This window comes from Rhodanobacter ginsengisoli (assembly GCF_042657065.1).
Taxonomy (GTDB): domain Bacteria; phylum Pseudomonadota; class Gammaproteobacteria; order Xanthomonadales; family Rhodanobacteraceae; genus Rhodanobacter; species Rhodanobacter ginsengisoli.
Genome location: NZ_JBHSNF010000005.1, coordinates 111,228 through 168,073 on the forward strand (window position 1 = coordinate 111,228; position 56,846 = coordinate 168,073).

At 62.7% G+C, this 56,846-nt stretch carries 49 protein-coding genes (2 of these 49 cut by a window edge); 28 read left to right on the top strand and 21 right to left on the bottom strand.

Annotation, left to right across the window (positions count from 1 at the left end; all coding sequences use genetic code 11):
• A protein-coding gene (locus ACFPPA_RS18030; RefSeq protein WP_377322452.1) for a patatin-like phospholipase family protein crosses the window boundary here: on the bottom strand, positions 1 to 1,699 show its 5' portion. 68 nt of this gene lie to the left of the window's left edge; the window shows 1,699 of its 1,767 coding nt (coding positions 1–1,699); it begins with the start codon at positions 1,697 to 1,699; its stop codon lies off the left edge, out of view.
• Positions 1,700 to 1,834: 135 nt separating this feature from the next.
• Here ACFPPA_RS18030 and ACFPPA_RS18035 point away from each other — a divergent pair, with 135 nt between their 5' ends.
• Positions 1,835 to 3,892 (top strand): M3 family metallopeptidase, encoded by a 2,058-nt coding sequence (locus ACFPPA_RS18035; protein ID WP_377322454.1) that lies wholly within the window; start codon positions 1,835 to 1,837, stop codon positions 3,890 to 3,892.
• Positions 3,893 to 4,021: 129 nt separating this feature from the next.
• Here ACFPPA_RS18035 and ACFPPA_RS18040 read toward each other — a convergent pair whose 3' ends face one another.
• A complete protein-coding gene (locus ACFPPA_RS18040; RefSeq protein ID WP_007082376.1) occupies positions 4,022 to 4,231 on the bottom strand; it encodes a cold-shock protein in 210 nt (69 codons plus the stop codon).
• Positions 4,232 to 4,567: 336 nt separating this feature from the next.
• Between ACFPPA_RS18040 and xth the strand changes: the two genes are divergently transcribed.
• From xth to ACFPPA_RS18055, 3 genes are all read left to right on the top strand, one after another.
• A complete protein-coding gene (gene xth / locus ACFPPA_RS18045; protein ID WP_377322456.1) occupies positions 4,568 to 5,335 on the top strand; it encodes an exodeoxyribonuclease III in 768 nt (255 codons plus the stop codon).
• A gap of 4 nt (positions 5,336 to 5,339) precedes the next feature.
• Positions 5,340 to 6,023, top strand: a complete 684-nt coding sequence (locus ACFPPA_RS18050; protein ID WP_377322458.1) for a YecA/YgfB family protein — start codon at positions 5,340 to 5,342, stop codon at positions 6,021 to 6,023.
• Between the two features lie 192 nt (positions 6,024 to 6,215).
• Positions 6,216 to 7,049: a pirin family protein gene (locus tag ACFPPA_RS18055; RefSeq protein ID WP_377322460.1), complete on the top strand. Its 834-nt coding sequence runs from the start codon at positions 6,216 to 6,218 to the stop codon at positions 7,047 to 7,049.
• 74 nt (positions 7,050 to 7,123) lie between these two features.
• Here the strand turns inward: ACFPPA_RS18055 and ACFPPA_RS18060 are convergent, their stop codons facing one another.
• From ACFPPA_RS18060 to ACFPPA_RS18095, 8 genes are all read right to left on the bottom strand, one after another.
• Positions 7,124 to 7,642: a gluconokinase gene (locus ACFPPA_RS18060; protein ID WP_377322462.1), complete on the bottom strand. Its 519-nt coding sequence runs from the start codon at positions 7,640 to 7,642 to the stop codon at positions 7,124 to 7,126.
• A gap of 48 nt (positions 7,643 to 7,690) precedes the next feature.
• A complete protein-coding gene (locus tag ACFPPA_RS18065; protein WP_377322464.1) occupies positions 7,691 to 8,512 on the bottom strand; it encodes a carbohydrate ABC transporter permease in 822 nt (273 codons plus the stop codon).
• Positions 8,509 to 9,402 (bottom strand): carbohydrate ABC transporter permease, encoded by an 894-nt coding sequence (locus ACFPPA_RS18070; RefSeq protein WP_377322465.1) that lies wholly within the window; start codon positions 9,400 to 9,402, stop codon positions 8,509 to 8,511. The genes ACFPPA_RS18065 and ACFPPA_RS18070 overlap by 4 nt, the downstream gene beginning before the upstream one ends.
• Positions 9,399 to 10,697: a sugar ABC transporter substrate-binding protein gene (locus ACFPPA_RS18075; RefSeq protein ID WP_377322631.1), complete on the bottom strand. Its 1,299-nt coding sequence runs from the start codon at positions 10,695 to 10,697 to the stop codon at positions 9,399 to 9,401. The genes ACFPPA_RS18070 and ACFPPA_RS18075 overlap by 4 nt, the downstream gene beginning before the upstream one ends.
• A gap of 53 nt (positions 10,698 to 10,750) precedes the next feature.
• A complete protein-coding gene (locus tag ACFPPA_RS18080) occupies positions 10,751 to 12,217 on the bottom strand; it encodes a glucoamylase family protein (protein WP_377322467.1) in 1,467 nt (488 codons plus the stop codon).
• Positions 12,218 to 12,300: 83 nt separating this feature from the next.
• Positions 12,301 to 13,821, bottom strand: a complete 1,521-nt coding sequence (locus ACFPPA_RS18085; RefSeq protein WP_377322469.1) for a tryptophan halogenase family protein — start codon at positions 13,819 to 13,821, stop codon at positions 12,301 to 12,303.
• A gap of 116 nt (positions 13,822 to 13,937) precedes the next feature.
• On the bottom strand, positions 13,938 to 16,946 hold the full coding sequence (locus tag ACFPPA_RS18090) for a TonB-dependent receptor (protein ID WP_377322471.1): 3,009 nt from the start codon (positions 16,944 to 16,946) through the stop codon (positions 13,938 to 13,940).
• A gap of 59 nt (positions 16,947 to 17,005) precedes the next feature.
• The gene (locus ACFPPA_RS18095; RefSeq protein ID WP_377322473.1) at positions 17,006 to 18,013 is read right to left on the bottom strand and encodes a LacI family DNA-binding transcriptional regulator; all 1,008 of its coding nucleotides are present in this window, start codon (positions 18,011 to 18,013) and stop codon (positions 17,006 to 17,008) included.
• Between the two features lie 667 nt (positions 18,014 to 18,680).
• Here ACFPPA_RS18095 and ACFPPA_RS18100 point away from each other — a divergent pair.
• From ACFPPA_RS18100 to ACFPPA_RS18160, 13 genes are all read left to right on the top strand, one after another.
• Positions 18,681 to 18,812, top strand: a complete 132-nt coding sequence (locus ACFPPA_RS18100) for a hypothetical protein (RefSeq protein ID WP_377322475.1) — start codon at positions 18,681 to 18,683, stop codon at positions 18,810 to 18,812.
• A 639-nt stretch (positions 18,813 to 19,451) separates the two neighbouring features.
• Positions 19,452 to 19,643, top strand: a complete 192-nt coding sequence (locus ACFPPA_RS18105; RefSeq protein ID WP_377322476.1) for a type II toxin-antitoxin system RelB/DinJ family antitoxin — start codon at positions 19,452 to 19,454, stop codon at positions 19,641 to 19,643.
• Between the two features lie 28 nt (positions 19,644 to 19,671).
• A complete protein-coding gene (locus ACFPPA_RS18110; protein WP_465269308.1) occupies positions 19,672 to 20,607 on the top strand; it encodes an ABC-three component system protein in 936 nt (311 codons plus the stop codon).
• Positions 20,604 to 20,855, top strand: coding sequence for an ABC-three component system middle component 6 (locus ACFPPA_RS18115; RefSeq protein WP_377322478.1), 252 nt, complete (start codon positions 20,604 to 20,606; stop codon positions 20,853 to 20,855). The genes ACFPPA_RS18110 and ACFPPA_RS18115 overlap by 4 nt, the downstream gene beginning before the upstream one ends.
• A complete protein-coding gene (locus ACFPPA_RS18120) occupies positions 20,852 to 22,573 on the top strand; it encodes an ABC-three component system protein (RefSeq protein ID WP_377322480.1) in 1,722 nt (573 codons plus the stop codon). Before ACFPPA_RS18115 ends, ACFPPA_RS18120 begins: the two co-directional genes overlap by 4 nt.
• An 11-nt stretch (positions 22,574 to 22,584) precedes the next feature.
• Complete coding sequence (locus ACFPPA_RS18125; protein WP_377322482.1) at positions 22,585 to 23,403, top strand: hypothetical protein; 819 nt, start codon at positions 22,585 to 22,587, stop codon at positions 23,401 to 23,403.
• Between the two features lie 132 nt (positions 23,404 to 23,535).
• Positions 23,536 to 25,344: an ATP-dependent nuclease gene (locus tag ACFPPA_RS18130; RefSeq protein WP_377322484.1), complete on the top strand. Its 1,809-nt coding sequence runs from the start codon at positions 23,536 to 23,538 to the stop codon at positions 25,342 to 25,344.
• Positions 25,341 to 27,116 (top strand): UvrD-helicase domain-containing protein, encoded by a 1,776-nt coding sequence (locus ACFPPA_RS18135; RefSeq protein ID WP_377322486.1) that lies wholly within the window; start codon positions 25,341 to 25,343, stop codon positions 27,114 to 27,116. Before ACFPPA_RS18130 ends, ACFPPA_RS18135 begins: the two co-directional genes overlap by 4 nt.
• Before the next feature lie 1,563 nt (positions 27,117 to 28,679).
• Positions 28,680 to 29,210: a Tn7 transposase TnsA N-terminal domain-containing protein gene (locus ACFPPA_RS18140; RefSeq protein WP_377322488.1), complete on the top strand. Its 531-nt coding sequence runs from the start codon at positions 28,680 to 28,682 to the stop codon at positions 29,208 to 29,210.
• On the top strand, positions 29,200 to 31,041 hold the full coding sequence (locus tag ACFPPA_RS18145; protein WP_377322490.1) for a Mu transposase C-terminal domain-containing protein: 1,842 nt from the start codon (positions 29,200 to 29,202) through the stop codon (positions 31,039 to 31,041). The genes ACFPPA_RS18140 and ACFPPA_RS18145 overlap by 11 nt, the downstream gene beginning before the upstream one ends.
• Before the next feature lie 2 nt (positions 31,042 to 31,043).
• Positions 31,044 to 32,006, top strand: a complete 963-nt coding sequence (locus ACFPPA_RS18150; RefSeq protein ID WP_377322492.1) for a TniB family NTP-binding protein — start codon at positions 31,044 to 31,046, stop codon at positions 32,004 to 32,006.
• An 8-nt stretch (positions 32,007 to 32,014) separates the two neighbouring features.
• Entirely contained in the window at positions 32,015 to 33,127 is a 1,113-nt protein-coding gene (locus tag ACFPPA_RS18155; protein WP_377322494.1) for a TniQ family protein, read from the top strand.
• Between the two features lie 42 nt (positions 33,128 to 33,169).
• Positions 33,170 to 33,493 (top strand): hypothetical protein, encoded by a 324-nt coding sequence (locus ACFPPA_RS18160; protein ID WP_377322496.1) that lies wholly within the window; start codon positions 33,170 to 33,172, stop codon positions 33,491 to 33,493.
• Between the two features lie 118 nt (positions 33,494 to 33,611).
• On the opposite strand, the gene ACFPPA_RS18165 is transcribed toward ACFPPA_RS18160, so the two are convergent.
• The 4 genes from ACFPPA_RS18165 to ACFPPA_RS18180 form a co-directional block, all read right to left on the bottom strand.
• A complete protein-coding gene (locus ACFPPA_RS18165) occupies positions 33,612 to 34,742 on the bottom strand; it encodes a DUF3800 domain-containing protein (protein WP_377322498.1) in 1,131 nt (376 codons plus the stop codon).
• A 75-nt stretch (positions 34,743 to 34,817) separates the two neighbouring features.
• Positions 34,818 to 37,412: a S8 family peptidase gene (locus ACFPPA_RS18170; RefSeq protein ID WP_377322500.1), complete on the bottom strand. Its 2,595-nt coding sequence runs from the start codon at positions 37,410 to 37,412 to the stop codon at positions 34,818 to 34,820.
• Positions 37,413 to 37,440: 28 nt separating this feature from the next.
• Complete coding sequence (locus ACFPPA_RS18175; RefSeq protein WP_377322502.1) at positions 37,441 to 38,409, bottom strand: AAA family ATPase; 969 nt, start codon at positions 38,407 to 38,409, stop codon at positions 37,441 to 37,443.
• Positions 38,410 to 39,015: 606 nt separating this feature from the next.
• Positions 39,016 to 39,702 carry a hypothetical protein gene (locus tag ACFPPA_RS18180; protein WP_377322504.1) on the bottom strand — a complete coding sequence of 229 codons (687 nt, stop codon included), beginning with the start codon at positions 39,700 to 39,702 and terminating at the stop codon, positions 39,016 to 39,018.
• A 916-nt stretch (positions 39,703 to 40,618) separates the two neighbouring features.
• Between ACFPPA_RS18180 and ACFPPA_RS18185 the strand changes: the two genes are divergently transcribed.
• Positions 40,619 to 41,074: an SPFH domain-containing protein gene (locus tag ACFPPA_RS18185; RefSeq protein WP_377322506.1), complete on the top strand. Its 456-nt coding sequence runs from the start codon at positions 40,619 to 40,621 to the stop codon at positions 41,072 to 41,074.
• A 164-nt stretch (positions 41,075 to 41,238) separates the two neighbouring features.
• A complete protein-coding gene (rsmG, locus tag ACFPPA_RS18190) occupies positions 41,239 to 41,868 on the top strand; it encodes a 16S rRNA (guanine(527)-N(7))-methyltransferase RsmG (RefSeq protein WP_377322508.1) in 630 nt (209 codons plus the stop codon).
• 9 nt (positions 41,869 to 41,877) lie between these two features.
• Here rsmG and ACFPPA_RS18195 read toward each other — a convergent pair whose 3' ends face one another.
• On the bottom strand, positions 41,878 to 43,233 hold the full coding sequence (locus tag ACFPPA_RS18195; RefSeq protein WP_377322510.1) for a GH1 family beta-glucosidase: 1,356 nt from the start codon (positions 43,231 to 43,233) through the stop codon (positions 41,878 to 41,880).
• A gap of 130 nt (positions 43,234 to 43,363) precedes the next feature.
• On the opposite strand from ACFPPA_RS18195, the gene ACFPPA_RS18200 reads away from it, so the two are divergent.
• From ACFPPA_RS18200 to ACFPPA_RS18220, 5 genes are all read left to right on the top strand, one after another.
• Positions 43,364 to 44,455 carry an ABC transporter ATP-binding protein gene (locus tag ACFPPA_RS18200; RefSeq protein ID WP_377322512.1) on the top strand — a complete coding sequence of 364 codons (1,092 nt, stop codon included), beginning with the start codon at positions 43,364 to 43,366 and terminating at the stop codon, positions 44,453 to 44,455.
• Positions 44,456 to 44,534: 79 nt separating this feature from the next.
• On the top strand, positions 44,535 to 45,413 hold the full coding sequence (locus ACFPPA_RS18205; protein WP_377322514.1) for a ParA family protein: 879 nt from the start codon (positions 44,535 to 44,537) through the stop codon (positions 45,411 to 45,413).
• Between the two features lie 270 nt (positions 45,414 to 45,683).
• Complete coding sequence (locus ACFPPA_RS18210) at positions 45,684 to 46,553, top strand: ParB/RepB/Spo0J family partition protein (protein WP_377322516.1); 870 nt, start codon at positions 45,684 to 45,686, stop codon at positions 46,551 to 46,553.
• Positions 46,554 to 46,569: 16 nt separating this feature from the next.
• Positions 46,570 to 47,115, top strand: a complete 546-nt coding sequence (locus tag ACFPPA_RS18215; RefSeq protein ID WP_377322518.1) for a sigma-70 family RNA polymerase sigma factor — start codon at positions 46,570 to 46,572, stop codon at positions 47,113 to 47,115.
• Entirely contained in the window at positions 47,102 to 47,845 is a 744-nt protein-coding gene (locus ACFPPA_RS18220; protein ID WP_377322520.1) for a DUF3379 family protein, read from the top strand. The genes ACFPPA_RS18215 and ACFPPA_RS18220 overlap by 14 nt, the downstream gene beginning before the upstream one ends.
• Positions 47,846 to 47,872: 27 nt before the next feature.
• Here the strand turns inward: ACFPPA_RS18220 and ACFPPA_RS18225 are convergent, their stop codons facing one another.
• Genes ACFPPA_RS18225 through ACFPPA_RS18240 form a run of 4 tightly spaced genes read right to left on the bottom strand, consistent with a single transcriptional unit; the run spans position 47,873 to position 50,293 of the window.
• Complete coding sequence (locus ACFPPA_RS18225; protein ID WP_377322522.1) at positions 47,873 to 48,370, bottom strand: DoxX family protein; 498 nt, start codon at positions 48,368 to 48,370, stop codon at positions 47,873 to 47,875.
• On the bottom strand, positions 48,367 to 49,167 hold the full coding sequence (locus tag ACFPPA_RS18230; protein WP_377322524.1) for an HvfC/BufC family peptide modification chaperone: 801 nt from the start codon (positions 49,165 to 49,167) through the stop codon (positions 48,367 to 48,369). The genes ACFPPA_RS18225 and ACFPPA_RS18230 overlap by 4 nt, the downstream gene beginning before the upstream one ends.
• Positions 49,142 to 50,008: an MNIO family bufferin maturase gene (bufB, locus tag ACFPPA_RS18235; RefSeq protein ID WP_377322526.1), complete on the bottom strand. Its 867-nt coding sequence runs from the start codon at positions 50,006 to 50,008 to the stop codon at positions 49,142 to 49,144. The genes ACFPPA_RS18230 and bufB overlap by 26 nt, the downstream gene beginning before the upstream one ends.
• Before the next feature lie 6 nt (positions 50,009 to 50,014).
• A complete protein-coding gene (locus tag ACFPPA_RS18240) occupies positions 50,015 to 50,293 on the bottom strand; it encodes a BufA1 family periplasmic bufferin-type metallophore (protein ID WP_377322528.1) in 279 nt (92 codons plus the stop codon).
• Between the two features lie 186 nt (positions 50,294 to 50,479).
• Between ACFPPA_RS18240 and ACFPPA_RS18245 the strand changes: the two genes are divergently transcribed.
• Together ACFPPA_RS18245 and ACFPPA_RS18250 are read left to right on the top strand one after the other, a co-directional pair.
• The gene (locus ACFPPA_RS18245; RefSeq protein WP_377322530.1) at positions 50,480 to 51,196 is read left to right on the top strand and encodes a glycosyltransferase family 2 protein; all 717 of its coding nucleotides are present in this window, start codon (positions 50,480 to 50,482) and stop codon (positions 51,194 to 51,196) included.
• A gap of 63 nt (positions 51,197 to 51,259) precedes the next feature.
• Positions 51,260 to 51,628 (top strand): DUF488 domain-containing protein, encoded by a 369-nt coding sequence (locus ACFPPA_RS18250; RefSeq protein WP_377322532.1) that lies wholly within the window; start codon positions 51,260 to 51,262, stop codon positions 51,626 to 51,628.
• A gap of 16 nt (positions 51,629 to 51,644) precedes the next feature.
• Here the strand turns inward: ACFPPA_RS18250 and ACFPPA_RS18255 are convergent, their stop codons facing one another.
• Positions 51,645 to 52,598 carry a patatin-like phospholipase family protein gene (locus ACFPPA_RS18255; RefSeq protein ID WP_377322534.1) on the bottom strand — a complete coding sequence of 318 codons (954 nt, stop codon included), beginning with the start codon at positions 52,596 to 52,598 and terminating at the stop codon, positions 51,645 to 51,647.
• Between the two features lie 240 nt (positions 52,599 to 52,838).
• On the opposite strand from ACFPPA_RS18255, the gene ACFPPA_RS18260 reads away from it, so the two are divergent.
• Positions 52,839 to 54,611: an SLC13 family permease gene (locus tag ACFPPA_RS18260; RefSeq protein ID WP_377322536.1), complete on the top strand. Its 1,773-nt coding sequence runs from the start codon at positions 52,839 to 52,841 to the stop codon at positions 54,609 to 54,611.
• Between the two features lie 290 nt (positions 54,612 to 54,901).
• On the opposite strand, the gene ACFPPA_RS18265 is transcribed toward ACFPPA_RS18260, so the two are convergent.
• A complete protein-coding gene (locus ACFPPA_RS18265) occupies positions 54,902 to 55,873 on the bottom strand; it encodes a helix-turn-helix transcriptional regulator (RefSeq protein ID WP_377322538.1) in 972 nt (323 codons plus the stop codon).
• A 211-nt stretch (positions 55,874 to 56,084) separates the two neighbouring features.
• Here ACFPPA_RS18265 and ACFPPA_RS18270 point away from each other — a divergent pair, with 211 nt between their 5' ends.
• Positions 56,085 to 56,846 carry the 5' portion of a DUF481 domain-containing protein gene (locus tag ACFPPA_RS18270; RefSeq protein WP_377322540.1) on the top strand. Its footprint extends 66 nt past the window's final position, so only the first 762 of its 828 coding nucleotides appear in the window; its start codon is at positions 56,085 to 56,087; its stop codon lies off the right edge, out of view.

Sequence of the window (56,846 nt, forward strand, 5' to 3'; positions counted from 1 at the left end):
GGTAACCGGCATCGACGGCCCGTTGCCAGCCCTTCCAGTCGAGCATGCCGATCTGCTCCAGCGGTGGCGTGAGCAGCAGGTCGGCGCGCTCGCGCCGACCTGCGCTGGCGCTTTCGCCATTGACCATGCCGGCCCGCACCAGGGTGGAGACCAGGCCTGGCCGGCGCACGTCCTGCCGCCGCTGCAGCAGCAACCGCCACAACGGCGGCGTGGCCGATTCCTCGGCGGTGGTGAGCAGGGCGATGTCGGCACGGATGTCCAGCGCGGTGATATGGGCGATGCCGTCGGCAGCCATCACGTCCGTCGGCAGGTTGTTGACCAGCGCACCATCGACGTAGACGCGGCCCTGCCGCAGCACCGGCGGCAACACGCCGGGAATCGCGCTCGATGCGCGCAGCCAAAGCCACAGCGGGCCATCCCGATGCACCGCCATGCCGCCGCCGGACAGCTGCGTGGAGACGCAGAAATACGGCAACGGCAGGTCCTCGATCTCCAGCGCGCCGAACGCATGACGCAGCATCGTCGACGCCCGCCGTCCACGGGTCATCGCCACCAACGGCAAGGTCCAGTCCGACAGCGGACGACCCTCCACGAAGCCGCGGCGCAATGTTTCGGTGATCGCATCGAGCTCCCAGCCGCAGGCCATGCCGGCGCCGATGATCGCGCCGATGCTGGTGCCACCGATCGCGTCGAACCGATGCCCCGCCTCGTGCAGCGCGCGCAGCATGCCCAGGTGTGCCAGCCCGCGCGCACCCCCGCCGGCCAGCACCAGGCCGCGCCCGTGCCCGCTGACCAGCCGCGCCAGCCGGGTGACGTCGGCGCGGCGGCACACGTGGTGATGGCGCAGCTCGCCGCTGAACGCGGCACGCCAGCGCCGGGCCGAACCCAGGCTGACCTGGTGTCCGGCATGCATCAGTATCAGGTGCCGCGAACGGTGGCCGGTGCGGCTGGGATCCAGCAAGGCGGATTCCGGCCACGGCCGGGCCGCCTGCGCGGCGAGGGCCGGCAGCAGCAGTACGTCGGCCTGGCGCATGCAGCGTTGTCGCCACAGCGGATCGCCGCCCGCATCCAGGTAGATCACGAAACGCAACTGCGCCTCGCGTTCGGCAAACCAGTCGCTGCTACGTCCGGCGCCCTGTTCGGCGTCGATCACCAGGCAGTTGCCATAGCCCTCCAGTGCCTGCCCCAGCTGCATCGCCAGGACCCGTGCCGGTACCGCCGCGTCGATCGGCAGAATCGCGAACGTACGGGGCAGACTGGTCCGATCCGCACCGCGCTCGCGTTGCTGCAGGAGTTCGATGGTGGTGCGGGCCACGCCCAGCATGGCCGCCGGATGACGTTCGAGCAGCGTCTCGAAGGCGCGGCGATCCAGCCGCAACAGCTCGGAATCGCGCAGTGCACGCACCGTGCGGGTGCGCTGTTCGCTGCCGAGCAGGCTGACCGCACCCACGCATTCGCCGGCGGCGATCAGATGGATCAGTCCGGCGGCGTCTTCGGGCAGGCCATCATCGAACACGCCGAGGCTGCCGCTCTTCAGCAGGTACAGCGCTTCGGCCGGTTCGCCAGGTTTGAACAGGGGGCGCCCGCCGGGCAAGCCCAGCCATACCAGCTCGCGCGCCAATGCCGCGCGCGCAACCGCATCCATGGGCCCGAACATGGCGCTGCGGGCCAGCAGCTCGGTGACATCCGGTAGCAACATGGCAGCAAGGTTACGGTGCCATCCATGACAAAACGGCGTGACCTGCCCGGATCGTTCCATCGTGCGTGGGCGGCGGCGCCCCGTGCTTGATTTCGGGCGCCGCGATCGCCACGCTGGCGGTCTACAGGAGATCTCATGAACGCGCACAACCCGCTGCTTTCCGACGACACCCTGCCGGCGTTCTCGCAGATCCGGGCGGAGCACATCGCCCCGGCGATCGACCAGCTGCTGGCCGACTATCGCGATGCCATCGACGCGCTGGTCGCGCCTGGCGCGCCGCGTGATTTCGCCACGGTGATGCTGACCCAGGAACGACTGGAGCAGCGTCTGGCGCGTGCCTGGGCACCGGTTTCCCACTTGCATTCGGTAGCGGACAGCGAGGTACTGCGTGCCGCCTATGGGCCGGCCGAGGAGCAACTCACCGAACATGCGATCGAGCTGGGCCAGAACCGCGAACTGTATGCCGCCGTGCAGGCGCTGGCCGACGCGCCGGACTTCGCCGCGTTGCCGCGCCCCGAACGCGCGCTGGTGGAGCATGCCCTGCGCGATTTCCGCCTGTCCGGCGTGGCGCTGGACGAACCGGCGCGCTCGCGCTTCCGCGAGATCGGCGTGGAGCTGTCGAAACTGTCCACCGAATTCTCCAACGCCGTGCTGGATGCCAGCGAGGCGTGGCACGAGCACGTCACCGACGAGCGCGATCTTGCCGGGATTCCCGCATCCGGCCGTGCCGTGTTGCGCCAGTATGCCGAGGACCAGCAACTGGACGGCTATCTGGTGACGCTGAAACAACCCAGCGTGCAGGCCGTGCTGACCTATGCCGACAATCGCGACCTGCGCGAGCGCGTCTACTGGGCCTACCAGACGCGCGCCTCCGACCAGGGCCCGGATGCGGGCAAGTTCGACAACAGCGCGCGCATCGAAAAGATCATGGCGCTACGCCACGAGGCCGCGCAGCTGCTGGGTTTCGCCAACGCCGCGGAAGAGTCGCTGGCGACCAAGATGGCCTCCTCGCCGACCGAGGTGATGGAGTTCCTGCACGATCTGGCCGCGCGTGCGAAGCCGGTGGCACAGCAGGAGCTGGCCACGTTGCGCGAGTTCGCCCGGGCCGAACTGAAACTCGACAACGTCGAACCGTGGGATGTCGGTTACGCCTCGGAGAAGCTGCGCCAGCGGCAGTACGCGCTGGACGAGGAGCAGCTCAAGCCGTACTTCCCGTTGCCGGCGGTGATCGAGGGCCTGTTCGGGCTCACCGGGAGGCTCTACGGCATCACGCTCGCCGCGCGCGAGGGTGTCGATGTGTGGCATCTGGACGTGCGCTATTACGACGTGCGCGACGCCGATGGCCGGGTGTTCGCCGGGGCCTATGTGGATCTGTATGCGCGCAACGGCAAGCGCGGCGGGGCCTGGATGGATGTCTGCCGCGCCCGTTTCGACGACGGCGAACAATTGCAGTTGCCGGTGGCGTTTCTCACCTGCAACTTCGCGCCGCCGACCGAAGGTCGGCCGGCGCTGCTCACCCATGACGACGTGCTGACCCTCTTCCACGAATTCGGCCACGGTCTGCATCACCTGCTGACCGGGATCGCGCTGCCCTCGATCGGCGGTATCGAAGGGGTCGAGTGGGACGCGGTGGAACTGCCCAGCCAGTTCATGGAGAACTTCGGCTGGAATCGGGCCGCACTGGATCTGTTTGCCCGTCACTACGAAACCGGTGAGCCGCTGCCGGAGGCACTGTTCGAGCGCATGCTCGCCGCGCGCCACTTCCACGCCGGCCTGTTCCTGGTGCGCCAGCTGGAATTCGCGCTGTTCGATTTCCTGCTGCACCTGGAATACGACCCGGAGCGCGGCGCCTGCACCCTGGCGGTGCTCGAAGAGGTGCGCAAGCAGGTCGCCGTGTTGCATCCGCCGGCGTGGCAGCGGTTCCCGCATGGCTTCAGCCATGTCTTCGCCGGTGGCTATGCGGCTGGTTATTACAGTTACCTGTGGGCCGAGTTGCTCAGTGCCGACGCGTTCGGCGCGTTCGAGGAACAGGCCGGGGAGCATGGCAGCGTGATGGATCGCGCCACCGGCGAACGCTTCCGTCGTGAAGTTCTCGCCGTCGGCGCCAGTCGTCCGGCGCTGGAAAGCTTCATCGCGTTCCGCGGGCGCAAGCCCGACCCCGAGGCGCTGCTGCGCAGCCACGGTCTGGCCTGACCATCACCACCCTCCGATCGTGCGCCCCGGAGCACATCCGGGGCCGATGCTTCCAGCCATCGGACAAACGGCGGACAAAAAAAAGCCCGCCGAAGCGGGCTTTTCAAGATCGCTCAAATCCCGAAGGATTCAGGCAACCTGGACTTCCTCAGCCTGCAGGCCCTTCTGGCCCTTGGTGACGATGAACGTGACGCGCTGACCTTCCTGCAAGGACTTGAAGCCCGTGCCCTGGATCGCGCGGAAATGCACGAACAGGTCATCACCGCTTTCCGGCGTGATGAAGCCAAAACCTTTGGCGTCGTTGAACCACTTGACTGTACCGCTCTGACGATCCGACATGTAACATTACCTTTGAAGCATGGATGGTTTGCGGCTTGGAGCGAAATGCACTTGACCGCAATAGGAGCAAGAGATCCGGGTCTTCTCGGATTCGTGCTTTGCCAGCATACACTGGAACTTGTGGCTTCGGTGGGTTTTTTGCGTAAATTCCTGTAGGCGGATCGGCCGACGTCGCCAGCAACCGCGTGTTTGCGGGCGCGAACCGCGCCACAGCGCCATTTCGGGCGGGTGCCGGCACTCCTCGTGCGCCGCACCGGATTCGGCCGGGACGCCCCGGATTCCCGGCGGATCGCGGTTTCGGGCAACCCGTCCCGGCGCTTCCCTTACAATGCCGCGATGAAGATTGCCTCCTGGAACGTGAACTCGCTGAAGGTGCGCCTGCCGCATCTGACCCAGTGGCTGGCCGACGCCCGGCCGGACATCGTGGCCCTGCAGGAGACCAAGCTGGAGGACGCGAAATTCCCCGTCGACGAACTGGCAGCGGCCGGTTATCGCGCGGTGTATTCGGGCCAGAAGACCTACAATGGCGTCGCGATCCTGGCCCGCGGCGAGCCCGGTGACGTCGTCACCGACATTCCCGGGCTGGACGATCCGCAACGGCGGATCCTGGCGGCGACGATCGGCGAACTGCGCGTGGTCGATCTCTACGTGGTCAACGGCAAGGCGGTCGGCGACGAGAAATACGCCTACAAGTTGCACTGGCTGGCCAGGGTGCGCGAGTTCCTGGCCGCTGAACTGAAACGTTATCCCCGGCTGGTCGTGCTGGGCGATTTCAACATCTGCCCCGACGATCGCGACGTCTACGATCCGGTGGCCTGGGGCGAGGACATCCTGTGTTCGCCGCCCGAGCGCGCCGGGCTCAGGGCGATCACCGATCTGGGTCTGTACGACAGCTTCCGCCTGTTCGAAGCGGGCGCTGAACATTACAGCTGGTGGGACTACCGGCAGGCCGCATTCCGTCGCAACATGGGCCTGCGCATCGACCTGATCCTGATCAGCGAGGCACTGAAATCCGCGGCCACGACGGCGGCGATCGACCGCGAACCGCGTCGTTGGGAGCGCCCTTCCGACCACACTCCGGTGACGCTGGAACTGGATATCTGAACGTATGACTGCAAAGACCGAATGGCCCAGTTCGCTGGACGACAACGAACTGGATGAACTGGATCGCTACCTGCGCGCGCATACCGGCGAGGGCGACCTGTTGCTGGACGGTGTGCATGGCCTGCTCAGCGCACTGGCGGTAGGCCCGCTGCTGGTGTTGCCGGACGAATGGCTGCCCGAAGTGCTGCATGAACCGTTCGCCGACGAGACCGAAGGCAATCGCGTGCTGGCCCTGCTGGCCAAGCTCAACGACTCGATCAGCGCCGAACTCGATGTCGATGCCTACGAGCCGATTCTCGGCGAGGTCGAGCTGGAAACCGGGCCGATGCTGTCCGCCGCGGGCTGGTGCGAAGGCTTCAGCCGCGGCATCGACCTGCGCGCGGCGCTGTGGGAAAACCGCTTGTCCGAGGACCCGCAGCTGATGGAGCTGCTGGGCCCGGTGATGGCGCTGGCGGTGGACGAAGGCATCCTCAGCGCGGACACCGAATTCGAGAAGCTCAGCGACGAAGAGTATGACGAATGCCTGGCGCAGGTGCCGGCGGTGCTGAGCGCGGTGAACCAGTACTGGCAGGCCAAGCCGGCCACCGAGGCGGAAGTGGAAACCATGGTGCTGCAGCAGCGTCCGGGACCCGGTGACGAGGAAGACGGCACGCCGCCACGCCAGCGCAGCGGGCACTGGGTGCATTGAGGGCAGGAATGCGTGGACAGGAGTGAGAAGTGGGCGGCGGGCGACGCGCCGTTGCGTTTCACTCGTTACCCACTCCCTCCACTCGCTTCCCGCACTGTCGCCGCAGCGGAACGATCCGTTCGTGCCCGGATGCTTGGATAAGCGTGCCAGCGAGGCCATCTTGGCGGCCATCGTCCTTTGCCGGAGCAAGCCATGAGCGATCGTCATATCACCCGTCGCATCCGCGGCACCGACACGTCCGACGGTGCCGGCGTGAAGCTCAAGCGCGTCATCGGCCAGGCGGGCCTGGACATGCTCGATCCGTTCCTGCTGTTGGACGAGTTCCGTTCCGACCAGGCCGGCGACTACATCGCGGGCTTTCCCGAGCATCCGCATCGCGGCTTCGAGACGGTCACCTACATGCTGGCCGGGCACATGCAGCACCAGGACAATCACGGCAATCGCGGGGATCTGTCGCCGGGCAGCGTGCAGTGGATGACCGCCGGACGCGGCATCCTGCATTCGGAAATGCCGCAGCAGGAAGATGGCCTGATGTGGGGCTTCCAGCTGTGGGTGAACCTGCCGGCGAAAGACAAGATGATTGCACCGCGCTACCAGGACATCGCGCCCGAGCGGATTCCCGTGGTGCACCCGGCCGAGGGCGTCGAGGTCAAGGTGATCGCCGGCGAGCTGGCCGGTGCCACCGGGCCGGTCGAGGGCATCGCCACGGCCCCCGTGTATCTGGACGTGAGTCTGCAGCCCGGCGCCGAGCTGAGCCTGGACTTGCCGGTCGGCCATCACGGCTTCGCCTACGTGTTCGAGGGCGAGTCGGCCCTGGTCGGTGGCGAGCGGCTGCAGCGCAGTGAACTGGGCGTGTTGTCCGACGGCGACCGCTTGCAGCTCGCCGCTGGCGACACGCCCTCGCGCTTGCTGGTCGTGGCCGGCCAGCCACTGAAGGAGAGCGTCGCGCGCTACGGGCCGTTCGTGATGAACACCCAGGCCGAGATCCACGAAGCGATCGCCGACTTCCGCGCCGGCAAGTTCTGACCGCCGTCGCTGTACGCTGGCGTGGGAAGCGGCCGCAAGCAGGCACTCGTCGCAGCGGGGTTGCCGGAGGTCGGTCAGGCGACGGGAAGCTCCTGGCCATCCAGCCATCGACGCACCGCCGCCAGCAGGCGTTCGGGTGCGTCGATGCCGTTGAGGGTCAACGCATCCTCGTCTGCGGCCGGCTCCTCCAGCGTCCGCAGCTGGCTCTCGAGCAGCGAGGCCGGCATGAAGTGATCGCGCTGCTGCAGGCGCCGCTGCAGTTCGTCGTGGGGCACACGAATGTAGACAAAGCGCACATCAGGTCCGGCCCGGCGCAGCCGTTCGCGATAGCTGCGCTTGAGCGCGGAACAGGCGACCACGCCGTGGCGGTGTCGCTGCAGCTGGTCGGCGATCCACGCGCTCACGCGATCCAGCCACGGCCGGCGGTCGTCGTCATCGAGCGGGATGCCCTCTCGCATCTTGTCGAGGTTGGCGGCCGGGTGCAGCTCGTCGCCGTCCTGGAAATCCCAGTGCTCGGCGTGGGCCAGCGCCTCGCCGAATGTGCTCTTGCCGCTGCCCGATACACCCATCACCACGATCACCATGGCTGCCATTTCCAGTCGATCCGCCTGCCGCAGTCTGCCCCGCACGAAGCGTTCGGGCTATCCCTTCACGCTGCCCAGCAGCAGCCCTTCGAGGTAGTAACGCTGCATCGCCAGGAACAGCAGCAGCACCGGCAGCACGGTAACCACCGAGCCGGCCATCATCAGCTCGCTGTCCTGCGCATGCTCGCGCGCCAGCGACGCCAGCCCCAGCGGCAGCGTGTAGTGCTCCTGGCCGGTCAGCACGATCAGCGGCCACATGAAGTCGTTCCAGGCCGCCAGGAAGGTGAAGATCGCCAGTGTCACCATGATCGGCTTCAGCAGCGGCAGCACGATCTGGCTGAAGATGCGCCACTCGCCGGCGCCATCGATGCGAGCCGCCTCCAGCAGCTCGTCGGGGATACCGCGGGCGTACTGGCGCACCAGGAAGATGCCGAACACGGTCGCCATGCCCGGCACGATCACGCCGGCGTAGCTGTTGACCAGGCCGATGTATTTCAGCAGCAGGAACAACGGCAGCATCGCCACCTGGGCCGGAATCACCAGTGCGCCGATCAATCCCTGGAACAGTCGCTCGCGGCCGGCGAAGCGCAGCTTGGCGAACGCATAGCCCGCCATCAGGTTGAACATCAGCGACAGCAGGGTGATGGCGCTGGAAACGGCCAGGCTGTTGAGCAGATAGCGACCCATGCCGGCGCGCACGAACAACGTGCGGTAATTCTCCAGCGTGGGGTGGCTCGGCAGCAGCGGTGGCGGCAGCGCGCTGGCCGCGCCGGGCGGCATGAACGATACCGACAGCATCCACAGCAGCGGAAACAGCGCGATCGCCGCCGCGCCGATCAGCAGACCGTTGATCAGGGCCCTGGCCAGCCGCGGATTCACGCCACTCCTCCATCGGCCGGTTCGCCGTGCCGGGCAAGCCGGAGCATCAGCACGGTCACCGCGAACATGATCACGAACAGCAGGAACGCCACCGCCGAGGCGGAACCCAGGTTCCACCACTTGAAGCCTTCGTCGTACATCAGGTACAGCACGCTGGTGGTGCTTTGCAGCGGGCCGCCCTCGGTCATCACATAGGGCTCGGCGAACAGCTGGAAATAGCCGGACACGGTGAGGATGCCCACCATCAGCAGGGTCGGCCCCAGCATCGGCAGGGTGATGTGGCGGAACTGACGCCATGCCGAAGCCCCGTCGATGCGCGCGGCCTCGTACAGATCCAGCGGAATCGCCTGCAGGCCGGCCAGGAAGATGATCATGTTGTAGCCGAAGTTCTTCCACACCGCGAACGCGATGATCGTGGGCATCGCCCAGTGCGGATCGCCCAGCCAGTCGACCGGATGGATGCCCAGATGGCCCAGCACGTCATTCGCGATGCCGTACTTGGTGTTGAACAGGTAGCGCCAGATCACCGCGACCGCGACCACGGTGGTCACCACCGGCGCGAACAACGCGGTGCGGAAGAACGGCTTGCAGCGCGCCAGCGGCGAGTTGAGCAGCAGCGCCGCGCCCAGCGAGGCGCCCATCGACAACGGTACACCGACGGCGACGAAGTACAGCGTATGCCCCAGCGCCGACCAGAACAGCGGCCGCTGCAGCAAGCTCCAGTAATTCTGCAGCGCCACGAAGCGCAGGTTGTGGATGTCCGCCAGCGCGTAGAGGTCGTAGTCGGTGAGGCTGAGCCCCAGCGCGCCGATCACCGGCAGCAGGAAGAACACGCCGAGCACCAGCAGGGCAGGCGCCAGGAACAGCCAGGCGGCGCGCTGCGACTTCATTGCGCCGCTCCGGGCGCGCGATGCGGATGATCGAGGATCCAGCGCCGCTTCTCAAGGATGCGGTCGGTGCGACGATCCATTTCGGCAGTGGCCTGGTCGATGGTCAGCTCGCCGGCGATCGCCCGCGCGGCCTCCAGCTGCATCTCGTTGGCGATGCGCTCCCACTCCGGCACGGCCGGCGTCGGCCGCACGTGCTCGAGTTGCTCGCGGAATGCCCGCGCCTTCGGATCGTCGCGCAGGGCGCCGCCCTGCCAGGAACTGCGCCGCGGCGGCATGTCGCCGAGCAGCTCGTAGAAGCGCTGCTGCACGGCGGGCCGCGACAGGTATTCGATCAGCGTCCACGCGGCCTGCTTGTGCCGGGAGCGGCGAAAGACCACCAGGCTGGAACCGCCCGCCGCGCCGACGCCGGCGCCGGCGCTGTCCGGCCCGGGCAAGGGTGCGGTGGCCCAGTCGCCCTGCTGCGAGGCCGGCAGCCGGGTGCGGAACTCGCCAATGTTCCACGGACCGGAGAAATAGAACGCATAGACGCCGCGGCCGAACTCCGACCACGGGTTGCCCGCCTCCACATTGGTGATCGGCGGGGCCTGGTGCAGCCGGAACGTATCCACGTAGAACGTCAGCGCCCGCTTGAAACCGGCACTCTCGAAATTGCCGTAACGACCACCATCGCGCAGCAGCCCGTCACCCGGGTCCGGACCGTAGTCCTGCTGCAGCGCCAGTGACATCAGCTGCTCGTATTCGTTGGTCGGCAACAGGATGCCGTAGGTATGCCGCCGGGGGTCGCTGAGCGCGGCGAGCATGTGCCGCCATTGTGCCCAGTTGCGCGGCGGCGCGTCGAAGCCGGCTTTCTTCAGCAGGTCCTTCCGATAGAACAGCAGCCGCGTGTCGACATACCACGGCACGCCGTAAAGGGTGCCGTCGATCACGTTGGTGGACCAGATGCTGGCGAAGTAATCGGCGGGCTGGATCACGGCCGAGCGATCGACCCGTGCCTGCAGCGGTTCCAGCGCGTGCAATGCCACCATCTCCGGCAGCCAGGTGTTGCCGAGCTGGGTCATGTCGGGAGTCGAGCCACCGGCAAAGGCGGTCAGCAGTTTCTGGTGCGCCGCGGTCAGCGGCAGTTGCTGCACCTTCACGTGGATGTCGGGGTGCAGCCGTTCGAATTCCGGCAGCAGCTGCAGGATCGCCTCACCCTCGCGACCGATCGTCCAGAACGTCAGTTCATCGCGTGCAGTCGCGTGAGTCGAGCAGCCGCCCAGCAGCACCAGCAGGCCGAACACGGCCAGCGCCAGCAGTTCCCGCCGCGGTTGCCGTCGCGCCGGTGGGGGAGCTGCGCGCGCGCGTGCGATCACGGCGTCTTCGCCGCCTGCTCGAGCCAGCCACCGGTGAAGCCAGCCCGCTGCAGGCCCTTGCGGATGTACGGATTCCTGCGCATCACCTTCCACACGAAATCGCTGCGCCAGTTCTCGATCATGAGCACGATCGGACCCTGGTCGATGCCCAGCTGCACGGTATCGGCCCAGCCCATGCCCGGCACCATCCTGCCCGTATGCGAGGTCATGGTGGCATGGAAGCTGGGGTTGAACGCATCGACAAAGCCGTACTGGTCGTAGATCGCCGCGCCATAGCGGCGCTTCATCTCCTGCAACGCGGGAACCACGATCTCCGGCGCGAACGCGATCGAGCCACCGGCCGCGGTGGGGGCGATGGTGCCGTCGTCGGAGATGTAATCCAGCCCGGCGCCGCGTGCGGTGTAACCATGGAATCGGCGCGTCCCCCCGGACGTCTGCACGGTGACACCGCCGGGTCCGTTGCTGGCCGTCAGGCCCCACACATTCTTGCCGTAGCCGGTCCAGTGGCCGGGGTTGGCGATCGCATAGTCGCGCTGGCTGTAGGTGGCACGGCGGCTGTTCTCGAAGTAGTCGAGATCGTGCCGGCGGCTCCACGCATCGCGGATGCCACGAAAGTCGATCCAGCTTTCGCTGTACTGATGGCCGAACAGCGGCGCGAAGTTGAGGAAGGTCTGGCCGTGGAACGTGCCCCAGGTTTTCGGATAGGTCGCGCACCACGCCTTCCAGGCATCGGCGCTGATCGGGTGGGTCGGCGAGCCGAGCGCCAGGATGTAGACCAGCTTGCCTTCGTTGTAGCCCTTCCAGTCGGCCGGAATGAACTTGCCGCCGGGTGTCCAGCCCATGCTGATCAGCGGTGCGTGCGGCTGCATCCACGGCCAGTCGACCGCGCGGTAGATCGCATCGGCGAGCTGGCGGATCTGGCGCTCCTGCGGCGTGTCACGATCGTAATAGGACTCGGCAAACAGCACGCCGCCGAGCAGCAGGGTGGTGTCGACGCTGGACAGCTCGACATAGCGCATCGCCCGATGGCCGGTCTTCATGTCGAGGAAATGGTAGAAAAAGCCGTGGTAGCCGCTGGCGTCGTCCTCGCTGGCATTCTGCGGCGCGTCGTGGAAGAACCGCAGCGTGGCCAGCGTGCGGGTGACTGCCTGCTGGCGCGTGATGTAGCCGCGTTCGGCGCCGACGCCGTAGGCGGTCAGCCCGAAACCCACGGCGGCGATGCTGGAGAACGAACGACCCGGCCAGGAGTCCGGTACCAGACCCGTTTTGGGGTCGGCGCCGTGCCAGAACCATTCGAAGGTACGCTTCTCCAGATCGTCGACCAGGGCCTGTTGCGGGGCGGACAATGCCGCATGGCCGCGCATTGGCTCCCTGGCGACGGCCGGCGATTGCCAGCCGGCACCCACAACAAGCAGGGCGACGATCAGGCGGACGGGGATCTTGCGGAGCAAATCTCGGAACATGCGGGGAGCGCTCTTGTGTCACGGGTGAAGGTGGTGGACAGGCCGGTTGTCGCCAACGCGCATGCCTGAGGTCCGGCGGATGCTCAGCTGTGCAGGTCGGGTGCGGCGCAGTGACGATCGATGAACGCCTGGTGCGGTGGCATCGCATCGACGCAGCTGGCGACCACCTGGCCGACACTGGCCATGAACGCTTTCAGCTCCTGCGCCGGCATCTGGTCGACCAGCGGGTGGTAGCTCCGAGGCATGACGTGCTGACCGAGCATCACCTGTACCCAGCTCACGCTCGCGAACATTTCCTCGGCGTGGCGGAAGAAACGGCCGCTGTCGCGGAACAGGCGAATGTTTTCCTGCAGTGACGACGGAATCGGCATGGTGCGGCAATAGTTCCAGAATGCGCTGTCGTCGCGCTCGGTCGCGCAGTAGTGCAGGATCAGGAAATCGCGGATGCGCTCGAACTCGAATTCGGACTGGGCGTTGTAGCGATCGATCAATACCGGGCTGAAGTCGCGTTGGGGAAACAGCTGCAGCAGCTTCGCGATGCCCGACTGGATCAGGTAGATGCTGGTCGATTCCAGTGGTTCCATGAAGCCGCTGGACAGCCCCAGCGCGACCACGTTCCTGTTCCAGAATTTCTTGCGCATGCCGGTGGTGAAACGCAGCGGTCGCGGTTCGGCCAGTGGGCGGCCATCGAGATTTGCGAGAAGCGTGGCGGTGGCCTCGTCGTCGCTGATGTGGGCGCTGGAATAGACGTAGCCGTTGCCGGTGCGGTGCTGCAGCGGGATGCGCCACTGCCAGCCGGCGCTGCGCGCGGTGGAGCGCGTATAGGGCGTGGGCGGACCCGTGTTCTCGCTTGGCACGGCCAGCGCCCGATCGCACGGCAGCCAGTGGGTGAAGTCGGTATAGCCGGTATGCAGGGCCTGTTCGATCAGCAGGCCGCGAAAGCCCGAGCAGTCGATGAACAGTTCACCCTCGATCCTCTCGCCGCTTTCCAGGATCACCGCCTCGACGAAACCGGTGTCCGCCTGCAGCACGGTCCGGGCGATCTTGCCCTCGGTACGCCGCACGCCGCGCTGCTCCGAATAACCACGCAGGTAGCGTGCGTACAGGCCGGCATCGAAGTGATAGGCATAGGCGATGTTCGCCAGCGGCGACGTGGCCGGAACATCGGTGGCCGAGACCATGAACTTGCCGCGCGGTGCCGCCACGGTGTTGAGCGAGTACGCGCCGATATCCGACGCCACGCCGGCATGCCTCGCCTTGATCCAGTACTGATGGAACGGCAACAGCCCGACGTCATGACCGATCGTGCCGAAGCCGTGGATGTAGGAATCGCCCAGCCGTCCCCAGTCATTGAACTGGATGCCGAGCTTGAACGTGCCGCGGGTCGCCTTGATGAAGGCGATCTCGTCGATTTCCAGCAGGTTGTTGAACAGTTTCAGGTGCGGCACGGTGGCTTCGCCCACCCCCACGATGCCGATTTCCTCCGACTCCACCAGCCTTATCGCGCAGTCGGGGCCGAGTACCTTGGCCAATGCCGCCGCGGCCATCCAGCCTGCGGTGCCGCCACCGACGATGACGATGTTCTTGATGCGCGGATCAGTCATGAAAGGCCCGGATCGGAAAGGTGGGGCTGCCCGAGGTTACGACAAGGCCCGCACGGGGGGCGGGCCTTGTCCAGATTGCCTCGATTGCCTGATGAAATCCATTTGGCGCCGTGGTGTCAGAATTTCATGCCCACGGTGAACTTGATCGTGCGTGGTACGAAGGTGATGTTGCCGGTCGGGTTGTAGACCACCGGGTTCGAATTCAGCACTCCGTTGGAGCCCCAGTTCACCAGCACGTCGGTGTAGTTCCTGAAGTTGAACGCATTGAGCAGGTCGAAGCGGCCATACAGCGTCATGCCGTAGCCGATGTCGAAGTCCTTGGTCGCCTGGAAGTCGACGTCGCGGTAACCGAACACCTTGCCACCGAGCAGGAACTTGCCATTGCCGCCCGGGGTGGCCGCGATCGGCGTACAGGCGCTGCCGGTGGGATACGTGGCGCCGTAGCAGGCGATGTCGTTGTGGGGAATCGGCGTGGCCAGGGTGAGCTTGGCCGATAAGGTGATGCCCCAGGGGATATCGATCGTGCCGGTGGCGACGAAACGGTGCTTGGACGCGGCATTGGAGTCGATGAACGGGTATTGATGGATCGTCGCCTCGTCGAACGAGTAGTGCTCGTTGATGTCGCGGTTCTGGGTCGCCTTGGTGTAGGTATAGGCGAACGTCGCGGCCCAGCCGGAATCCTTGGTGTAGGGCTTCTCGGCCGACAGCAGCAATTGGGTGGTGCGCGTCTCGATGCCGTTGTTGCCTATGATCAACGCGCCGAAGCCTGGCACGCCGTTGCCCCACGGCTGGCTGTTGTTCTGGAAGAACGCGCCGTTGGGGTAGCGGTTGCCCAGGGTGAACACGAAGCCATCGTGGCTGACGATGCGGGCCACGGCCGCGCTGGTATTCCAGTCTCCGACCTTGTTGCGCATGCCGAGGCTGAACTGGTCGGAGTATGGCGCCTTCAGGTGGTTGTTGATCGCATCGACTTCCTGACCCGCGTTGGTGGTCGCGAGCAAGGCCTGCAGGTTGCCCAGGTTATTCAGGTATTTCGGATCCCAGGCGAAGCATGGCGTGCCGCCGTTGTGGCATTGCCCGGTCGCCGGATCCTGGAAGTACACGGTGGACTCCGGCAGGGAAGCCTTCGTCTGCTCCAGCTGCAGGTAGTCGTACAGATCGCGATCGTAGGCGCGGCCGGCACCGCCGAAGATCACGTGCTGCTCGTCACCGTTCAGGTCATAGGAGAAGCCCAGGCGCGGCTGGAACTCGTTCTTCTGCGCCTTGCGGTTGTGGCCGGTGCTGATGTAGTCGTTGACGTTGATGCCACCCAGGGCCAGTGCCTGGGCATAGGTCTGTCCGGCCGGGGCATTCGGATCCGGATTCGGGCCATTCAGTGCGGCCACCACGTTGGCCGGCGTCACGTAGTTGAGATAGGACGGATTCCGCTCATAGTCCCAGCGCACGCCTAGATTCAGGGTCAGCTTGTCGTTGACCGCCCAGTCGTCCTGGATATACATGCCGAGCTGCTTGTCCGACGACTTCGCCACCGGGCTCAGCCCGGGCACCGGGTTCGGGAAGAACGCCTTGTACGGGGTGGCCGAGGAACCGCTGGCGTCGACGTTGTAATAGAACTGCGCATTGCTGGTGCCGGCGTCCTGGGCGTTCAGATCCACCGCCTTGTACTTGATACCCATCTTGACGACGTGGTCGCCATGCCACTCGAGGTCGTTGAAGGTCAGGTCGTCCTGCAGCGCGGGACCGCTCTGGCCCTTTTTCTGGGTTGCCAGGGCGTTGGCCGCACCGGTGATCAGGATCGTCGCATCCTGCTGCGGGTCATAGGTATAGACCGCGCCGTCGCCGCTGCCCAGCGAGGTGGGGTTGTTGTAGGACTTCTCGTGGGTGTACAGCAGCTCGTTGAAATACGCATCGCCGCTGTGCTGCCAGCGCAAGGCGATGCGCGTGTCGTTGTTGATGACGTCGATGCCGGCGGGTGGTGCGGTGACGCCGCCGATATTGTCGTACTGGTCTTCCTTGCGGACCTGGCCACTCAGTTCGAAGCGGTCGCGATCGGTCGGCTCCCAGTCGATCTTGCCGAAGTACAGATCCTCGGTAAACGGCAGGTTCGACGGGCCGGCCTGTGCCGCCACGTCGGACGGCAGGAGACTGGTGACACCGGTGACGCCCGGCACCACGGTGATCGGGGTGTTGAACTTCTTGGCCTCATAGGTAAAGAAGAAGTGCATCTTGTCCTGGATGATCGGGCCACCGACGGCGAAGCCGTATTCCTTCTCGTGCGACTTGGCCTTCTTGTTCTGCGCCTCTTCCGCAGGCGTCTTGGCGCGCAGGCTGTCGTTGGTGTACGTGCCGAACACCTCGCCGTGGAACTGGTTCGTGCCGGACTTGGTGTCGGCGGTCACCGCGGCGCTGGAGATCTGGTCGTACTCGGCCTTGTAGTTCGAGGTGATCACCTTGTACTGGCCGATCGCCAGCTGCGGGAACGGATTGCCCTGACTGGCGAACTGGCCGCTGACGCCGCCTTGCTTGACGTAGCTTTTCTGGCCGACACCGTCGATGTAAACGTTTACACTGCTGGCGTTCTGAGCACCGCCGGTCAAGGACGTATGACCCGACGAGTCCACGTTGAAGACCATGCCCGGCACGGTATCGGCAAACTCGAGGAAGTTGCGCGACACCTGCGGGATCGTCTCGATCTGATGCTGCGAAATCGTCGCGCCCACTTCGGAGGTTTTCACCTCGGCCAGGGTGGTGGCCGAGACGGTCACGCCGGTGAGTGTGGTGACCGGGCCCGCGGCAGCGGGCGCGGCAGCGGCGAGATCGAGTGTCGCGGTGGATGCCACCGTCAAGGTGACGATCTTCTCGGTACCGGGACCGGCGTCGATCCGGTAGGTGCCCGGCGGCAGGCCGACCAGCGCATAGCTGCCGTCAGCGGAGGACGTGGTGCGGCGCGTGACGCCGGTGGCGATGTTCCTGGCGGTCACCGCGGTGTTGACCGGGGCCCTGCCGCGCAAGGTGGCGTTGGCCGTCTGCGCCCAGGAGACCGTCGGAGCAACCGCAATGGCCACAACCGACGCACCGATGACGCTGGCAAGCAATTTCTTTCTTAGATGCAACGACGTTTTCATGATGACCCTCCCCGGCAAATTTGACCTGCGATCGGCGATCGCTGTTGTTTGAATGACGCTCAGGTAGTGCTTGCGCCGCACGATTCGCGGACGACGATTTCGCAGCCGAGCGTTTGCGCGGTTGCGGGTGACTGATCGGGGTTTTCCAGCAGCCCGGCCAGGTGCTCCAGTGCGTGGCGGCCCAGATCCACGATGCGGACGCGCACCGTGCTCAGCGTGGGGCTGACATAGCGCGCGATCGGAATGTCATCGAAACCGGCCAGCGCGATGTCCTGCGGCACGCGCAGGCCGGCCTCCTTGAATGCGGTCAGGCAGCCGACGGCCATCATGTCGTTCGCGGCGAACACGGCATCCGGGCGGTGCTTTTGCGCCAGCAGTTCGCGGCCGGCGCGGTAGCCGGACTCCTCGCTGAAATCGCCCGGGACGATATTGATCGGCGCGTCCGGTGCGTATCTGGTCATCGCCGCGCGGTAGCCCTTGTCGCGCTGTGCCGCGTCGAAATTGCCTTCCGGGCCGGCGATGAATGCCACGTTGGCATGGCCGGCCTTGAGCAGGTGCCGGACCATCGCGCTGGCGCCGGCGTGGTTGTCGACATTGAGCACGCTGTACGCCGCACTTTTCACCGCGCTGTTGAGCAGCACGACCGGCAAGGTCTTGGGCAGGTTGGCGCGAAGGAAAGCGGCATCGACGCGTCCGGACAGGATCAGCAGCCCATCGACGCGGCCCTGCATCGAGCGCACGGCTGCCGCCGCTTCGTCGAGCCCGTCGTGCGAACTGGAGACCAGCAGGTGCAGGCCGCGGGCGCGGGCGGCCAGGTCAATGCCGCGAATCAGCTCGGAGAAGAACTCGCCATACAGGTCGGGCAGCAACGCCCCGATCGTGTTGGTGCGCCGGGTGATCAGCATGCGTGCGGCGGCGTGCGGGATGTAGTGCAGGCGGTCGGCGGCCTGCTGGATACGCAGACTGGTCTCCGCGGTCACGCCGCTGCCGCCGTTCATGGCCCGCGAAACGGAAGCCACGGACACCTTGGCTTCGCGCGCCACATCTTTGATGGTTGCTGCCGCCATATGGAGATTGCCCGAAGGCTCCGAAACCCTTTAGTGGCGCCAACGTAAACGTTTTCATCGAGACTTGTAAAGTGCCTGTAAAGCGAGGGTTCTGCTGCATTGCGGGAGGCTCTGGTCGAGGCATTGAAGGGACCGCCGGCAAATCGCCGAACCTGCGCCAGTTGTCGGCAAGCCATGCCGTGATCCGTCGCTGTGGCGGCGCAGCAACCGGCAGGAAAATTTCGGCCTGTGTCTCGCGCTGCGCCCTTCCGCGACCGCGCCCGACGAAACCCATGGATGTCGGCCGGGGCAGGGGGCGATATCGGGCGGCCTTGCGTATTCCGTCCCCGGTGGACGCTGCTGCTGAACGCATCGGGCGTCCATTTGCGACGAATCATGGTCGCCCGGCAGAAATGACCGCCAGTGAGCGGAGCGCGTCCTTGCCTGGAGTTGGTCGGTCGGCAGCGAATTCGCGTATGTCGCGCAAGGCCGCGGGGCGCGGGGCGCGGGGCGCGGGGCGCGCCGTTTTCCGGCGATCGGGAGGGCTTGCCTACAGTCGGGCCGAGTCCCGCCGATACGCTCTCTGGCAAGGTTCATGCTTCGTTGCAGCCAGTCACCTGAACAGTCGAGCGGGCTTCTTCCAGGGCGGTCCGGTCCGCGTCAACCAGGATTATTGGGGCGAGCTGGCATGAACGAGATGTCGGCTGCCCTTATTGCTGTCAGTTCAAATAAAGCTATGACTGAGAACCAAATTTTTGCCGAGCTAAGGATCGCACTGGTGCCAACTGACGCCAATAAGCTCCCAATTGTTGCCAACTGACGCCAAATAGCGGCGAACGCCGCTCCAGTCACGAAAGGCCGCGGTACCCGATCATGCTCAAATAGGGGTTATCAGTGCGCAGTTGAATCTAGCTTAGGGACAGTGGGCCCTAGGCGCGCTTTGCGACATGCTGATCAGAGGGGCAAAACAAACCGGTCTCAACGGCCGTGAAATGTTGGGGCTATGGGATGCCGACCAAAGGATAAATTAATGCAGTACTTGTTCTACGGAATTGGGTTCGGGTTGCTGGCCTTGATTGCGATTGTTGTCGTGCGTAGCGAGAACTACGACGACAAAGATCGCGATTAGGTGGATCAAGGGGCGCACCGCCTGATGTCATGGCGCGCCTCGCCTCTACAACCTGGCCAAGACAGCCCCTCTTCGCCAGCCTGATCGCAGCCGCACCGGTTGCGACGAGCCTGCCGACACTGCAATCTCCGGACAGTCGGACCCTTCAGTGGCGAAGTCCGCGAAAAGCCCAGCAAAGCTTGGCGCTACAAGGATCTGCACGGGGTGCGGGCAACGCTCGCGAGCCCGACGGCGGCACGCCGGGATGTAATGCCACTCGTGACAAAAAGTAAATGACTTAAAAGCCCAAGTGAGCCACAATGTAGCTACACCCGCCTCTGAGCATATGAAATGGCTAGCACTGACGTCGTTCGTGCCCGGATAGACGGGCATATCAAAGAAGAGGCGAGCAGCGTCCTTGCCGAGATGGGACTGTCCGTTTCGGATGCCATCCGTATGCTGCTAATCCGCATCGCAGCGGACAAAGCGCTGCCATTTGACGTCAATCGCGTCCTTCCCCATTCGGATCGTAAGACGCCATGAGGTTGTGCCTGAAAACACTCAACCAGTCATGGCCCTGAACCGCATGGATCGCATACAACAACTCGGCTACGAAAAAGATTTCCGCATCATCTTCCTTGAAGCCAAGGGGGACGGATTTCAGCACCTTTTTGAAAAACTAATGGCGAAGGCCCACCCGAACGATTTCATGGCCTGCCGCCCCTGGGGCAATGTCGGCGACCGGAAGAATGACGGATACCTGCCTTCGACTCGTACGCTGTTTCAAAGCTATGCACCAAATGAGTTGAGTGCTGCTGAAGCCATCAAAAAGATCAATGAGGATTTCGAAGGCGCAAAAGAGCATTGGGAGAAATATTTTGATGAGTGGACCTTTGTCCATAACGCCCCCGATGGGCGCTTAGGTCCACACATCATCGAAGCGCTGGCCAAGCTCGCGCAAGAAAACCCGAAGATCAAGATTGGCCACTGTGGTTGGGATGAAATGCTGTCGAAGTTTCGCCAGCTCAATCTGCAAGACCTGGAATCCTGGTTCGGCCCCTCGCTGACCATGGAAGCAAACGTCAATCTGGGCTATAGCGATTTGATGGCCGTACTCACGCACATCAACGTTGCTCCCGCGCCAACGACGTGTGAAGTCAAGGATGTCTCGCGGGGGAAAATCGAGGCAAATCTTCTGTCTGCAGCAGTCGCCGATTTTTTGAAGATTGGGATGCAGAAATCGCCGTTGGTGATGCAGTTCTTCGATAGCTGGAAGAACCCCGTTTATGGCGAGCAAATTGCGTCCGCATTCAAGAGCCAGTACGTGGCTCTGAGAGATACGGTGCCCCCGCTTCATCCTGACGAAATTTTCGGCCGTCTTGAGACCTGGGCGGGGGGAGTCGTAAACACGACACCTACCCACAAGGCGGCGGTGCTGGCGGTCATGGCCTATCTGTTCGACAAGTGCGAAATATTCGAAGATGCCCAGGCGGTGAGGTCAACATGATCCTGCCGTCCAAGCATCTCCCGCAAGATCGAGCGCTGCTCACCGTGGGCGGTCATGTTCTGACTTTTCTCGCGCGTCCCAAAACGGTTTCCGCGTTGTGGGAGGAATTAAACCGACAGGAACAAGGGCTGGGTACCGCGCGCCCTCGACGAATCACCTATGACTGGTTCGTGCTTGCGCTGGACCTGCTGTATTCCATTGGAACCATCGAACTTGAAAACGGCCTTGTGGCACGGAGGGAAGTTTGATCCACAACCTTTTCAGCACGCTGCCCACCTTCAAGAATCTCGGCGATCTAAAGCCGGGTCTGAACGTGCTGTTGGCCCAAAAAACCGAAGGTGCAAGTAGTAAGCAAACGCGCAATCGCGCAGGTAAAACGAGTTTCATTGAAACAGTTCATTTTCTGACCGGCTCGGAAGCCGGCCCCGATTCCATCTTCCGCACGCCAGAGTTGGCCGAATACACCTTCGGCATGGACTTCGATTTGAAGGATGCGCGTACCGTCGTCGAGCGCAGCGGTAGTGCCAAAGCCAAGATCTATGTAACAACGCCACCGGCGGCCAAACGCAAACTGTCGGCAACCGATTGGGTCGCGTTCCTCGGTGAGGAGATGTTCGGCTTGAGCAGCCTTGAAGCCACAGGCAGCAAGCCCCCTTCGTTCCGGTCACTGTTCGCTTACTTTGTGCGTCGCCAGATGAGTGGTGCATTCACGACGCCGGAGAAGCAGGCCACAATGCAGGGAACGGGCGACATGCAAATGGCGCTGATGTTCCTCTTTGGGTTGGACTGGCAGATTGCGCGCGACTGGCAAGCGGTTCGCGATCGTGAAAAGACCTTGGAAGAACTGAAGAAGGCGGCGGGTACGGGAGCGTTCGGTTCGATCATCGGCAAGGCCGCTGACTTGCGTACGCAGTTGACCCTGCAGGAAGCTCGTCTCAAGAAACTCTATTCGGAAATCGAAACCTTCCAGGTATTGCCTGAGTACCGGGAACTGGAAGTCGAAAGCGCCAAGCTGACACGCCAGCTCAATGAACTGGCCAATGCCAACACCATAGACTTCACGGCCATCCATGACCTCGAAGGTGCGTTGGTCTCCGAGATTCCGCCTGACTTGGAAGACCTGCAAGCGATCTATCAGGAAGCCGGCGTTGCACTTCCAGGCCTCGTGAAGCGCCGTTATGAGGATGTGAAGAGCTTTCATCAATCGGTCGTGCGCAATCGCAAGGACTATCTGTCCAGCGAACTCGAAGCAGCGCAGCTCCGCATCGAGTTGCGCGACAGTCAGAAAGCGCAACTCGACCAGCGACGTGCGGAAATCATGGGCATCCTCAGGAGCCACGGTGCACTGGACCAGTTCCTCAAGCTGCAGGGGGAGTTAGGCCGCCTGGAATCGGAAGTGGAATCCCTACGGCAGCGTTTCGAAGCGGCCGAGCAGCTCGAAGGTACGAAGAACGAGTTGGAGATCGAGCGCAACCGGCTCACGATCCGGCTGCGGCGCGATTTTGCCGAGCAGAAGGATCGGCTGGCCGAAGCCATCGTTGCCTTCGAGGAAACGTCGCAACGACTCTACGAGTCGGCCGGCAGCATGACCGTCGACGAAACCTCCAATGGCCCGATGTTCAAGTTTCCGATGCAGGGTCAACGCAGCAAGGGCATCAAGAGCATGCAGATCTTCTGCTTCGACATGATGCTTATGCGCTTGTGCCACAAGCGGCAGATAGGACCCGGCTTTTTGATCCATGACAGCCACCTGTTCGACGGTGTTGACGGCCGACAGGTGATCAGCGCCTTGCGTCTTGGTTCGGAGATTTCTCAGGAACTTGGCTTTCAGTACATCGTGACGATGAACGAAGACGACGCCTTCAAAGAAACCATTGAGGGATTCGATCTAAATGATCATGTGCTTCCAACGCGCCTGACTGATGCCACCGAAGACGGTGGGCTGTTTGGCATTCGGTTCGGTTGAGCAAGATCCCGATGAAGGCCTATCCGTTCACCCGCCCCACGATCGTCGCCGCCATCGAGTTCTTGGGAGCGGCCTTGACGCAGGCCAAGTTTGACCAGCTGATTGTTCGCCTTGAACTCGACAACGACATTGCGCTGGCCTCGCCTAAAAGCGTGACAGCCAAAAGCGCTCTACTTGCGCAAGCGATCACACGGCACGCCACCCAGATCGTAACTACAGTGAACGGGCAGATGACGCTGGCCGAGGCAGCTGTACGCATTGCGGTCGAGATAAGTGTTCCCGCATACGGAAAACCTGAGCAGGCTTCGTTCCTTCGCGGCTTGGCTCTCGATGGCTATGTTGTGTCGTGGGACGACGGCTCGCGTGCGCCTTTACTGCGCGCAGCTCTGCCCGAAGAGGTAGATCTGCCAGTGGCCGACGACGAAGTGCATCAGCTCCTGAAGCACTTCAACTTTATCGTGCCCATGGGGCACCTTAACCAGGCGATTGAAGCGCATACGCGGGGCGATTGGGCGGCTGCGAACAGCCAGACGCGCAGTTTTTTGGAAGCACTTCTCAGTGATATCGCGTTGCGGATAGAGCCCGAAAAAGCTTTGCAACAGCCTTCGTCTGAAAATCGTCGCGTACTCTTGGCAACGCACGGATTCCTGTCGATGGACAGGAACGAGTGGACGACTGATGGCAAGAATTACATCAATGGGCTGTTCAAGATGCTGCACACCGACGGATCGCATCCAGGGCTTTCGGATGAGGACCACAGCACGTTTCGGTTGCATCTCGCGCTTATCACAGGCCGGACATTTCTGCGCCGTCTGCACAACGGGAAATGAGATATGTCTTCTTTGGAAGGGTTCTCGACTGGGCGCTCGCTTCAGAACGACGGCGCAATACAGACCTGCGAGGGCATCTAGAGAACTGCTCACTTCTTCAAGGGCGTGGCGTGGAAGCCGACCGATAGAGTGTTGGGAGAGTTGCACAAAAAATATATCCGAGCCTGTTTAGCCGGAAAGGGAAGCATCATGCACCTAGGCAGTCTGACAATTTCGCGTTTCCGATCCTGCGACAATGTGACCGTCAGCCTCCGCCCCGATCTGACCGTTTTGGTCGGGGAGAACAATGGCGGCAAGTCCAACGTTGTAGAAGCAATTCGGTTGCTCACCTTGCCGTTGAGCGGACGCCGAGAGCGGTATCCGGAAGATGAAGATGTCCGACGCCATGCGACCGTCCCGAACTTCCAGATCGAAGGCGTTTTCCGAGAACTTGGCGACACACTGAAAGGATTGCTGATCTCGGCGGTCCCTGATCCCACCAAGAACGAAGCCGTCTTCGGCTATCGGTATGAGTCGAGGTCCGAGCGCGCACCGCGTGGCAAGGCCACTGTCTGGGCCGGACGCTTCGACACCAATGAACCGGAGGCCGGCTCCACTGACTTGATCCGACACGTCTACTTGCCGCCCTTGCGCGACGCGCATCAGGCGCTTGGCACGGGCAGCGGGACACGTGTCATGGCGCTGCTTCGCCATTTTCTGCCGAAGGATCAAGAACAGAACTTCCTTGCTGGCGTCAGGCGCGCGGACGCCAGGCCAGACATCCTGACGACGATGAACGCGGAGATCGGTAACGCCCTGGGGATGCTGACTAATGGGGTCCGTCCGCAGACGGCAACTTTGGACTTCGGTGCCGAAACCCTGCTCGATGTCGCTCGCGACTTGAGATTTCGTCTGGCCGATTCCGGCCTTGTGCCCGAAGACATCCGGGCCTCTGGTCTTGGCTACTCCAATCTGCTCTACATGGCCACGGTGGTCGTCGAACTGGCAAAAGCCAAGGAAGCTGACCTCACGATCTTTCTCGTCGAAGAACCGGAAGCACATCTGCACCCTCAACTACAGGTGCTGGCACTCGAATTCCTGTTGGACAAGGCACGCCAATCGGCGGATCGTGTCGTCGAGGCGGGCAGGCCGGAAGGCCGCATCCAGATCGTCGTGACAACCCATTCACCAAACCTGACGGCATGGGTCTCTCCAGTGCATCTGGTGGTCATGCGTTCGCGTCGTCGCGATCACAATGGGGTGGCGATCTCGGAATCGGTCAGCGTGCCCATCGCTGAACTCGGGCTCAAGCCAAAGACGCTGGATAAGATCAGTCGCTATTTAGACGTGACCCGCTCCGCGCTGCTGTTCGGTAACAGGGCCATCCTAGTCGAAGGAATCGCTGAGGCGCTGCTGTTGCCCGTGTTGGCACAAAAGCTTGTTCTCGCCGGTGATGCCGATGGATGGCTCCGGTTCAAGGGAACGGTCATCGTGCCGATCGAGGGCGTGGACTTCCGTCCCTACGTGGAGGTGTTGCTGCGACCGCATGGCGATGCGCGTATCGCTGACCGACTGGTCGTTATCACCGACGCGGACCCAACGGTGTTGGGGAATCGGAAGATCGACCTGGAAAATCTCGCTGCGACCCATGGTGCGCCGCAGGCGTTGGCGGTACTGACGAATCAGCACACGCTAGAGCACGAGATTTTCGGTGCTGGGAACGAAGCCTTTCTAAAGGGTGTATTTCTTCGTCTGCATCGCAACTCTCGTCGCGATTGGACGGATAGGATCGAGGGCACCGCAGTGCAGGATCGTCCCGACGCGTTTCTCAAGTTGATCGAGGCGAAGAAGACCCGCAAGGGTGATCTGGCGCAGGCCATCGCTTCACGTATTGCGGCGGGCGAGCCGTTTGTCGTGCCGCGCTATCTCGATGAAGCGATTCGTGGCGCTGCGCAAGCATGACCGGGATTCACGGTCTGACGGCAGAACAGGAAGCATTCGCCACACACCTCGGCGGTGCCTTCGTACATGCTTGCCCCGGTGCCGGAAAGACCCGCACGATCATTGCTCGCCTGGTCAAAATCGCCGCCGCGTTGCCACAACGTCGAGGCGTGGCGGTACTCTCGTTCACGAACTCTGCCGTCGATGAGTTCCGAGAACGCTGTCAGGCTGCCGGGCTCGCCCCACTCTTAAAGCATCCCAGTTTTATGGGAACGCTTGATGCTTTCGTTCGACATTTCGTGGTGCTGCCTGTCTGTGGATCTGCAAGCACAATGCGGCCGATCATTCTCGACGGTTGGGATCGCCTGGACGTCAATATCCGGTTGGCCGGACAATATGCCTTCCAAGGTGACGCGGTGAGCTTGGACATGTTCGACCCGGAGACCAACGTGATTGATCCGATGAGGATTGGACACACCGGGTTGCGCAATCATGTCCTCCGGCACCGAGTCCGGTATCAGCAGGCAGCGGCACACCGGCGACGTGGCTTGCTGCAGGCCGGCTATTTGAGCGCCGGCGATGCGCGGGTTCAAACGCTGCAGCTAATTCGTGATCCCGTGAATGGCGGAGCACTATGCCGCGCACTGGCGGCGCGTTTCCATGAAGTCATGGTGGACGAAGGCCAGGATTGCAATCCGCTCGATCTGCAGATCCTTTCTTGGCTCAGATCGCATGGCGTGCATGTCACATTCGTGTGCGACCCTGACCAGTCGATCTACGAATTCCGCAACGGCAATCCTGCGGGTGTCCAGGCATTCAAAGAAACGTATCTCGTTGATTCGCATCTAGGGTTAACGGGCAATTTCCGTAGCAGCCCTGCTGTCTGCCGACTAGCTGCCACCCTCAGGGGCGGTGGCCAGGTGGATCAGTCTGTTGGCGACACCGCGGATGTTTCGCATCCGGTCTTGCTTCTGACGTACGGCGGTCGAAGTCCGACGGCGACGATCGGGCGGGCTTTCCTTGATCGGATTGCTGAACTTAGCTTGGATTCAACGGACGCGATCGTCCTGGCGCATTCGGGCAAGGTCGCACAGCGTGCCGCCGGGGTTGTTCCCAGCGATTCGAACGGAAGCTCGCGGATCGAGTCGCTCGCTCGCAAAACGGCAGAGTTCTGGTCACCTGCCGCAACGGCGCGAACGAGGGAAGCTGTAGTTCTGGCGGTGGAGACGTTATTGCTAGACCTAATGAAGTTGCGCCAAGAGAACGAGCATCTGTTGCGCACCGTCGAACGCGTTGGCCTAGATCGGCGTGCACATCGGAGATGTGCATTGAGTTTCCTCATGAGCCTTCCCAAGGCCTGTGGGAATTCCGACGCTGATCGGCTCGCCTGGGTAGCCCGTGTGCATCTGGAGGCCGAACAACTGAACCTTCCGCTGCCGGCCGGCGTGACCGTGCGTAATTTTTTTCGGAAGCCAACCAATGCGCAATGGTCGAACCACCTTCAAATACCGGTCGATCTGGGCCTGACATGCGCCAAGATTCACGAGGCGAAAGGCCGTGAGTACGGCTCCGTATGCGTCGTGATTCCACCCAATCGTGCCCCTGAAAACCGGTGCGAAGCCCTGTTTGAATCGTGGGAAGCCCGCACCGATGCAGAGGCCAAGCGCGTGCTCTACGTTGGCTTGACGCGCGCCCAGCATCTGGGTGCGCTTGCGGTGCCAATCGCCTTCGCCGATCGTTGCGCTGCCGTGTTAGCCGCTGGTCAAGTTCCTCACATAAGAAGAGACTTATAAAGCCCGGCAGACTGCCATGTCGATCATCAATCGGCGCCACTCTTACGTCGCTCAGCGTAAGTGTTTTGTGTGCATTGACCATGGTCAACTTTCCGCCCCGGATCAGCTCTTCTCTTTGCTGTCGTCGCGCTGTTCAATCTGCAATCGAGCACGCGCGGTCGCTTGCTGTAGCTGCTCTGCCACCGTTGCAGAAAATGTGACGACCAACTTCGTCACGTGGTTGCGCAGATCGACATCGACTTTCCCGTTGCGAAGGCCAGCGACCTTAAAGTCCGCCTGATCGGCCGTTCGTGCATCGGCAACGAGGTGCCGACGCACAAATCTAGACGAGGATCTGATAGGGATCTTGTTCCCTAATAGATACGTCGACGACGCACAAGGGGCTGTGGATTCTGCGTTACAGCGCTGCCTCGGCTGCACAGTGTCCAGCGAAGGCAGCCACAAAATTTTTCAGGCTAACAGACGATCCGAATGCGGCTCTGGCATCGAGCACGTGTGCGGGTTTGTTCGTCGATTGCGCCCTTCGCGGCTACCTCGCTTCTATGGGACCAGAGCGCCAAGACAGCTCTCACCAGCTATCGCTGGAGGCATCGCGTGCAGCCTACTGAAAGTCACCAGTCCCAATGACAGGGATTTCAAAGTGTTGCCCGGCGCATCTCGATTTTGACGTGACATACATATATCACTTGAAAAATCAATCACTTATGGTTGTTATGCGGTAAGTTAAGGCGTAAGCTGCATCAAACATGCTCTTGTCGGCCTTTGGGGGTTTAAGTGGCGAAAGATCGCGTCTCCGCTCGCACCGAGCTGTACTTGCCGAACACGGCCCTTCTTAGCTCAACCGCAACGGCGAGAGCGATGGGATTCGAGTCCACGAGTGCGCTATCTCGCGCCCGGCTTGAGGGGCGGCTCCCGATCACGATGTTTCAGGTTCCCGGGCGGCGTGGGTGGTTTGCAGCGACAAGCGACGTTAGGAGCTGGTTGGAGTCGATTCTCCCGGCGTACGTGCGAAGCCCCACGGACGCCACTCCCGCAACGGAGTCGACAGATGCCTAGCTCGTGGTGGGATGGCTTCGCGTCGCGGGAGGGTTACCTCCCCCGCGTGGACCACACATCTCGCGACGCGGCTGATTGGGTGCAATGTCAACTTGAGCAGCGGGGACCGACTATCCCCTTGCAAGACGCCCACGCGCTTATCGCAGACGCGGTTTCGGCATGGCGGCTTCGTCTTCGGAATGAACCCTTTACACCCCTGCCAGGCGTTTCGACGCCCTACATTTTAACGAGTGAAGTCTGCTGGCGACTGCTAAGCCTCCTTAGTCAGTCAAAGGCTCGTTGCAAGCCCATCTTTGCCACAAGGGAGGTACCAACACACCCATAAGCGTCTTCTTGGTGACGCCGTTTGGCGAGCCCCATAAACGCGAAAGCCCAGGTTTGCGGCCTGGGCGATCGTTGTAACCGTCGATTTGGACACCGACAGGTTTAGCGTATACCTCCTTTGAATGACGTTCAAGGGGTATGTTCGCGCGCAACCGGCTCGCCTCTAACTAATTAGAGGTGATCATGAACACTACGCAGTTTGATCTCCAAAATGCTCTACGCGAGCGCGCTCGCGTCTTGCTAAGTGCTTCGACATTGGCCAAAGATTCCCATGCCGACATCACGATAAAACATCTGGATTGGTGGTCGCGCTCGATACCGTTGTCGCATGGCCGCCACTCGACCGGCTATGCGCCGACGTGGCCAGGCCAAGCACTGCTTCCGGTGGAAAGCCGGCTCGAGCGGAAAGTGCTCAAGGCCCTCACCTCATGCGCCGAGTGCGTCGCGGTGGCCACACAACCCGTATCGATCCACTACACCGCAGGTCATGAGAGGCGCAGCTATACGCCCGACATTCTTGTTGCGTACGCCTGCAAGACCGCAGGAAAGCTGGAATGCTTCCTCATTGAGGTAAAAACGAAACAGCAGGCCGATCGCTATCGGTACAAGTTGATGGAGCGACAAGCCGCCGTCACATTGTCGACGGCTCTGCCGTTAGTTGTGATCACTGAAAAGGACTTCAGTGGCAGCGGGGAGAGCAGCCATGTCGACTAAAGCTCTGTTTGCGGAAGGTCGACCCGTCGCTTGGAACGGGCATAGCGGAGAAGTCGTAGAGAACCCCGACACAAGTCCTGACGTCCTGATCCGCCTTGCTGGTGAAAAGGCAATACGGACTGTGCCGAGGTCTGACCTGACGCCTCTCGAACCGTTAGATGAAATCGATCGCGGCTTGCCGTTGGCAGCTATCGACGCCGACAAGTGGGAAAGAGCTGCTGAAAAAGCCGATGCGTGCCGGGCAATCGAGGGTGCTTGCGCCAAGACCAAGGCGGTGGCGATGGCCGCGCAGTCTCTTGGTGTAGATGAACGAACGGTCTGGCGAATTCGTCGGGAGTACCAAACAGAACCAAAGGTGTCCGCTCTCTTGGCTCAAAAACCAGGACGTCGAAAGGGAAGTCGTTACCTCGGCGTCCAACGTGAGGCATTACTGCACGAAGCCATAGAAAAGGCTTATTTGACCCGAGAGCGACCAAGTCTCAGGGTCGCCATGGACCACTTGGAATTGGAGTGCGCGAAGCAAGGACTGGTATGCCCTTGCGAAAAAACCGTGCGTAATCGCCTCAACGCCATTGCGCCGGAATACGTAGTGCAGAGGCGACATGGTGCCAAGCGAGCACGGGAAAAGTTCAAGCCGGTACCCGGAACACTGCTCGCAATGCGACCTATGGAGTTGATCGAAATAGACCACACGTTGGCCGACATTCTCCTCGTGTCCGATGATACGAGGCGCATGGTTATTGGAAGGCCCTGGGTCACTTTCGCGATTTCTGTCTCCACGCGGTGCATCGTCGGATTCCACATTTCGTTCGAGGCGCCCACCAGCTCCTCTCTCGCGATGTGCATTCTTTCCATCGTGCTTCCCAAAGACCAGTTGGCGCGCTACCTCGACTTTGACCTTTTAGGCGTGGATTGGCCTTGTTCTGGAAAGATCGAAGCGATCCTTACCGACAACGGCCACGACTTTCACGGTATTGCGGTAAAGCGGGGTTGCCAGGAGCATGGCATCGAACTTCGATACCGCCCCGTGGGTAGTCCACACTGGGGCGGAATAATTGAACGTCTCATTGGGACCATGATGGGACGCTTGCGCATGCTCCCCGGCGCAACGCAGCGAGACGTACGAGCAAAAGATGGTCAAGACGTCGAAGGAAGGGCCTGTCTCACCCTGTCCGAATTTCGGCAGTGGATGGTTACGGAAATCACAGCGCACTACCACCAGGTAGTGCATCGCGGTATCGGCATGCCGCCGATTGAAGCATGGCGCAGTAAGAGCTCTCCCGAAACATCCCCGGCGTGTGAGCTCTCAGATCAGCAATGTATGCGTCTGTTCGTTGATTTTCTCCCCTACTGCGAGCGTCCCATCAGTCGCGTAGGTATCAACATGCACGGCATGCGGTACTGGTCGGACGAACTGCGTGACTACGTTGCCAAGGGCGCCAAGCATGCGATTCGATACGATTCCCGTGACATTCGCCGCGTGTATTTCGTCAACCCTTTCGGCCAGGTCATCATTGTGAACTGTGTACGTCCGGACGTGCCGCAGATGTCAGTGGTCGAATGGCAAAAGCTAAGTTCGGCGCAGCGCACTACGGGAAGCATTCAGCAGCGAATCGACGACCGCATCGCCGGTCATGACGCCAACAAGGCACTCGTTGCCACCAGTCAGAAAGCCACGCGCCAAGCGCATCGCGCGTCACACAAGAAAGTCGAAAGAGACAAGAACGTGCAAGCGCTCCCTATGCGGCAGGTAGCGACAGAACCAGCCGCCCCAGTGACGACGTTCAGTCCAAATCGAGTTCCTACCCCATTCGACATCATGGAGTTCTGATCATGACCGACTTAAACCATTCGACTCCGCAGCCATTGCCGGAAGCCCCTGATATGCGAGCAGCGCTTGACGCGCAGGTATCTCAAGCCGTCGCGAAGAAGGAGAAGCTCCGCTACGCATCTAAGGCGGAAAGGATCATCGAGGTTCAAACGGAACACGTTATTTTGCACCCACAACTGAAAAAGGCTGTGAATCGTGCTCTATGGATGATTAAACAACAGCCCCGCTCCCGCGCCCCCGGTCTTATTGTTACGGGCGCCACAAACAGTGGTAAGACGACCCTTGGGTGCTCAATCCTGAAGGCCTACTCACAGCTGGCGCCGTCCTCGTTTATCGGTAGCGTCCGTCCCTGTGCGGTCATGATTGAGCTATCAGGGCTTGCGACTTCCCGAGCCGTCTATGGTCGAATACTGGAACAGATTAATGCACCCGTAAACTGCAACGCACGGGTGGCAGATCGCGAGCTTGTCGTAACCATGACGCTGCGAAACATCAATTGCAGGCTGCTTATTCTGGACGAGACGCAAGATGTGCTTAAGACGTCTGAGCGCGACCAGCAACGCGTGCTCGACGCCATCAAGTATTTGATGAATTCGCTCAAAATGCCCGTCCTTGCTATGGGGGTTGAGCAGGCCGGAAAAGCCTTCGATAGCGATCAGCACCTTCGCGCGCGGTTCAGTGAAATTAAGCTGCCCGCGTGGAGGGACAACGATGACCTGATTGACCTCCTTGCCAGTCTAGAGCCGAACTTGCTGTTGCAGGGGGACGTAAATCTGCGCACTAGGGAAATGATCACGAAGCTGCTTGAACTCTCTGATGGGAAGCTTGGTTACATCATCGACATAGTAAAGAACGCCGCCATCGAGGCAATCATTTCCGGAAAAGAGACCATCACACCAGAAATGCTTCGACTTCCATGGGATTCCCCTCCCCATGAAGCGCTTGATGGGACAACAATTCACTAGGCCCCTCCGTGGATAAACACGCGCTGCGTAGTCGCAATGGGGGCGGTCCTTTCATCTACTGTGACCGTCCCCACGTCGACGAATCATTGTCATCATGGCTGGACCGAAACGTCCAGCGTTACGGATTGACTAGGGAGGGTGCAGTGCGCGCTATCGGAGCGCGTTTTGAACGCGGTTGGGATTTTGATGCATTCGATTGCTGGGAGGCACGGCGCCCATTTTTCGATGCGACTGGGTTGGAATGGGCAGATCTAGCGCCATTCGCTAGCCCGGTACCGGAAAGGGATTGGCTGCTGCACCAAATATGCAGAAAGCACTATTGTCCCCGTTGCTTTGAGGACGATTTGCGGCAGCGCAGAACACCCTATTTTCGCCTGCGGTGGGCCCATGTCTTGGCGACGCATTGCTCCTCTCACGGAACGCCGTTGTTCGATTGGCTTCATACGAACAGCGACGGGAGCCGCATACTTCCACCTAGCTGGATTCACGATCCGAGCCTGATTGAAGTCGACGTTACGAACCGGCTTCGCACGGATCTTCGGACCATCGATGCACTCATGGATGGTCTGTCGCGGCATCCCGAGTCGAAAGAAGTGTGGGATACGCTGACGACTTTTGAACGCGCGTGCCTTACTTACGAGGCATACCGTTCACCGGCGAGTGTCCCGATCAACGCGGCGAAGGATCTCGGCTCAGTCTGCCGCATGCTGGTTTTGGTACTTCGTCGAGCCGGCAATCCGAGAGAGTTTCGCTGGATCGCACGTGATCTCTGCCCTGATTTTTTTGAACGGAATTACCTGTCCTTCAACCGCAACGCGTTGCCCCGGACAACGAGGCAGTTGGCATGGCGACACGGAGTGCGATGTCTAAGCGACATGCCCACTCGTCGTGCTGCCCTGTGGGTCGTTGCGCATACGTTCTCGAGACTATCGCCGCGAACCAGGCTGCGGAACGGCGGATACGCCCCACCTGGACATTGTCCAGGGTGGTTAGAATCCATGTCCAGTGTCATTGGTTCGCGGGAACAGGTGAGGGAGGCGCTGCAAGATCAGCCGTCCCGCCATCTGCTGGAGCCCAGACGCTATTCATCAGTCGATGGGCCGCCGCCGCACTATTGGTGAAACGCAAATGCCGGTTTGAAGTTGCCCTTGGGGGTTGAGAACATGGTTAAGAATGCCAAGCTACCCGAATCAGATGCAGCGCTAATTCCTGATGACCCCACTGAGTCGTCCCCCGGCCGTACGCTGGATCGCGTTTACGCTGCCTTGCGTGGTGAATTCGATGCCGACCAACTGGAGCCTGATGAGGCTTGCATTTTTCACGATCTCTGGGCCGCGTACATGGTCGGTCCGAATCCGGAGCGCGATGCTTTTGTGGCCAAGATGCGCGCCGAGGGCGGATATGTTGGAGAAGATGACCGGGGGCGACTTGTCCGTACGCTCCCCGGTGGCGGCCTTGAACTCATCGGAGATTCGACCAAGATTTGATATTCGACGGAATGCGCACACCGATTAGGTTGATTACCCGGGCCTGTCGTTTGTGGTCAGCGTGCCGAAATCCTGACCGGCATGAGGCCGCGTGACCGTTTGTGGTGGTAACCATGCCCTATAATAGGTGAGTCTTAGAAGGCAGACCGTGCATGAATGTATCGTTCTTGTATGCGCTGTCCATGGCAGTAATGCGATGAACAAATCCGTTGCTCACATCGTCTGAAAAGTCGATCAGGCGTCGCAGCAGATCGAAATTTTCGGATTGGGTGGCGTTCCACGCCTTCTTTCGAGCCAGTAGCTCCGGCAGCCGGTTTCCCTCTACGAAGTCCTGATACTTTCCGATTAGGCCCACCGTCACGTCAGCAAGCTGGATACCTGGGTCCACCTTGGAGTCGGAGAACCGATAGTCGGTGTCTAGCGCGCGCTGTTTGAACCCCTCGGCGTTCAAGCTCTTCTCGACTTGGATTTCGCGGTCGAAGACGTGTGCGGCGTTCTTAAAGAGCAATATGGAAGTCGTGTAGAACGAGCTGAAGCTGCTGATGAGCACGTCCTCCTCATCATCGACGAGGAAGGGAAGTTCGACGAGATCATGGGCCTTTCTGATCAGCTCTTGAAGCATGAGGGCGGGCAAGTTTATGGTCGTTGACTTGTAGCGATCGAGAAACGCCTCCACGTCGAAAATGAAATCTGCAACCTTGCCGCGCCGGATGTTCGGATAGCCGTGCTGCTTCAGCAAGGTCATGAAGGTCGGCTTGTCCAAGCAAGCAATCCGATAGAGCTCATTCTTTATTTCCATTTGAAGGATCCTAAATACATCAAACCGGTCGATGGCCAAAATCGAGTCAACAATGTCTACGATGGACCAATAGACGATGTTGATACTTGAGTAGTGGATCGCCAGCTGGTGCTCGGTCAGCCAAGCCAAAAAACAACCCATCTTCCGAGACGCCAAGACCACTTCGAAGTCTCCGCTGGCCACGTGCCTAAACTTGATTTCCGCCGCGTTGTCTTGCATCCCGAGGCTAGCGCGCAGCGATGAGATATCTGGTAGAACCTGCCCTTCCTGAAGAGCGACACCGCCTAGAACGAAGTTCTTGTGCTGGACGACATTGGTTCCATCATCCGTCAGCAAAAATTTGCGGATGTTGTTGGTCTCGTCGTAATAGAGGGTGAACTTGTCATTCGCCCGACGGATCCCATGGGCCATGATCATCATGTCGCGTATCTTTGCCCAATCGAACGCCATCTAGCTCTCCTGCGGTCTCAATTGACCTAGGACTCCATTGAACTCTGTTTGACTGGTGCCCACTGATTTGGGGCTTTACGACTGCAAGATGGGTACTTGCGCGGCGATTCGTTGCTGGATCTCGTGGTACACCTCGATTCCGGTCTCGACAGAGACCTCAAGGGAGACGCATATCGCGAATCGAACGGACCCTTCCCATCGACCCGCCTCCTCGGCACAGTTGACCTTGCACGAGAACGTCGCGCCGTCGGTAAAAGCGACAGCGTCTTCCCCCTCCCACACTTCGTGCTGGACAGTTCCGCGTTTTGGAGCTCTGTCGTCAGTGTTGGCGCGGACAACGCGTAGGGGGTTCTGACCTTGAGTCACCCACAACCTGGCTTGGCGATATTGATGATGCTTCGAGTTTGTGGGTGTGATCCAAGCTAGCGTTACGGTGACTCTTCGCCAGGTAAGTTTGCCTGCCAGAGTCGGCGGGAGTGGCATGACGAACTCCAGGGCCTCCCCAGCTCGTAAGGCGCCAACACCAAGGAGCGTGGCGCGTTGTTCTGTGCAGGTCATGGCTCGATCGACGTCGGCCCTGCCATAACCAAGCCACCGTGTTAAATAGTCCTTTTGAGCACGTCGTCTTTCGTTGCCATCAGCGATTGCAGCCAGTTCTGGGCGAGCGCTTAGCAACGGTTCGGAGATCCCATCCCATGTAGCACCGTGGACAAGCAGAGCTTTGATAACCACGGCATCGTATTCGGGAGTCGGAGCCCCTGGAACCGCTTGTCGCAGTCCTTCGAGCATTTCATGGATCTGCGCAGCGGCCCTGCTGGCAAGCGCTGTCGCGTTGCTTGTGCCCCTGAAATAGGCGCTGCTGTTTGGCCCCTCACCACCTAAGGGAGGAATTGCCGCTCTGTGTCCCGGACTTGCCGCTGCGTTCACCACGTTTAATAGGGTGGCTTCGGGAGGGCCAACGAGCTGTTCGCTGTGGAGACAGCGACCTCCAGGCATCAAAAGGTCTGGCTTCACGGCACGGCGATAGCCATGCCCGACGCGCGAAAGAGGGCTAATCCCGTTCAGTGGATAGAGATCGAACCGATTCGGCACAATCGGCGGGTTCGAAACATCTTCGTGGAGTGCGCCCACAGTCAAAGCGTTGATCGACTCCGCTGGGGACATCAATCGCCTGTCTGCGCTTGATTTGACGAGAGCCGCCAAAGCGGCGCGCTGCCGATCAATCACCTGCATGGCTTGTAGAGCGCCACGAGGAGCATCCACCTTTATCGTGGAAGCATCATTGCCCGCACTTATGACGAAAAGCACTCCGAATTGATGTGAGAGCCAGTCAAGCAACCGTGCCCACGGCGACAGCTCATTCGAGAACACACGGTGCGGATCACCCATCGAGAGATTGATGATCTTAATGGTCGGCGCGACTGGTGCCTGGTTAGCCTCCCCTTGGAAGAGCCTTCGCACGGCTCGATGGACGAGGTCGATGAGCAATGTGTCATTTGGTGTTTGTTCGCTTCGTCGCGGGTTGTACGTGTCTTGAGGATCCGGGCGCATGATAGGGCGCGCGTAAATTGGACGACTCAGCGGATCGGATGCAGCGTCGAGTTCCCCGTGTACGATCAGCGAAGCCATGGCAGTGCCATGAACGCGATCTTTGGCTTCGTAAATCTCTTCCCACCCATCCGGATCGTCAATGACTAGGCGGCCAGCCAGAAGCCCATGATTGCCCATCGGAAGGCCGTCCAATAGGGCTATAACTGGCTGGCCTGCCGTAGTCCCGGTTGGAAGATCCGCGACCTCCACCTGTTCCTCAGGTGAGGCACCCACAGAGGACTGTCCCTGTGGTCGGAAAAACATGATTCGCTGCGATAGAAGGAGATCCGGCACGCCGCCGTCTAAAATTTCTTGTACTGACCCGATCGGTAGCTCACATAACAGTCCATGGTATGCAATAGCGTCGATGACGCAGTGGCTGAGCACCTGACCGCGCAGGTCTTGAATGAGCGAAACAATTTCTGCTCGTGCCGCGTCGTTCTTTCGGTTCGAAGCGTGGTACCAGGCCTCAATCTCGAAGCGCGAGGACGCCTTGCCGCTCTGCGCTTCATCGATCCAGTAGTCGCGAATGTCGTCTCCAACCCGATCTGTCGCGTTCCATGGACGGATAGACCGGAGGTGCGCGAAGACGGCCTTGAAGGGAGCCAAGCCATGATCCAACCTTGCGCTGGGATCGCGTTGGTACCTCTCCCAGAGCCCGAGAAGTTGATTTAGCGCCTGCTGATTGGTTCCCAGAAGATAGAGGCGCCCCTTAAGGTCTCTGTCCCGCTTGTCCTCATCCTCCTCATGAAAATCTTCATCGGGAGGAATCTGGTCTTCGGCCAATTCGAAGAGCCATTCCAGTCCTTCAACCCGACTGACAGCCTTTGCAAAATTGCTGATCGCACCGATCACTTCCAGGACTAGAACCAGTTCGGGGTTCTCGAGCGGAGCAGATCGCTGTAACAGAATCCGCCTAGCCTCCATTGCACCCTGGAGTACCGCGAGTTGCGGTCCGATCCGTGCACGCTGCCTGGCAATATCGGGGACACGTAGGCTATCGATATTTCGTCCAAGGCCTTCTCGTTCGCTCTTTGCTCGAGCGGGAAACATAAGAAGTGGAAGCTGTCCTCTAGCCATCCGAATTCCTTAGACGATTGATTGTCTGTTAGAGAGTAAAGCGCGCCTTCCACTGCTTCAATCGATCAGCCACGATCTTCTTGATGCTCGCTTCCGGAAGCTCCAGGACGTATCGGCGCTGGACGTCTTCGCAGAATTGCTCCAGATCCGAGAAGCTGGTCGCTGGCAATTTTTCAGCCAGGGTCTTAGGAGCCATGCCGAGGCTGGTCCCCAGACGCTTCTGTAGATCGGCAAACCAAACCTCTTTCTGAGCTGCCGTTGGAGCCGGCATGTCAAGCCGCAGTTGGAAACGACGCCACACTGCTCGGTCGAGCAATTCGGCATGATTGGTCGCCGTTACCACAACGACATGGCTCGGCAGCGCGTCAATCTGCAAAAGCAAGGAACTGACAACGCGCTTGATCTCGCCCGTCTCATTGGTGTCGCCGCGCTCCTTGCCGAGCGTGTCGAATTCATCGAAGAACAAGACGCATTGGTGTGTTCGCACAAAGTCGAAGAGACGCTTCAGGCGACTACTTGTTTCGCCAAGAAAGCTGCCGATTACGGCTTCGTATCGGACGACGAACAAAGGCGCCATTAATTCCGCGGCGAGTGCCTCGGCCATTGATGTCTTGCCATTTCCTGGTGCACCTGAGAGCAGCACCCGATGCCTCGGTTCCAGACCGTACGATCGGAGCAAATCCCGTCGATGTTGTTCTTCGATAAGTTCTCGACAGGCCATTCGAACTGGGTCACTTAACAGCAAAGCGTCCAGCGTGCGGCGTGGTTCGATCTCGAACAATAGACCGCCGTGGCCGCCGTCATGCGCGCGAACAACCTCGGTCGGCCGAGAACCCGACTTCCCCTTGCCGAGATTCTGGACCAGGCGATCTGCCAATTGATGATGATGCTTGGCGCGCTCTTCAGCGGCCATCGCTTCGACAGTCGTACGAAGCAACTGTTGGTCGCCCTCGGTACCGGCCTTCACCAAATTAACTAGGAGATCTGCTCGTGACATAGCTGTTTCCGGGTTCGGGTGATGTTTACCCAGCTTTGCGTGGCTGTCTATCTCGCTGTCAGACGCACTAGACGTCTTTCTATCTTGGGGTCGTTGCAAGGACTGCGACTGATTGAAGAATATCATACTAATGATATGATTGATATATGGAGACCACGCCCAAGCTGAGCTTCTGCCTCACAGATAAGGAGGCGAGTGCCATCGAACACGCTCGACAGCGCCTCGGTCGACAAGGCATTTTGCGCAACCGCAGCGAAGTCATTAGGGCCGCGATCGGCCGCCTACGTGACCTGACCGACGAAGAGCTCGTTGCAGCCGCCGAAAAGCCAGCGCAATTGAGACCAGGCCGAAAGAAGGGCGTGTCTCGGAAGTAGGCGCACCGGGGCATCTCGAATGCTGCGTTCGCCGTTGCGCCTCACATAGGTGCAAAAGCCAGCCGCCTGCCCAACCTCGCCACAACAGCTGACCAACGTTGCCAGCGAAAATCATCACGGCCGGCAGCCAGACTGCCCACCTTCGCCAACGAGTTGCCCATTCCCGACATCGGACCTGACCAGCAGCATCACCAGTGGAGTCGACCAGCAGGCATCGGCCAGAAGCGGACGCTCAAGGATCACTCTTACTTTCGACATTTTTGGCATTCTCGTTCTTTGAAGGCCGGGCGACGACCTCGTGAAGCAAGTTTTCGAAGCGTTGCCCGTGCTCGCCTCCCGACATTTCGAAATCAGTGGGCCACAGCACAACTTTGCCAGGAAAAATGTTGTTCGCAGATGTTGGCGTAAGTCGAAGGCTGCCATTCGACTTGTCTTCCGGAGACAATTGAAACAACGCGTAAGAGGCACGGCTGCCGTTAACGATGTCCCATACGACGCCTTGGAAGGTTCCAGTGAGACCTACCTTCCCGTCGATCATGACCCTCGACCACGGAGCGAGGGCATGCTTCGCCATGTACGCCGAACGAATCTCGCCGCTGTACTCACCGTGTCCGAGGTACTCGATGTCGAGTTGTATATCTCCGTCATCGGGAGGATGAGTGCCGTCGCTAACGAGGTTGCTACCCACCCACGAGTTAGGGTCACTTGAAAAACGCCCGACGTACTTCTGGTAGTCGATCGCCGCATTGAGCGTTGTTTCCTTTGCCGGGGCGAAATTCTCCGAGAAGGAAACGATCTTGGCTGGCAATTCGAGCACGCCGACAAACACGGCTGCTACCCAGCCTGAGGCAAAAAATAACCAACGACCCCAAGTCAGCCATCGTGAATTCTTCTGATTCGCTGGCGTTCCCGCCAGCATCCTGCTGCCGCCTGGCTCCCGCTTATTCCTCCCCCTGGGCATGCCCGCTCCTGCTTCTTGGAAGCCACATCGGCAGCGTCGGCGGCGATCTTCTGGGCGCGTTCCTGCCTGCGTATCTGACTACGATCATTGGCTGTACCGTCATGGTAACCGGGTTAACGGCACCACCTCGAATGTCCGATTCCGGTCCAGGCTGTGTGAAAGCGAAAAAGTGGCTTTTCTACTGGGCAAAACTTGAGCAATTCGCTCGGCGAGAGTTCGATTTCAGGGGGCTCGTATTCCAAGAGTCGCCAAGAATTCGCGTACGCGGCCGTTGGGCAAACTCGCCCAGGAGTTTTCACCCAGCCTGGGTCGGAAGCAGCCTGCTCCTAAGGGCGACCTACGGCCGGAAATCGACGGCTCGAGTTCTAACACGCTTATCCGGCTCGTCCGAAAATCTGTCGCAACCGGCCTATTAACCCGATGTGTCGAGGCGCATTTGGTCAATTACCGCAAAAAACGCGCAGCCTAGTTAGCTAAATGCGAATGGATCGCATCCGCAGTCTTGCGCTGAAACAGGCTACATCGGCGGTAAAGCCTCGCGTCTTCCGGCCGATCTAGTCCTTCAGGTGGCTCAGATCGAGAGTTGGCGGGCCTTATGCATCGACCTCTAGTAAGGCAGCCAAGCGCCATCTGACAGGTTTTAGGTTCACTGACGCTTTTAAGGCGCCTGCTGACATCAATAAGGACCGCCGACACGAGATCCTCCATGGGTGTCGCTTGCATCCGATTTCCCGGTTTCGTGACGAAAGCCATTGTTAAAAATTTCCGATTGTCGTTAAATCAAGGTTAATCTTCGCCTGCTCAGTCGCCTGTATCATCAAGTTGCCGCAGCTCGGCATGAACCCTAGCCAAGTTACTGTTTTCTCATACCATCATGACTCTCTTGATCCTGCTGCTCCTGTTGCCTGCCGCGCTGCTCGCCAGTGCGGTCAAGTACGTGCCAGCCGGTCAGGTCTACACCTTGCGTCGCCGCGGCAAGCCATTGCGCCTGCTGCGGGCGGGGATGCATCTGGTGCTGCCGCTGATGGATCGGGTGGCGCACAAGATCAATCTGGCTGGGCAGATGCTCCGCTTCGAGGAGCCGTTGGCGGATGCCCATGAGTTCCGCGGCACGGTGTACTGGCAGGTGCTGGAACCGGAGCGCGCCGACGCGGTGATCGAGCAGGTCGACCAGTTGATCCGCCGCGGTGCGCAGGAAGCCCTGCGTGGCGAGACGGCAGCCGAACGCGCCGATCGACGTGATCTGAGTGCCCGCGTGAAGCAGTCCTTGAACAACGCGCTGCGTGAGCGCGGCATGATGGTGACCCGGGTCGACCTCGACCTCGCGTGATCCGCGGCATCGCGTCAGGGCGCCCGAGAGCGCCGCGCAACAGGGGATTTGCACGACTTTCCAACCCGCTTCGGCGGGTTTTCCTTTGTCGGGCACGCGTCGCTGGTATCGCGGCTGCCGGCCCGGGATACTTGCCGGCCCGGATCACTCGAAAGGAAGGCACCATGGCCGCGCGCGACGCCTTGCAGGCACGACTGGAACAGGGCATCGCCGAGCTGGGGCTGGACTTGCCGGTCGAGGCGGTGCCGCGACTGCTCGACTATCAGGCCTTGCTGGAGCGCTGGAACGCCGCCTACAACCTCACCGCGGTGCGCGATCCGATGGAGATGATCACCCGCCACCTGCTCGATTCGCTGGCCATCCTGCCGTATGTGCGAGGTGACTCGCTGGCCGATCTGGGCACTGGCCCGGGCCTGCCCGGCATCGTGCTGGCGATCGCCGCGCCGGGGCGGCAGATCCTGCTGGTGGATTCCAATGGCAAGAAGGTGCGCTTCCTGCGTGAGGCGATCCGCGCGCTGAAGCTCGATGGCGTGCGTGCGCTGCAGTCGCGGGTGGAGGATGTCGAGGGCCAGTTCGACTGCATCACCGCGCGCGCGTTCGCCAGTCTGGCCGACATGCTCGGCTGGGGTGGTCACCTGCTGGCGCCGGCCGGGATCTGGCTGGCGATGAAGGGCAAGCGGCCGGATGACGAACTGGCAGGCATGCCGCCGGGCTTCGCGGTCCGCAGCACGCATGAGCTGAACGTGCCGGGGCTGCCGGCCGAACGTCATCTGCTGGTGATCGGCCGGCGCTGAACGCCGAGGCTAGTCTTCCAGCACGCCGCCGTTGCTGTCGATCACTTCGGCATACAGCTTCGCACTGGCCTTGGGCGTGCGCTGCTGGGTGGCGAAGTCGACGTGGTACAAGCCGAAACGCTTGGAAAACCCCAGCGACCACTCCAGGTTGTCCATCAGCGACCAGGCGTAATACCCCTTCAGGTTGACCCCGGCCTCGATCGCGCCATGCAGTGCCTTCAGATGCCTCCGCAGGTAGTTGGTGCGCAGCGGATCGCTGAGCACGTCCGCGTCGGCGACCGGCGGGTCGTAGAACGCCGAGCCGTTCTCGGTGATGTACAGCGGGATGTCGCCGTAGCGCTGCTTGAACCAGGTCAGCGTATCGACCAGGCCCTGCTCGAACACTTCCCAGCCGGTCTCGGTATAGGTCTTGTTGGTCTGCCGCACCGGCACCGCCTTCAGCGGATAGGCCTCCGGGTCGTGCTTCACCACCGCGCGGGTGTAGTAGTTGATGCCGATGAAGTCGACCGGCTGCCGGGTCAGCTTGAAATCGTCGGCCGGGAAGTCCGGCCATGCGTTGCCGAAGATTTCCTTCAGCTCGGGCGGGTAGCTGCCGAGCAGGGCCGGGTCGGCGAATTGTTCGTTCATGTAGGCATGCGCGCGACGGGTCGCGGCCAGGTCCTCGGCACTGTCCGAATGCGGATACTTGGGCTCGATGTTGAACACCACGCCGATCTCGTGCCGGCCATGCGCACGATAGGCCTGGATGCCGGCACCGCTGGCGCGCATCTGGTTGTGGGTGGCGATCGGCGCCTCGAACTTGTTGCGGTGGCCCGGCGCCAGCACGCCGTGCAGATAGCCGCCGTCGGTGACCACCCACGGCTCGTTGAGCGTGGACCAGCGCGGCACGCGGTCATCCAGCGCCTTGAACATCACTTCGGCGTAGTCCGCGAACCAGTGTGCGATGTCGCGGTTGAGCCAGCCGCCGCGGTCGTCGAGCGCGGCCGGCAGATCCCAATGGAACAGCGTGGCGTTCGGCGCGATGCCATTCTCCAGCAATTCGTCCACCAGCCGCGAATAGAAATCCAGCCCCTTCGGATTGACCCGGCCGGTGCCCTCGGGCAGCACCCGGGCCCAGTTGATGCTGAAGCGATAGCCCTGCAGGCCCAGGGCCCGCATCAACTGCACGTCGTCGCGGTAACGGTGGTAGTGATCGCAGGCGACGTCACCGGTGTCGCCATTGCTCATCATGCCGGGCGTATGCGCAAAGCGCTGCCAGATGCTCGGCCCCGCGCCATCGGCCAGCGGCGAGCCTTCGATCTGGTACGCCGAAGTGGCGGCGCCCCAATGGAAACCGTCCGGAAAGCGGAAACTGCGTGAGGTCATGGGGCTCCCTGCGACCAAAGGCTTGATGTAAACGATTACATGGGCAGAATAGCCCAATGCCCCGCCGAAGTGCAGACCAGCGCATGCTTTGGCGGGACGGCCGTCGCGGCCAAATACAACGGAGATGTCGATGGCCGCCGTACGTCTGGATCAGCTGCGCAAGGTCTATCCCAATGGCAACGTGGGCGTGGCCGGGGCCAGCTTCGACATCGCCGACGGTGAGCTGCTGGTGCTGGTCGGGCCTTCGGGCTGCGGCAAGACCACTCTGCTGCGCATGATCGCCGGTCTGGAGTCGATCAGCAGCGGCCAGCTCAGCATCGACGGCCGTGTGGTCAACGAGGTGGCGCCGAAGGATCGCGATATCGCGATGGTGTTCCAGAACTATGCGCTGTATCCGCACATGACGGTGGCCGAGAACCTCGGCTTCGGGCTGAAGCTGCGCGGTCACAAGCAGCCCGACATCGACCGGCGCGTGCTCGCGGCGGCGAAGACGCTGGAGCTGGAGGCGCGACTGGGCTCGCGACCGGCCGGGCTGTCCGGCGGCCAGCGCCAGCGGGTGGCGCTGGGCCGGGCGCTGGTGCGCAACCCCAGGGTGTTCCTGCTCGACGAGCCGCTGTCGAATCTGGACGCCAAGCTGCGCCTGTCGATGCGGGTGGAGATCGCGCGCCTGCACCGTCAGCTCAAGGCGACCATGATCTATGTCACCCACGACCAGATCGAGGCGATGACCCTGGGCCAGCGCATCGTGGTGCTCGATGGCGGGGTGATCCAGCAGATCGACACCCCGATGAACCTGTACCAGCGCCCGGCGAACCTGTTCGTGGCCGGCTTTGTCGGCAGCCCGGCGATGAATCTGCTGCGCGGCACGTTGAGGCACCGGGATGGCTGGGTGCTGGACACCGCGCAGGGCGACGTCGCCCTGGGCGCGTCGGCGCCGGCCGCCGACTGGTCGGCCTGGTGCGATCGCGAGGTGGTGCTGGGCATCCGCCCGGAGGACCTGCAGCCGCTGGATGGCGGCACGGCCGCGTTCCACGCGCAGCTGGAAGTGCTGGAACCGGTCGGCAACGAGATCTTCCTGAACCTGCGCTTCGGCATCCAGACCCTGGTCTCGCGGGTGCCGCCGCAGGTCCTGCCGGAGCCCGGAAGCCGCGTGGCACTGGGCCTGGTAGCGGCGCGGCTGCACCTGTTCGACCCCGCCGACGGCGCGCGCGTCGGTGCCTGACACGGCCGGGCGGGTGGGCAGCACGCGGCTGGACGAGGCATTACACTAACCCTCTCCCGCGTACGGTAGCTATCCATCCATGGCCCGCATCATCGCTGTCGCCAACCAGAAAGGCGGCGTCGGCAAGACCACCACTGCCGTCAATCTCGCCGCTGCGCTGGCCGCCGCGAAGCGCAAGGTATTGCTGGTCGACCTGGATCCGCAGGGCAACGCCACGATGGCCTCGGGCATCAACAAGCGCGATGCCAAGCCGGGTGGCTGTGAAGTGCTGCTGGAGGAAGTGGAGATCGCCGCGGCGATCGTGCCGACCGATGCGCACTACGATTTGTTGCCGGGCAACGGCGACCTCACCGCGGCCGAGCTGAAACTGATGGACGCGCTGGCGCGCGAGCACCGGTTGAAGGAAGTGCTGGCCAAGATTTCGGCGAACTACCACACCATCCTGATCGACTGCCCGCCGTCGCTGAACCTGCTCACCCTGAACGCACTGACCGCCGCCGATGGCGTGCTGATCCCGGTGCAGTGCGAGTACTTCGCGCTGGAAGGCCTGTCCAGCCTGCTCGACACGGTCAAGGCGGTGCGTCACCGGCTCAACCCGAAACTGGAGATCGAAGGCCTGCTGCGCACCATGTACGACGTGCGCAACAATCTCGGCAACGAGGTCTCGGCCCAGCTCACCCAGCATTTCGGCGACAAGGTGCTGCGCTCGATCATCCCGCGCAACGTGCGGCTGGCCGAGGCGCCCAGCCACGGCCAGCCGATCCATCTGTACGATCGCAGTTCGCGCGGCGCGATCGCCTACATCGGCCTGGCCGGTGAAGTGATCCGGCGCGAGCGCAAGCTGCCACCCGGCGATCGGCTCGATCCGATCGAGGACATTGAATCGCCGGCACCGGCACCGGTGCATGGCGCCGGCGGCCCGACGCTGAAGGCGCCGGCCGCGAATCATCAGGAATGAGAGCCTGTTCGTGATCTTCAAACACTCCGCGTTGTCATCCCGTGGCTGTCAGGCAGTAGTGCGCGGTGCCGGCCTGCCTGGCCGGCAGGCCGATCCGCGCGCTGCCGCGTGGCGGCCACGGGATGGCAACCCGTCGGGCCGGATCTGTCTGCGTGCAGGCCGGCGTCATCATTCGGTCGTGGACGGACGTCCACTTCCTCACTCTTCCTTGGCTTGCGCGCAAACAGCTTCCGGCGCGGGGTGCTTGAAGATCATGAACAGGCTCTAGACATGGCTGCTGCGAAGAAACGTGGATTGGGACGCGGGCTCGATGCCCTGCTCGGAGGCGACGGCGAGGGTTCGCCGTCGGTGATCGGGCAGGAGGGCGAGCTGCGCATGTTGCCGATCCAGCAGATCCAGCCGGGCAAGTACCAGCCGCGCCGGCACTGGAACGACGAGGCGCTGGACGAGCTGGCCGCCTCGATCAGGGCGCAGGGCGTGATCCAGCCGGTGGTGGTGCGTGAGCTGGGCAGGAACAGCTACGAGCTGATCGCCGGCGAACGCCGCTGGCGCGCGGCCCAGCGTGCCCAGCTCGGCGAGATTCCCGCGCTGATCAAGAAGGTGTCCGAGGAAGCCGTGCCGGCGATGGCGCTGATCGAGAACATCCAGCGGCAGGACCTCACGCCGCTGGAAGAAGCCGATGCGCTGAAACGCCTGATCGACGACTTCGACCTCACCCACCAGCAGGCCGCCGATGCGGTCGGCCGCTCGCGTGCCGCGGTATCCAACCTGCTGCGGCTGACCGAACTGCCCGCCTCGATCAAGAAGCTGCTCGATGAAGGCAAGCTGGAAATGGGCCATGCCCGCTGCCTGCTGACCCTGCCCGAACGCGACGCCGAAAGCCTGGCGCTGGAAGCGGCGCGCAACGGCTGGAGCGTGCGCGAACTGGAAGAGGCCGCCCGGCGCGCGCAGAGTGCGCCCAAGGGCAAGGCCAAGAGTGCACCGGCGCGCGACCCGAACATCGCCGACCTCGAGCGCGAACTGGCCGAACGCTTCGCCACCCGGGTCGAGCTGGCCCAGGGCCGTGGCGGTCGCGGCAAACTCGTGATCCACTATCACAGCCACGACGAACTCGAAGGCATCCTGCAAAAGGTGCGTTGACGCGAGGGGATGAAAGATGAAACGCCTCGGCCCGGTCTCCTTGGTGGTGAATCCCCGACAACGACAATTCGAAGCGCTGACGCGCGCCCATACCGGCGACCTGTACCGGTTTGCCTACTGGCTGTGCGGACACGATGCGCTGGCCCAGGACCTGGTCCAGGAAACCATGCTGCGCGCCTGGAAAAACCTCGACGCGCTGCGTGAGACCGAGGCCGCCAAACCCTGGTTGCTGACCATCCTGCGCCGCGAGCATGCCCGCCATTACGAACGTCGACAGCTGGACACCGTCGAATTGAACGAAGGCATCACCGACGACGCGGCCTGGGCCAGCCCCGAGCGTCATGGTGACGCCGCCGAACTACGTGAAGCCATGTCGAAACTACCGCACAAATATCGCGAACCGCTGCTGCTGCAGGTACTGGGCGGGATGAGCTGCGACGAGATCGCCTGTGAGCTCGGCCAGCAGCCCGGTGCGGTGATGACGCAGTTGTTCCGCGCGCGGCAGAAGCTGAAGTCCATCCTGCACGGCGAGCGCCCGGAGGCACAGCATGGACTGTCTTGAGTTCCGTCGCCGACTGGGTGCGGAGCCGCAGGCGCGCGATGCCCGCTTGCAGGCCCATCGCGACGAATGCGCCGCCTGCACCGCCGCGTGGGAGCGTGCGCAGCAGGCCGAGCGCGAGCTGCTGGCCGCGCTGGAGATCCCGGTACCGGCCGGACTGGCCGAACGCGTGCTGCTGGCACAGGCCACCGGCGAGCGCCGGCAACATGTGCGTCGGCGTCGAATGGCCCTGGCGATGGCCGCCTCGCTGCTGATCGTGGTCGCCGCTGGCGGCCTGATCTGGCGGCAGCTGGATGCCCATTCGCTGCCGGCGCTGGCGGTCGCGCACATGCCGGAGGAAATCCATTCGCTGGACCTGACCCGGCCGGTCGACGCGCAGGCGATCACCGGTGGTTTCACCTATCGCGGCGTGCACCTGCACGGGCCGCTGCCCGACGACGTGACCTACGTGAACGACTGCCCGGTGGGTCCCTACCGCACCGTGCACCTGGTCAGCCGGGTCGACGACGTGTCGGTCGCGGTGCTGTACGTGCCGGGCCAGCATGCCCGCACGGCACGCGATTTCCATCGCGATGGCTGGCGCGGCCGTGTGGTGCCCCTGCAGCATGGCCTGCTGGTGCTGCTGACCGACCGTACCGGCAAGCGTCCGTTCAATGCCGTGGCGGACACCGTGGCGCAGGACTGGCGGGTGGCCATCGACGGACTCGGCGAACAGCGGCTCGGCCAGCTCTAGGCGGACCCGGGGTTCGACCGTCACGGTTCAGGCTGGCGAGGCATCGCGACGACGCAGCCACCAGCTGCCCAGGCCATCCAGCGAGAGGCTGCCGGGGCCCCAGGCCACCAGTGCCAGAAACATCAGGCCCCATGCCTTGTGGTCGTCGAAATCGCTGCCGACCAGGCCGGTCCAGAAGCCGTCCGGCCACAGGTCCGGATACGACACCACGGCGACGATGTTGTAGACGAACAGCATCGCGGCGATCGCGCGGGTACCCAGGCCAAAGGCCAGAAACCATGGCGTGATCAGTTCGACCCAGGTGCCCAGCGCGGCCGCCACCGGCGGTGACAGCAACGGCACGTGGTACTCGCTGCTGAACAGCGCCAGCGTGCCCGACGGATCGGCCAGTTTGACGACGCCGGCGCGCCAGAACGCGGCCGCCACCAGCAGCCGGAACAGCAGCAGGACCAGCGGCTGCAGGTGACGCAAGGCGGCGGTCAGGTCCTGCCAGTGGCGTACGGAAGTCGAGGTGGAGGCATTCATGCGGGATTCTCTGCAGGAGTCAAGGAAGGGGGTACGTGGTGAATGAGCGCGTGGGTCAGCACCGGGCCGAGCAGCGCGGCGATCCCGGCCCCGGCATCGAGTGCCTGCGCTGCCGCCAGGGCGACGGATACCCGCGCGCCCTGCTTCAGTGCGGCGACAAAGGCGACCCCGGCCGGCGTGCAGCTCTGCATTGCCACCTGGCCGTCTTCGCGCCACAGCAGCACGCCCTGCGCGCCGCCCTCGAGATTCACGTGCGAGGTCTCGGGCGACTCGCAGTAACGCCACAGGTCGAGCAGCGGAAAAGGCGCGGCCATCGCGTGCACGCAGGGCAGCAGGTGCAAGGCCGGGTCGTCACCGGCGACCCGCAGCGCCGCCGCCAGTGCCGCGGCGTCGAGCGGCTCGGCGTCGGCGGCCAGGATCGTGCGCTGGCGCAGCCAGTCCAGCCGCGTCAGTTCGCCGAGCCAGGCCAGCCCCGACAGTTCCGGCTGGGCCTGGAGATAGTCCGCGAAGTCGTCGCCCAGGTTCTGCAGGTTGCCGCTGCGGCTGCCGTGCCAGGCCGCGTAGCGCGTGGCCCAGCCATCGAAGCAATCGGTGCCGAGCATGCGCTCGACCGCCGGGAAGCTGGTGACCAGCGAGGCCACCTGGGTGGCCAGGATCGCATTGCGATAGATCTGCAGGCGTGCCGCCGGCGCGATGCCGCGGGCATCGATCCACGGCAGCAGCGCGGGCGCGGCGCCATCGATCATGGCGCGGGCGAAGCCCGACTGCAGCTCAGACAGGCTCGGTGGCGCGGACATGCAGGTGTTCCGTGGCGATGCGGGCTTCGTCCTCGAGGACCTCGAAGGGCGGCAGATCCTGATCCCATTCGATCAGGGTCGGTCGGGGGCCCAGGCGTTCGATCGCGTGGGCATAGAGCCGCCACACGGCGGGGTCGACGCGGTGATCGTGGGTGTCGATCAGCAGCGGTCCCCCCAGGCCTTCCTTGCGGGTGAATCCGGCCAGGTGGATCTCGCCGACCGTGGCGGGGTCGATGCTGTCCAGGTAGCGCACGGCGTCGATGCCGTGGTTGATGCTGTTGACGTAGACATTGTTGACGTCGAGCAGCAGGCCGCAACCGCTGCGCCGGGCCAGCGCGGCGAGGAACTCCCACTCGGGCATGCTCGAATGCGTGTAATGGATGTAGCTGGAGACGTTCTCCAGCAACACCTGTCGCTGCAGCGCCTGCTGCAGCTGATCGACATGCTCGACCATCACCGCCAGGGCTTCCTCGGTATACGGCAGCGGCAGCAGGTCATTGAAATGGCGTCCGCCGACCGCACCCCAGCAGACATGCTCGGAGACCAGCGCCGGCGCGGTGCGCACGATCACCTCGCGCAGGCGCCGCAGGTGCGCCGGGTCCAGCGCGTCGACGCTGCCCAGCGACAGCCCCACGCCATGCAGGCTGACCGGATAGTCGCGGCGCACGCGAGCGAAGACGTCCCACATCGGGCCGCCTTCGCAAAACAGGTTCTCGCTGTGCAGTTCGAAGAACGGCACGGCCGGTCGCCGCTCCAGCACATGCTCGATGTGCGGCGGCCGCAACCCGATCCCGACGGCTGCCGGGATCGGGCCCGCGCGATGATCACGCGCTGGCTGCATCGACGATCAGCCGTTCTTCGGGGTCAGCGAACCGCCCGCGAGCTTCGAGCACAGGCCGGTCGGCACCTCGACGAACGAGTTCGGATCGCGTGCCTTCGACGACTGCCCGGCGCAGGAGTGCGAGCCCGCCTTGCAGTCGTTCTTGTGCGCGGCGTTGACGCCGTAACACTTCTGCATGCTGCCGGCGTCCATCTTGTCGGCGGCGTGCGAGCTGGTGGCGACGCCCAGCGCGCCGGCGGCGAGCAGGCTGAGCAGGGTGGAGCTGATGACGGTCTTGGCTTGCATGGGTCTCTCCTGTGGATGCCGGACGATTCCGGCTGCAACAGATGACCCGGCCGGCCCGGAATTCCTTACAACGGGTTTCGGTCTCGGGTGCCCCGGCGGCCGGCGGCGCCGCCCGTGGCCGGCGGCCGCGGGCGCGAAACCGGCGCATGCGCGATAATCGGCGTCTGACTGTTTCCGGAATGGATCATGCCCCAGCTCTCCGTCGTCGTTCCCGTGTTCAACGAGCGCGACAATATTCCGCCGCTGCTCGCCGAGATCGCCACCGCCTTGCGCGGCCGGGTCGACTACGAGGTGATCTACGTCGACGACGATTCCAGCGACGACAGCCGCGAGGTGCTGGCGGCGCAGAAGACGCTGCATCCGGAGTTGCGCGTGCTCCATCACGTCACCCGCAGCGGGCAGAGCACCGCGGTGTGGAATGGCGTGCGCGCGGCGCGGGCGCCGTGGATCGCCACGCTGGACGGCGATGGCCAGAACGATCCGGGCGACATCCCCAAACTGCTGGCTGCGCGCGATGCCGCGATGGCCGAGACGCGGCTGTTCGCCGGCTGGCGTACCACCCGCCGCGACAGCTTCAACAAGCGCATTTCCTCGAAGGTCGCCAATGCGGTGCGCTCGCGCATGCTGCGCGACGCCACGCCGGATACCGGCTGCGGCCTGAAGCTGTTCGATCGCGAGGTGTTCCTGCGCCTGCCCTATTTCGACCACATGCACCGCTATCTGCCGGCGCTGGTCAAGCGTGCCGGGTTCCGGAGCCAGAGCGTCCCGGTCGGGCATCGTCCGCGTACCGCCGGGGTATCCAAGTACGGCATGCTGGATCGGCTGTGGGTCGGGCTGGCCGACCTGCGCGGCGTGGCGTGGCTGATGCGCCGTGGCAAGGTGACCCGGGTCGAGGAACTTTGACTCACGTCATGCCGAGCCGATCCGGTCGTCGTATGCTGACAGACCTCCTTTCGGGGGATCGTCATGAGTATCGTCGTCAAACGTGTCTACGAGCCGGCCGCCCATAGCGACGGTTACCGTGTACTGATCGACCGGTTGTGGCCGCGCGGGCTCAAGAAGGAGGGCGCGCCGCTGGACCTGTGGGCGAAGGAGCTGGCGCCATCCACCGCATTGCGCCAGTGGTTCGGGCACGCGCCGGCCCGCTGGGACGGTTTTCGCCACCGCTATGCCAGCGAGCTGGACGGCGTGCCCGAATACTGGCGCCCGCTGGCCGAGCGGGCGGCGCGGCACACGGTCACCCTGCTCTACGCGGCACGCGACGAGGAGCACAACAACGCGGTGGCGCTCAAGGCGTATCTGGAGAACTGGTTGCGCACGCACGGTCCCTGCTGACCGCTGCGGGAGTCGCTCAGGGCGACCGCAGCGGGGCGGTCGATCTCGGCCAGTCGGTCAGTGCCGCGCGCGCCTGCAGGCGACCCCGTTCGATCAGCTCGCGGGCGCGGTAGAACTCGTAGACGCTGGCGATGTTGCGTGGCAGCTCGATCAGCAGGTCCGGCTCGTAGGCGGCCAGTCGCAGTCGCGACAGGTTGGCCTGCATCAGATCCATCGCCTGCGCCAGCGTATCCAGCGTGCCTGGCGTGCGCGGCTGGCTTTCGCCTCCCGGCATCAGGCGGGTGATGAACTCGCCGATGCGGTGCCGATAGCTGTTCTCGTCGACCGGCTCGCGCGCCACCGGCGCGACCGGGACCGCCGCCTCGGACGGACCGTCGATACTCACTGCGAGCAGGAAGTCCGCCCGTACGCCGATCAACGGGGTCACCGGTACCGGGTTGAGCAGGGCGCCATCGACCAGGCGCCGGCCGTCGAGGCGATGCGGGCGGAACACCGTGGGCACCGCGATCGAGGCGCGGATCGCATCGAACAGGCTGCCGCGGGTCAGCCATACCTCGCGCTCGCGATCGAGATCGGTGGCCACCGCGGTGAAGGCCAGCGGCAGCTCCTCGATGCGGATGTCGCCGATCAGGCTGCGCAGGGTGTCGATGATCCGCTCGCCCTTGATCAGGCCGCCGCCGGAAAACGTCCAGTCGAGCAGCCGCAGCACGTCGAACCGGGCCAGCGCGCAGACCCAGTCGCGATAGACGTCCAGCTTGCCCATCGCGTGGATGCCGCCGATCAGGGCGCCCATCGAACTGCCGGCAATCGCGACGATCTCGAATCCCTGAGCCTCGAGCTCCTCGATCACGCCGATATGCGCCAGCCCCTTCGCGCCACCGGCTCCCAGTGCGAGCGCTACCGTGGGCTTGTCCGCCGCGGCCGTCGCCGCGATGGCGAGGCTGGCGGTGGTGATTTCGTCATGATTCATACGCCTGCTCCGATCGCGGACTGGCTGTGCTGCGGGATTCCTCCTTCGCCATGATCGCTACCCGTTTCCTTGCGGTGCGGAGGCGAACGGGCCGGCCCCGGTGATACACATCGAGCCTTGCCGGTTAGGATGAGGGCCTGCAAGAACGACGGCAAGCCCTGGAGCACGCATGCGCCACACCGATGAACCCTCGATCCAGCGGTCTCTCGCGATGCGCGCGGCGCGCACGCGAGTACCCGCATGACCTGGCAGGCATGGGCCACGGTGGTGGTGATCGCCACGGCGATGGCGTTGTTCGCCAGCGAAAAGGTGCGCATCGATCTGGTCGCGCTGATGACCCTGGCGGTGCTGGTGATCCTGGGCATCGTGAGTCCGGTCGAAGCCCTGTCCGGCTTCAGCAATGAAGCCACCGTGACGGTGGCGGCGATGTTCGCGTTGAGCCTGGGCATCGAGCGTTCCGGAGCACTGGAGCCGCTGAGCCGGCTGCTGATGAAGATTCGGCAACCGTGGTTGCTGACCCTGGCCGTCATGCTGGTGATCGCTCCGCTGGGCGCCTTCATCAAGAACATCGCGCTGGTGGCCACCTTCCTGCCGCTGGTGCTGCGCGTATGCCAGCGCACGCATACCTCGCCGGCGCGCGTGCTGATGCCGATGGCCTACGCGGCGCAGATGGGCGGCGTGTGCACGCTGATCGGCACCTCCTCGAACCTGCTGGCCGACAGCCTGGCGCAGAAGCAGGGCCTGTTGCCGATCGGCGTGTTCGAGATGACGCCGCTGGGTGCGGTGCTCGGCGTCGCCGGCATCGTCTACCTGATGCTGGTCGGCCGCTGGCTGCTGCCGGCGCATATCGACACGCAGCTGCCGGAAGAACTGGAAATCGGCAAGTACGTGACCGAGCTGGAGCTGACCGCGGACTCGCCGCTGATCGGCAAGATGATCGCCGACGCCCAACTGGGCGAGAAGTTCGGTGTCTATCCGCTGGAATTGCTGCGCGGTGAACGACGCATGTGGTCACCGCGCTCGCAGCAGCTGGCGGCGGGCGACGTGCTGCTGGTGCGTGGCGACTGGGACAAGATCGAGGAATTCCGCCGCGGCGCCAAGCTGCGCAACGCGCCGGAGCTGCACTACGCCCATGGCGACGAGCGCCCCCGCGTGCTGACCGAGATGATCGTGGCGCCGGGCAGTTCGATCGAGGGCCGCCGCTTTCTCGAATCCGGTATCGGCTGGCGCTACAACGCCACCCTGCTGGCGATCCACCGCCGCGGTGTCGTGCTGCGCGACAAGCTCAGCGACGTCAGCCTGGCGGTCGGCGACGTACTGATGGTGCTGGTCGACGAGGACAGCATGTCGAAGCTGCGCGGCGAGGAGGCCTTCATCGTGCTGACCGAGCGCGAGGACGCGCACCGGACCCCGCGCAAGGCACTCGTGGCGGTGGCGATCATGGCCGCGGTGGTGCTGATCTCGGGCATGCACTGGTTGCCGATTCCGATCGCCGCGATCTGCGGTGCCACGGCGATGGCGCTGACCGGCTGTTTCGGTCGCAAGGATGTCTACGAGGGCATCGACTGGAAAATCATCATCCTGCTCGGTGCGATCCTGCCGCTGGGCCTGGCGATCGAGAAGACCGGCCTGTCGACCACGGTGGTGCAACTGGGCATGGGCCTGGTCGGCGACCACGGGCCGCTGGCCGCCCTGCTGATGATCTACCTGCTGACCGCCCTGCTCACCGAGTTGATGGGACACAACCCGTCGGTGGTGCTGATGGTGGGCATCGCGGTGTCGGTGGCGCATGCGGTGCACGCCGATGCGCGTCCGTTCGTGGTGGCGGTGGCGTTCGCCGCGGCGACCTCGTTCGCCACCCCGGTCGGCTACCCCACCAACACCATGGTCTATTACGCCGGCGGCTACCGTTTCACCGATTTCATGAAGGTGGGTATCCCGTTGATCCTGATGTTCTGCGCGCTGTCGATGTGGCTGATCCCGCATTTCTGGCCGTTCCATCCGCTTCAATAAGGCAATGCGCTCCTTGCGTTTGCTCCCTCTCCCCTGCGGGGAGACGACTGCATGGATGCAGGAGGTAGAGCAATGCAGGGAGCGATTGCCGAGGGTTGGGGTGAGGGGGACAATCTTGCACGGAAGCTGCACCGGAGCGGGCTTTGTTCGGCCTTCCCGCGAGCACCCGCCCTCACCTCAATCCTCTCCCGCAAGCGGGAGAGGAGGCGAACGTGCCAAGCGGGTTCGTGCCTTCGTGCATCACCGCCTCGGGAACACTGCGGCACAGATGGACATATCCAGTTTTGCTGTCAGGCGTAGCCGCCCAGGGCCAGTTGCAGCAGGATCTTCATTTCCTCGCGCAGCGACAACGGTGCCACCACCTCGGCATCCGGGCCGTACTTGAGTACGTCCATCAGCAGCTCCTTCGAATTGGAGTACGGCACCTTCAGCTCGTAGCGGCCGTCCGGCAGCCACTCGCCCTTCTGCTGCGAATGCCAGTGTTCGTCGGCCACCCAGCGGGCCGCGTGCGCGGAAAAGCGCAGGGTCGCCCACGCCTTCGGCTTGCCGGCGAAGATGCCGTAGCTGGAGGTGAGCAGGTCGTTGAGGTCGGCATCCGGGACATCGATGGCGGCGGCATCCAGTGCACCCGCCTCGACGATGCGGTCGACAGCGAAGCTGCGCAGTGCCTCGCGGTCGTGATCCCAGACGTCGAGGTACCAGTTGTCGCGGTAATGCGTCAGTCGTTGCGGTGACACGGTGCGGCGGCTGTCGGCATTGGTGGTGCGCGCGCGGTAGCGGAAGCGCAGCTGCTTGCGCTCGAGCACCGCGCCGGCGACGATGCGAAACACCTGCTGGTCGAGCTTGCGCTCGCCCCACGGGATCACCCGGATGCGCTCGATCGGCAAGGCCTTGCCGCTGTCGTGATGCGACAGCAGGCCCTCGATGCGCGCCTTGAACGGCGCCAGTGCGCCGGCCAGCACGCCGGGGCCGGAGCGGCTGATCAGCTCGTTCAGGGCCAGCAGCGAGGCCAGTTCGTCCGAGGTCAGCCACAGCCCGGGCAGCTCGAACTTCTCGCCTTCGCCGAGCTCGTAGCGGAACGCGGCCTGGTCGGTGCCCGCACTCTCGATCGGCGCGCCGAGCGCGTCGCGCAGGAACGCCACGTCGCGGTACAGCGTGGCACGCGAGCATTCCAGTTCACCGAGCAGGCGCGACAACGGAATCGGGTAATGCGCCGACTTCAGCAGGCGGTGCAGGCTCAATATGCGTTCGTAGCGATCCATGGTGTCGTCGGCATAAGGTGGGAGGGCGCCGTGTAGCATGGCGGCGGCCCGGGACCGCCGCAAGTCGTCGTCGATTCGCGGTGCACGGCGCCCGCACCGGCCAGTTGGAACCGTGGGGCTGACGGGGCGGTCAGAGCCTGTTGTTCATTGCAAGTTCAATCCGTCCCGTTAAGGTGAGCGGCTTACTAATGTTTAACAAATGGATCGCCGGATGAAGAAGACCCTGCTCGCCAGCCTGTTGCTGGCCACGATTGCCAGCTCCGCCGTGTACGCCCAGGATGCCGCGCCCGACGCGGCGAGTGCCGATTCGGCCGCCAGCCATGGTGGCTGGAGTGGTTCCGGTGAATTCGGTTTCGCCTCGTCCACCGGCAATTCGCGCTCGGAGAACGTCAATGCCAAGCTCGGCCTGAACCAGGAAAACGAGCAGTGGAAGAACAGCTTCTTCCTCGACGGCTTGCGTTCGAAGAGCCAGCAGAAGGTGGTCGATGCGGCCGGCAACACGATCAAGCAGTTCAACACCACGGCAAACCGCTACGACGGCGGTGCCTCGGTCGGCTACAAGCTCGATACGCGCAGCTACATCGTCGGCGCGGCGCGTTACGAGCACGACGACTTCGGCGCCAACCTGTGGCAGGGCATCGTCTCGCTCGGCTACGGTTATATCGCGCTGAAGGACGATCGCAACGAGCTGTCGTTCGAAATCGGCCCGGGTTACAAGCGTTACCGGCCGGCCGATATCGACATGGTGATCAACGGCGTCAGCGTGCCGCAGCGGCAGGCGACCCAGGGCGAGATGGTGGCCCGTGGTCTGGTCAACTACAAGTACAAGCTCACCAGCAACACCTCGTTCGAGAACACCCTGCTGATGGAAGCGGGCTCGAAGAACACCTACCTGCAGAATGACGCCGGTCTGGCGGTCAGCATGACGCGCAAGCTGGCGCTGAAGGTCGGTTTCCAGGTGCGGCACAACAGC

What these genes read in the sequence shown, in the direction of transcription:
- ACFPPA_RS18035 (WP_377322454.1), top strand. Translation starts at nt 1,835, where the DNA reads ATGAACGCGCACAACCCGCTGCTTTCCGACGACACCCTGCCGGCGTTC.
- ACFPPA_RS18040 (WP_007082376.1), bottom strand. Translation starts at nt 4,231, where the DNA reads ATGTCGGATCGTCAGAGCGGTACAGTCAAGTGGTTCAACGACGCCAAA.
- xth (WP_377322456.1), top strand. Translation starts at nt 4,568, where the DNA reads ATGAAGATTGCCTCCTGGAACGTGAACTCGCTGAAGGTGCGCCTGCCG.
- ACFPPA_RS18050 (WP_377322458.1), top strand. Translation starts at nt 5,340, where the DNA reads ATGACTGCAAAGACCGAATGGCCCAGTTCGCTGGACGACAACGAACTG.
- ACFPPA_RS18055 (WP_377322460.1), top strand. Translation starts at nt 6,216, where the DNA reads ATGAGCGATCGTCATATCACCCGTCGCATCCGCGGCACCGACACGTCC.
- ACFPPA_RS18060 (WP_377322462.1), bottom strand. Translation starts at nt 7,642, where the DNA reads ATGGCAGCCATGGTGATCGTGGTGATGGGTGTATCGGGCAGCGGCAAG.
- ACFPPA_RS18070 (WP_377322465.1), bottom strand. Translation starts at nt 9,402, where the DNA reads ATGAAGTCGCAGCGCGCCGCCTGGCTGTTCCTGGCGCCTGCCCTGCTG.
- ACFPPA_RS18080 (WP_377322467.1), bottom strand. Translation starts at nt 12,217, where the DNA reads ATGTTCCGAGATTTGCTCCGCAAGATCCCCGTCCGCCTGATCGTCGCC.
- ACFPPA_RS18085 (WP_377322469.1), bottom strand. Translation starts at nt 13,821, where the DNA reads ATGACTGATCCGCGCATCAAGAACATCGTCATCGTCGGTGGCGGCACC.
- ACFPPA_RS18090 (WP_377322471.1), bottom strand. Translation starts at nt 16,946, where the DNA reads ATGAAAACGTCGTTGCATCTAAGAAAGAAATTGCTTGCCAGCGTCATC.
- ACFPPA_RS18095 (WP_377322473.1), bottom strand. Translation starts at nt 18,013, where the DNA reads ATGGCGGCAGCAACCATCAAAGATGTGGCGCGCGAAGCCAAGGTGTCC.
- ACFPPA_RS18100 (WP_377322475.1), top strand. Translation starts at nt 18,681, where the DNA reads ATGAACGAGATGTCGGCTGCCCTTATTGCTGTCAGTTCAAATAAAGCT.
- ACFPPA_RS18105 (WP_377322476.1), top strand. Translation starts at nt 19,452, where the DNA reads ATGGCTAGCACTGACGTCGTTCGTGCCCGGATAGACGGGCATATCAAA.
- ACFPPA_RS18110 (WP_465269308.1), top strand. Translation starts at nt 19,672, where the DNA reads ATGGCCCTGAACCGCATGGATCGCATACAACAACTCGGCTACGAAAAA.
- ACFPPA_RS18115 (WP_377322478.1), top strand. Translation starts at nt 20,604, where the DNA reads ATGATCCTGCCGTCCAAGCATCTCCCGCAAGATCGAGCGCTGCTCACC.
- ACFPPA_RS18125 (WP_377322482.1), top strand. Translation starts at nt 22,585, where the DNA reads ATGAAGGCCTATCCGTTCACCCGCCCCACGATCGTCGCCGCCATCGAG.
- ACFPPA_RS18135 (WP_377322486.1), top strand. Translation starts at nt 25,341, where the DNA reads ATGACCGGGATTCACGGTCTGACGGCAGAACAGGAAGCATTCGCCACA.
- ACFPPA_RS18140 (WP_377322488.1), top strand. Translation starts at nt 28,680, where the DNA reads ATGAACACTACGCAGTTTGATCTCCAAAATGCTCTACGCGAGCGCGCT.
- ACFPPA_RS18145 (WP_377322490.1), top strand. Translation starts at nt 29,200, where the DNA reads ATGTCGACTAAAGCTCTGTTTGCGGAAGGTCGACCCGTCGCTTGGAAC.
- ACFPPA_RS18150 (WP_377322492.1), top strand. Translation starts at nt 31,044, where the DNA reads ATGACCGACTTAAACCATTCGACTCCGCAGCCATTGCCGGAAGCCCCT.
- ACFPPA_RS18160 (WP_377322496.1), top strand. Translation starts at nt 33,170, where the DNA reads ATGGTTAAGAATGCCAAGCTACCCGAATCAGATGCAGCGCTAATTCCT.
- ACFPPA_RS18165 (WP_377322498.1), bottom strand. Translation starts at nt 34,742, where the DNA reads ATGGCGTTCGATTGGGCAAAGATACGCGACATGATGATCATGGCCCAT.
- ACFPPA_RS18170 (WP_377322500.1), bottom strand. Translation starts at nt 37,412, where the DNA reads ATGGCTAGAGGACAGCTTCCACTTCTTATGTTTCCCGCTCGAGCAAAG.
- ACFPPA_RS18175 (WP_377322502.1), bottom strand. Translation starts at nt 38,409, where the DNA reads ATGTCACGAGCAGATCTCCTAGTTAATTTGGTGAAGGCCGGTACCGAG.
- ACFPPA_RS18180 (WP_377322504.1), bottom strand. Translation starts at nt 39,702, where the DNA reads ATGCTGGCGGGAACGCCAGCGAATCAGAAGAATTCACGATGGCTGACT.
- ACFPPA_RS18185 (WP_377322506.1), top strand. Translation starts at nt 40,619, where the DNA reads ATGACTCTCTTGATCCTGCTGCTCCTGTTGCCTGCCGCGCTGCTCGCC.
- rsmG (WP_377322508.1), top strand. Translation starts at nt 41,239, where the DNA reads ATGGCCGCGCGCGACGCCTTGCAGGCACGACTGGAACAGGGCATCGCC.
- ACFPPA_RS18195 (WP_377322510.1), bottom strand. Translation starts at nt 43,233, where the DNA reads ATGACCTCACGCAGTTTCCGCTTTCCGGACGGTTTCCATTGGGGCGCC.
- ACFPPA_RS18200 (WP_377322512.1), top strand. Translation starts at nt 43,364, where the DNA reads ATGGCCGCCGTACGTCTGGATCAGCTGCGCAAGGTCTATCCCAATGGC.
- ACFPPA_RS18205 (WP_377322514.1), top strand. Translation starts at nt 44,535, where the DNA reads ATGGCCCGCATCATCGCTGTCGCCAACCAGAAAGGCGGCGTCGGCAAG.
- ACFPPA_RS18210 (WP_377322516.1), top strand. Translation starts at nt 45,684, where the DNA reads ATGGCTGCTGCGAAGAAACGTGGATTGGGACGCGGGCTCGATGCCCTG.
- ACFPPA_RS18215 (WP_377322518.1), top strand. Translation starts at nt 46,570, where the DNA reads ATGAAACGCCTCGGCCCGGTCTCCTTGGTGGTGAATCCCCGACAACGA.
- ACFPPA_RS18220 (WP_377322520.1), top strand. Translation starts at nt 47,102, where the DNA reads ATGGACTGTCTTGAGTTCCGTCGCCGACTGGGTGCGGAGCCGCAGGCG.
- ACFPPA_RS18225 (WP_377322522.1), bottom strand. Translation starts at nt 48,370, where the DNA reads ATGAATGCCTCCACCTCGACTTCCGTACGCCACTGGCAGGACCTGACC.
- ACFPPA_RS18230 (WP_377322524.1), bottom strand. Translation starts at nt 49,167, where the DNA reads ATGTCCGCGCCACCGAGCCTGTCTGAGCTGCAGTCGGGCTTCGCCCGC.
- bufB (WP_377322526.1), bottom strand. Translation starts at nt 50,008, where the DNA reads ATGCAGCCAGCGCGTGATCATCGCGCGGGCCCGATCCCGGCAGCCGTC.
- ACFPPA_RS18240 (WP_377322528.1), bottom strand. Translation starts at nt 50,293, where the DNA reads ATGCAAGCCAAGACCGTCATCAGCTCCACCCTGCTCAGCCTGCTCGCC.
- ACFPPA_RS18245 (WP_377322530.1), top strand. Translation starts at nt 50,480, where the DNA reads ATGCCCCAGCTCTCCGTCGTCGTTCCCGTGTTCAACGAGCGCGACAAT.
- ACFPPA_RS18250 (WP_377322532.1), top strand. Translation starts at nt 51,260, where the DNA reads ATGAGTATCGTCGTCAAACGTGTCTACGAGCCGGCCGCCCATAGCGAC.
- ACFPPA_RS18255 (WP_377322534.1), bottom strand. Translation starts at nt 52,598, where the DNA reads ATGAATCATGACGAAATCACCACCGCCAGCCTCGCCATCGCGGCGACG.
- ACFPPA_RS18260 (WP_377322536.1), top strand. Translation starts at nt 52,839, where the DNA reads ATGACCTGGCAGGCATGGGCCACGGTGGTGGTGATCGCCACGGCGATG.
- ACFPPA_RS18265 (WP_377322538.1), bottom strand. Translation starts at nt 55,873, where the DNA reads ATGGATCGCTACGAACGCATATTGAGCCTGCACCGCCTGCTGAAGTCG.